This window comes from Candidatus Methylacidiphilales bacterium (assembly GCA_028713655.1).
Taxonomy (GTDB): domain Bacteria; phylum Verrucomicrobiota; class Verrucomicrobiia; order Methylacidiphilales; family JAAUTS01; genus JAQTNW01.
The window spans coordinates 1-55602 of record JAQTNW010000009.1 but is presented as its reverse complement, the minus strand read 5'-3'; the positions used below and the strand labels follow the sequence as shown (position 1 = coordinate 55602).

63 protein-coding genes and 1 tRNA gene (1 of these 64 only partly in view) are annotated in these 55602 nt (G+C 56.3%); 37 read left to right on the top strand and 27 right to left on the bottom strand.

Going from position 1 to position 55602, the window contains the following annotated elements; translation table 11 throughout:
* The 3 genes from PHD76_04665 to raiA all read left to right on the top strand — a co-directional run.
* Positions 1–1095: the end of a tetratricopeptide repeat protein gene (locus tag PHD76_04665; GenBank protein ID MDD5261122.1), read on the top strand. It extends 1647 nt beyond the left edge of the window; the window shows 1095 of its 2742 coding nt (coding positions 1648–2742); its start codon lies off the left edge, out of view; the stop codon is at positions 1093–1095.
* Complete coding sequence (locus PHD76_04660; GenBank protein MDD5261121.1) at positions 1092–2036, top strand: hypothetical protein; 945 nt, start codon at positions 1092–1094, stop codon at positions 2034–2036. The genes PHD76_04665 and PHD76_04660 overlap by 4 nt, the downstream gene beginning before the upstream one ends.
* Before the next feature lie 279 nt (positions 2037–2315).
* Complete coding sequence (gene raiA, locus PHD76_04655; protein ID MDD5261120.1) at positions 2316–2681, top strand: ribosome-associated translation inhibitor RaiA; 366 nt, start codon at positions 2316–2318, stop codon at positions 2679–2681.
* Between the two features lie 149 nt (positions 2682–2830).
* On the opposite strand, the gene mpl is transcribed toward raiA, so the two are convergent.
* From mpl to speA, 9 genes are all read right to left on the bottom strand, one after another.
* Positions 2831–4234: a UDP-N-acetylmuramate:L-alanyl-gamma-D-glutamyl-meso-diaminopimelate ligase gene (gene mpl, locus PHD76_04650; GenBank protein ID MDD5261119.1), complete on the bottom strand. Its 1404-nt coding sequence runs from the start codon at positions 4232–4234 to the stop codon at positions 2831–2833.
* Positions 4235–4363: 129 nt separating this feature from the next.
* Positions 4364–4564, bottom strand: coding sequence for a hypothetical protein (locus PHD76_04645; GenBank protein MDD5261118.1), 201 nt, complete (start codon positions 4562–4564; stop codon positions 4364–4366).
* Between the two features lie 234 nt (positions 4565–4798).
* Positions 4799–5131 (bottom strand): hypothetical protein, encoded by a 333-nt coding sequence (locus PHD76_04640; protein MDD5261117.1) that lies wholly within the window; start codon positions 5129–5131, stop codon positions 4799–4801.
* The gene (locus tag PHD76_04635; GenBank protein ID MDD5261116.1) at positions 5103–5456 is read right to left on the bottom strand and encodes a DsrE family protein; all 354 of its coding nucleotides are present in this window, start codon (positions 5454–5456) and stop codon (positions 5103–5105) included. The genes PHD76_04640 and PHD76_04635 overlap by 29 nt, the downstream gene beginning before the upstream one ends.
* A 13-nt stretch (positions 5457–5469) precedes the next feature.
* The gene (locus PHD76_04630; GenBank protein ID MDD5261115.1) at positions 5470–5754 is read right to left on the bottom strand and encodes a hypothetical protein; all 285 of its coding nucleotides are present in this window, start codon (positions 5752–5754) and stop codon (positions 5470–5472) included.
* Between the two features lie 439 nt (positions 5755–6193).
* Complete coding sequence (rpmB, locus tag PHD76_04625) at positions 6194–6457, bottom strand: 50S ribosomal protein L28 (protein MDD5261114.1); 264 nt, start codon at positions 6455–6457, stop codon at positions 6194–6196.
* 4 nt (positions 6458–6461) lie between these two features.
* A complete protein-coding gene (gene rpsR, locus PHD76_04620; GenBank protein MDD5261113.1) occupies positions 6462–6698 on the bottom strand; it encodes a 30S ribosomal protein S18 in 237 nt (78 codons plus the stop codon).
* Between the two features lie 4 nt (positions 6699–6702).
* A complete protein-coding gene (locus PHD76_04615; GenBank protein MDD5261112.1) occupies positions 6703–7464 on the bottom strand; it encodes a TraR/DksA C4-type zinc finger protein in 762 nt (253 codons plus the stop codon).
* 230 nt (positions 7465–7694) lie between these two features.
* The gene (gene speA / locus PHD76_04610) at positions 7695–9617 is read right to left on the bottom strand and encodes a biosynthetic arginine decarboxylase (protein ID MDD5261111.1); all 1923 of its coding nucleotides are present in this window, start codon (positions 9615–9617) and stop codon (positions 7695–7697) included.
* A gap of 96 nt (positions 9618–9713) precedes the next feature.
* Between speA and PHD76_04605 the strand changes: the two genes are divergently transcribed.
* The 3 genes from PHD76_04605 to mutL all read left to right on the top strand — a co-directional run bounded on the left by PHD76_04605 (position 9714) and on the right by mutL (position 13130).
* Positions 9714–10205, top strand: a complete 492-nt coding sequence (locus tag PHD76_04605) for a bifunctional nuclease family protein (GenBank protein MDD5261110.1) — start codon at positions 9714–9716, stop codon at positions 10203–10205.
* Between the two features lie 237 nt (positions 10206–10442).
* Entirely contained in the window at positions 10443–11324 is an 882-nt protein-coding gene (locus PHD76_04600) for a ParB/RepB/Spo0J family partition protein (GenBank protein MDD5261109.1), read from the top strand.
* Positions 11325–11342: 18 nt separating this feature from the next.
* Positions 11343–13130 carry a DNA mismatch repair endonuclease MutL gene (gene mutL, locus PHD76_04595; protein ID MDD5261108.1) on the top strand — a complete coding sequence of 596 codons (1788 nt, stop codon included), beginning with the start codon at positions 11343–11345 and terminating at the stop codon, positions 13128–13130.
* Between the two features lie 176 nt (positions 13131–13306).
* Here mutL and PHD76_04590 read toward each other — a convergent pair whose 3' ends face one another.
* From PHD76_04590 to leuC, 6 genes are all read right to left on the bottom strand, one after another.
* Positions 13307–13801: a hypothetical protein gene (locus PHD76_04590; protein MDD5261107.1), complete on the bottom strand. Its 495-nt coding sequence runs from the start codon at positions 13799–13801 to the stop codon at positions 13307–13309.
* Positions 13802–13834: 33 nt separating this feature from the next.
* Positions 13835–14155 (bottom strand): hypothetical protein, encoded by a 321-nt coding sequence (locus tag PHD76_04585; protein ID MDD5261106.1) that lies wholly within the window; start codon positions 14153–14155, stop codon positions 13835–13837.
* On the bottom strand, positions 14152–14367 hold the full coding sequence (locus tag PHD76_04580; GenBank protein ID MDD5261105.1) for a DUF433 domain-containing protein: 216 nt from the start codon (positions 14365–14367) through the stop codon (positions 14152–14154). Before PHD76_04580 ends, PHD76_04585 begins: the two co-directional genes overlap by 4 nt.
* Before the next feature lie 430 nt (positions 14368–14797).
* Complete coding sequence (locus PHD76_04575) at positions 14798–15190, bottom strand: SET domain-containing protein (GenBank protein MDD5261104.1); 393 nt, start codon at positions 15188–15190, stop codon at positions 14798–14800.
* Between the two features lie 174 nt (positions 15191–15364).
* Positions 15365–15967, bottom strand: coding sequence for a 3-isopropylmalate dehydratase small subunit (gene leuD / locus PHD76_04570; GenBank protein MDD5261103.1), 603 nt, complete (start codon positions 15965–15967; stop codon positions 15365–15367).
* 47 nt (positions 15968–16014) lie between these two features.
* Positions 16015–17421, bottom strand: coding sequence for a 3-isopropylmalate dehydratase large subunit (leuC, locus tag PHD76_04565; GenBank protein MDD5261102.1), 1407 nt, complete (start codon positions 17419–17421; stop codon positions 16015–16017).
* Between the two features lie 228 nt (positions 17422–17649).
* On the opposite strand from leuC, the gene PHD76_04560 reads away from it, so the two are divergent.
* Positions 17650–18543 carry a LysR family transcriptional regulator gene (locus tag PHD76_04560; protein MDD5261101.1) on the top strand — a complete coding sequence of 298 codons (894 nt, stop codon included), beginning with the start codon at positions 17650–17652 and terminating at the stop codon, positions 18541–18543.
* A 364-nt stretch (positions 18544–18907) separates the two neighbouring features.
* Positions 18908–18989 (top strand) — tRNA-Leu (locus PHD76_04555).
* Positions 18990–19155: 166 nt separating this feature from the next.
* Here PHD76_04555 and PHD76_04550 read toward each other — a convergent pair.
* Together PHD76_04550 and PHD76_04545 are read right to left on the bottom strand one after the other, a co-directional pair.
* On the bottom strand, positions 19156–19641 hold the full coding sequence (locus tag PHD76_04550) for a DUF1311 domain-containing protein (GenBank protein ID MDD5261100.1): 486 nt from the start codon (positions 19639–19641) through the stop codon (positions 19156–19158).
* Positions 19642–19687: 46 nt separating this feature from the next.
* The gene (locus PHD76_04545; protein ID MDD5261099.1) at positions 19688–20836 is read right to left on the bottom strand and encodes an LptF/LptG family permease; all 1149 of its coding nucleotides are present in this window, start codon (positions 20834–20836) and stop codon (positions 19688–19690) included.
* A 35-nt stretch (positions 20837–20871) separates the two neighbouring features.
* Between PHD76_04545 and gmhA the strand changes: the two genes are divergently transcribed.
* From gmhA to PHD76_04500, 9 genes are all read left to right on the top strand, one after another.
* Positions 20872–21438, top strand: a complete 567-nt coding sequence (gmhA, locus tag PHD76_04540) for a D-sedoheptulose 7-phosphate isomerase (protein MDD5261098.1) — start codon at positions 20872–20874, stop codon at positions 21436–21438.
* 269 nt (positions 21439–21707) lie between these two features.
* Positions 21708–23048 (top strand): signal recognition particle protein, encoded by a 1341-nt coding sequence (gene ffh, locus PHD76_04535; protein ID MDD5261097.1) that lies wholly within the window; start codon positions 21708–21710, stop codon positions 23046–23048.
* A gap of 18 nt (positions 23049–23066) precedes the next feature.
* Positions 23067–23327, top strand: a complete 261-nt coding sequence (gene rpsP / locus PHD76_04530; GenBank protein ID MDD5261096.1) for a 30S ribosomal protein S16 — start codon at positions 23067–23069, stop codon at positions 23325–23327.
* Positions 23328–23351: 24 nt separating this feature from the next.
* A complete protein-coding gene (locus PHD76_04525) occupies positions 23352–23603 on the top strand; it encodes a KH domain-containing protein (protein MDD5261095.1) in 252 nt (83 codons plus the stop codon).
* Positions 23600–24331, top strand: a complete 732-nt coding sequence (trmD, locus tag PHD76_04520; GenBank protein ID MDD5261094.1) for a tRNA (guanosine(37)-N1)-methyltransferase TrmD — start codon at positions 23600–23602, stop codon at positions 24329–24331. The genes PHD76_04525 and trmD overlap by 4 nt, the downstream gene beginning before the upstream one ends.
* A complete protein-coding gene (gene rplS, locus PHD76_04515; protein MDD5261093.1) occupies positions 24303–24680 on the top strand; it encodes a 50S ribosomal protein L19 in 378 nt (125 codons plus the stop codon). The genes trmD and rplS overlap by 29 nt, the downstream gene beginning before the upstream one ends.
* A 21-nt stretch (positions 24681–24701) precedes the next feature.
* Positions 24702–25334, top strand: coding sequence for a ribonuclease HII (locus PHD76_04510; GenBank protein ID MDD5261092.1), 633 nt, complete (start codon positions 24702–24704; stop codon positions 25332–25334).
* Complete coding sequence (locus PHD76_04505; protein MDD5261091.1) at positions 25324–25704, top strand: YraN family protein; 381 nt, start codon at positions 25324–25326, stop codon at positions 25702–25704. Before PHD76_04510 ends, PHD76_04505 begins: the two co-directional genes overlap by 11 nt.
* Before the next feature lie 69 nt (positions 25705–25773).
* The gene (locus tag PHD76_04500; GenBank protein MDD5261090.1) at positions 25774–26382 is read left to right on the top strand and encodes a four helix bundle suffix domain-containing protein; all 609 of its coding nucleotides are present in this window, start codon (positions 25774–25776) and stop codon (positions 26380–26382) included.
* Between the two features lie 16 nt (positions 26383–26398).
* Here the strand turns inward: PHD76_04500 and PHD76_04495 are convergent, their stop codons facing one another.
* Complete coding sequence (locus PHD76_04495) at positions 26399–26944, bottom strand: hypothetical protein (protein MDD5261089.1); 546 nt, start codon at positions 26942–26944, stop codon at positions 26399–26401.
* 137 nt (positions 26945–27081) lie between these two features.
* On the opposite strand from PHD76_04495, the gene PHD76_04490 reads away from it, so the two are divergent.
* Positions 27082–28626: a YifB family Mg chelatase-like AAA ATPase gene (locus PHD76_04490; protein ID MDD5261088.1), complete on the top strand. Its 1545-nt coding sequence runs from the start codon at positions 27082–27084 to the stop codon at positions 28624–28626.
* On the opposite strand, the gene PHD76_04485 is transcribed toward PHD76_04490, so the two are convergent.
* Entirely contained in the window at positions 28623–29276 is a 654-nt protein-coding gene (locus tag PHD76_04485; protein ID MDD5261087.1) for a hypothetical protein, read from the bottom strand. The two genes, PHD76_04490 and PHD76_04485, sit on opposite strands and share 4 nt — an antisense overlap.
* Positions 29277–29780: 504 nt before the next feature.
* On the opposite strand from PHD76_04485, the gene PHD76_04480 reads away from it, so the two are divergent.
* The 6 genes from PHD76_04480 to PHD76_04455 all read left to right on the top strand — a co-directional run bounded on the left by PHD76_04480 (position 29781) and on the right by PHD76_04455 (position 34568).
* A complete protein-coding gene (locus PHD76_04480; protein MDD5261086.1) occupies positions 29781–30242 on the top strand; it encodes a hypothetical protein in 462 nt (153 codons plus the stop codon).
* Positions 30243–30441: 199 nt separating this feature from the next.
* A complete protein-coding gene (locus PHD76_04475; protein MDD5261085.1) occupies positions 30442–31035 on the top strand; it encodes an XRE family transcriptional regulator in 594 nt (197 codons plus the stop codon).
* Positions 31032–31862 carry a TIM barrel protein gene (locus PHD76_04470; GenBank protein MDD5261084.1) on the top strand — a complete coding sequence of 277 codons (831 nt, stop codon included), beginning with the start codon at positions 31032–31034 and terminating at the stop codon, positions 31860–31862. Before PHD76_04475 ends, PHD76_04470 begins: the two co-directional genes overlap by 4 nt.
* A gap of 27 nt (positions 31863–31889) precedes the next feature.
* Positions 31890–32981, top strand: a complete 1092-nt coding sequence (locus PHD76_04465; GenBank protein ID MDD5261083.1) for a Gfo/Idh/MocA family oxidoreductase — start codon at positions 31890–31892, stop codon at positions 32979–32981.
* A gap of 4 nt (positions 32982–32985) precedes the next feature.
* Positions 32986–33351 (top strand): cupin domain-containing protein, encoded by a 366-nt coding sequence (locus PHD76_04460; GenBank protein MDD5261082.1) that lies wholly within the window; start codon positions 32986–32988, stop codon positions 33349–33351.
* A 122-nt stretch (positions 33352–33473) separates the two neighbouring features.
* A complete protein-coding gene (locus PHD76_04455) occupies positions 33474–34568 on the top strand; it encodes a Gfo/Idh/MocA family oxidoreductase (GenBank protein ID MDD5261081.1) in 1095 nt (364 codons plus the stop codon).
* Positions 34569–34642: 74 nt separating this feature from the next.
* On the opposite strand, the gene PHD76_04450 is transcribed toward PHD76_04455, so the two are convergent.
* Together PHD76_04450 and PHD76_04445 are read right to left on the bottom strand one after the other, a co-directional pair.
* A complete protein-coding gene (locus PHD76_04450; protein ID MDD5261080.1) occupies positions 34643–34969 on the bottom strand; it encodes a hypothetical protein in 327 nt (108 codons plus the stop codon).
* A 388-nt stretch (positions 34970–35357) separates the two neighbouring features.
* Entirely contained in the window at positions 35358–35720 is a 363-nt protein-coding gene (locus PHD76_04445) for an RNA-binding protein (GenBank protein MDD5261079.1), read from the bottom strand.
* A 463-nt stretch (positions 35721–36183) separates the two neighbouring features.
* Here PHD76_04445 and PHD76_04440 point away from each other — a divergent pair, with 463 nt between their 5' ends.
* Positions 36184–36813: an aquaporin gene (locus tag PHD76_04440; GenBank protein ID MDD5261078.1), complete on the top strand. Its 630-nt coding sequence runs from the start codon at positions 36184–36186 to the stop codon at positions 36811–36813.
* 159 nt (positions 36814–36972) lie between these two features.
* Here the strand turns inward: PHD76_04440 and PHD76_04435 are convergent, their stop codons facing one another.
* From PHD76_04435 to PHD76_04410, 6 genes are all read right to left on the bottom strand, one after another.
* Positions 36973–37974 (bottom strand): MBL fold metallo-hydrolase, encoded by a 1002-nt coding sequence (locus PHD76_04435; protein ID MDD5261077.1) that lies wholly within the window; start codon positions 37972–37974, stop codon positions 36973–36975.
* Positions 37975–38046: 72 nt separating this feature from the next.
* Positions 38047–39744, bottom strand: coding sequence for a SpoIIE family protein phosphatase (locus PHD76_04430; GenBank protein ID MDD5261076.1), 1698 nt, complete (start codon positions 39742–39744; stop codon positions 38047–38049).
* A 242-nt stretch (positions 39745–39986) separates the two neighbouring features.
* Positions 39987–40805, bottom strand: a complete 819-nt coding sequence (locus PHD76_04425; protein ID MDD5261075.1) for an MlaD family protein — start codon at positions 40803–40805, stop codon at positions 39987–39989.
* Between the two features lie 16 nt (positions 40806–40821).
* A complete protein-coding gene (locus PHD76_04420) occupies positions 40822–41661 on the bottom strand; it encodes an ABC transporter ATP-binding protein (GenBank protein ID MDD5261074.1) in 840 nt (279 codons plus the stop codon).
* 1 nt (position 41662) lies between these two features.
* The gene (locus tag PHD76_04415) at positions 41663–42400 is read right to left on the bottom strand and encodes an ABC transporter permease (GenBank protein MDD5261073.1); all 738 of its coding nucleotides are present in this window, start codon (positions 42398–42400) and stop codon (positions 41663–41665) included.
* A 12-nt stretch (positions 42401–42412) separates the two neighbouring features.
* Entirely contained in the window at positions 42413–42754 is a 342-nt protein-coding gene (locus tag PHD76_04410) for an STAS domain-containing protein (GenBank protein ID MDD5261072.1), read from the bottom strand.
* Positions 42755–43396: 642 nt separating this feature from the next.
* Between PHD76_04410 and PHD76_04405 the strand changes: the two genes are divergently transcribed.
* The 12 genes from PHD76_04405 to PHD76_04350 form a co-directional block, all read left to right on the top strand.
* Positions 43397–43879, top strand: coding sequence for a cyclic nucleotide-binding domain-containing protein (locus PHD76_04405; protein ID MDD5261071.1), 483 nt, complete (start codon positions 43397–43399; stop codon positions 43877–43879).
* Positions 43876–45060, top strand: coding sequence for an AI-2E family transporter (locus tag PHD76_04400; protein ID MDD5261070.1), 1185 nt, complete (start codon positions 43876–43878; stop codon positions 45058–45060). Before PHD76_04405 ends, PHD76_04400 begins: the two co-directional genes overlap by 4 nt.
* Before the next feature lie 243 nt (positions 45061–45303).
* Complete coding sequence (locus tag PHD76_04395) at positions 45304–45612, top strand: DUF883 family protein (protein ID MDD5261069.1); 309 nt, start codon at positions 45304–45306, stop codon at positions 45610–45612.
* Positions 45613–45667: 55 nt separating this feature from the next.
* The gene (locus PHD76_04390) at positions 45668–46003 is read left to right on the top strand and encodes a phage holin family protein (protein ID MDD5261068.1); all 336 of its coding nucleotides are present in this window, start codon (positions 45668–45670) and stop codon (positions 46001–46003) included.
* The gene (locus PHD76_04385) at positions 45988–46344 is read left to right on the top strand and encodes a hypothetical protein (protein ID MDD5261067.1); all 357 of its coding nucleotides are present in this window, start codon (positions 45988–45990) and stop codon (positions 46342–46344) included. Before PHD76_04390 ends, PHD76_04385 begins: the two co-directional genes overlap by 16 nt.
* A gap of 280 nt (positions 46345–46624) precedes the next feature.
* On the top strand, positions 46625–47674 hold the full coding sequence (locus tag PHD76_04380; GenBank protein ID MDD5261066.1) for an alcohol dehydrogenase catalytic domain-containing protein: 1050 nt from the start codon (positions 46625–46627) through the stop codon (positions 47672–47674).
* Positions 47671–48657, top strand: a complete 987-nt coding sequence (locus PHD76_04375) for a Gfo/Idh/MocA family oxidoreductase (protein ID MDD5261065.1) — start codon at positions 47671–47673, stop codon at positions 48655–48657. Before PHD76_04380 ends, PHD76_04375 begins: the two co-directional genes overlap by 4 nt.
* A 253-nt stretch (positions 48658–48910) precedes the next feature.
* Entirely contained in the window at positions 48911–49735 is an 825-nt protein-coding gene (locus PHD76_04370; protein MDD5261064.1) for a PEP-CTERM sorting domain-containing protein, read from the top strand.
* Between the two features lie 317 nt (positions 49736–50052).
* Positions 50053–51756, top strand: coding sequence for an endo-1,4-beta-xylanase (locus PHD76_04365; protein MDD5261063.1), 1704 nt, complete (start codon positions 50053–50055; stop codon positions 51754–51756).
* A gap of 139 nt (positions 51757–51895) precedes the next feature.
* Positions 51896–52795 carry an alpha/beta hydrolase gene (locus tag PHD76_04360; protein MDD5261062.1) on the top strand — a complete coding sequence of 300 codons (900 nt, stop codon included), beginning with the start codon at positions 51896–51898 and terminating at the stop codon, positions 52793–52795.
* 80 nt (positions 52796–52875) lie between these two features.
* Positions 52876–54741, top strand: coding sequence for a DUF4038 domain-containing protein (locus tag PHD76_04355; protein ID MDD5261061.1), 1866 nt, complete (start codon positions 52876–52878; stop codon positions 54739–54741).
* A gap of 97 nt (positions 54742–54838) precedes the next feature.
* Positions 54839–55602 (top strand): hypothetical protein (locus PHD76_04350; protein ID MDD5261060.1); only part of this gene is annotated, 764 nt, incomplete at its 3' end.

Genomic DNA, 55602 nt, shown 5'->3' with positions numbered 1-55602 from the left:
TACAGCAAAAATTCCGGACGCGACCGCAAGCTGGCCGATTATGCGGTCTTCCGGGTGGGCCAGGTTTACAAGGCCACTGAGCAGTATGACCGGATGCGCGCACATTTTGAAACGTTTGTGCGGGAACATCCCGAGAGCCCGCGCATTGCGGAGGCTTTGGGGAAGATTGCCTGGGTTTATCGTCGCCAGGAACAACCCGAAAAGGCGCTGGAGCTGTACTGGGATGCGGTCTCGCGTTATGGCAACGATCCGGAGGCTTCTGCGGTTGAAGACATGCTGCGGGCGCTGGCGAAGTATTATCATTCGCCGGAGGAGAAGGAGCGGTTGATGGGCAAGTTGAGCACGCTGGGCGCGGAGTCTGCCGCCAAAAATCAACGCGCCCTCGCCGCAAGAATGCTCTGGATGCAGGCCCAGCTTGAGCAAGGCACGGCCCCGGAGGCTGCAGCGGAACATTTGCTCAGGATTCCCGGGTTGGCGGAACCTCGCGAACTGAGCTCCATCCTGCTGGCGGATGTGGGGGATGTCTTGCTGAAGGCGGGGAAGAGCAGCGAGGCGGCAGGGTTCTATATGACAATTTTATCCTGGTATCCGAACAGCGCGCTGCGCGACCGGAGTTATGCCGGACTCGGCCTTGTTGCAAAATCGCAAGGCAAAACAAAACAGGCCCTGGAATACTTTGAGCGATTTGATAGGGAAAATGCGCAGCCTGCGTCCAGGCTCCGGGTGTTGCAGGCGCGCGCGGAGATCTTTTTGGAAAGGGGCGATACGGAGCGCGCACTCGGCCAATTGGAACAGGTGCTGAAGATTCCGTCGGCGCGCGGACTTCCGGCAGTCGAGGCGTTGTACAAGATTGGGGAGATTTATCTGGGCCGCGGCGACGCAAAAAGGGCCATTCCGTATTTCCAGCGCATCTATGTCATGTATGGGCGCTGGGGCGATTACGTGGCGCGGGCGTATTGGCAAAGCGGCCAGGCCTTTGAAAGGCTGGAGATGAGACAGGAAGCGGCGAATACCTATCGCGAATTGATTGGCAACGAGCAATTGAAGGGAACGGCGGAATACGCACAGGCGAGGGAAAGGTTGAATGCTTTATGAGTATCAAGTTTCAGGCATCAAGTTTCATGTTTGTCGCGGCTCTGCTTGTGCTGGGCTTGCTGGCGCAGGCAGTGGCGGCAGATGAAATTTGGCTGAAGAGCGGTTTGAAGGTGGAGGGAAGGATTCTGGGTACGGATGGAAAAGCCGTAACCCTTGAGCCTGCTTTGAACGCCGGGCAGGCGCGAATCCCGTATCCCTTGGCGCTGATTGAAAAAATTAAATTTGAAAATGACAACACGGTTGCCCGGCTGCTTGTTTCGGCGGACGTGAAAGATTTGCCCGAGTTGGAAAAGCGATGGGTGTTGCGGCGGCTGTTTCTTTCCCTGCCGGAGAGCAATGCCGGGACGCTGGGTCTTGCCTGTGCGCGACTCCAACTGGCCAAGGAAACAAAAAAGGCGGCGCGTGAGGCGTTGGAACTTTGTTCCGTGATTGAAAAGGGGGACTGGCTGGCGTCACGCAGAACTGAAGCCGCAGGCCTTCGCCTGTCGGCCTTGGCCCGGCTTGGCAGGGCCGAACAGGCTGTGGAGGAGGCGTCGCGGATGGAAGGAATTTCCGGAGAAGATGAAGCGTCGCTGGCTCTCTTGCGCGCACGAGCGCGGCTGGCGCAGGCGGAGTCGGCCTGCTCGAAACTGCAGGACCTGGAAAAGAAATGGCCGAAATGGCAGTTGATGACTGACAAGCGGGTCGAGCATGAGCAATTGCTGAATGCCGCGCTGGACGGGTTTATGTTCCCGGTGGTTTTTCATGCGGACTTGAAAAAGCTGTGCGCCGAGGGATTGTGGCGCGCGGCGGAGCTCAGTTGCCGGGCCGGGGACAAGGACGGCGCGACGACCTGTGTGTCTGAGATTTTGAATTATTATCCCGAGCCGGAATTTAAAGGCCGCGCGGAACGCCTGGCGAGGGAATATAAGCTGTCGGTGGAAAACAAGGTTCGCCGCTGAGGTGCTGAGAACGCAGAGGAAAAACTATTATTGCTTGGAACAAGCCGCATTTATCCCCCTTCTCAGGGGGATGGTGCCAGCCTAGTTTTAATCCGCGTACATCCGTGTCCATCCGTGGTTCTCTTCATGTTTTAAGTCTTAAGTTTAAAGTTTTAAGAAAGCCCCAATTTTCTCATCTGTGGAAATCTGCGTCCATCTGCGGATAAAAGGTTTTCTTCCGTGTTCTGTGTTTTTGCGGTTAAGGATGGACACGGCGTTGCCGGGGTTTAAATTAAAATCATGCAAATTCACATCAGTTCAAGACATCTGAGATTGACCGGAGCGATCCATGAATATGTGGCCCAGAAGGTCAGCCACCTGGAACATTTGACCGACGAAATCATCGGCGCCCATGTGGTGCTGATGTACGATGAAAACAAGAATCCCGACAAATCCTTTTGCGTGAAGGCCCACCTTGCGGTTCCCGGCCCGGACATCCATATCGAGGAACACCGCAGTGATTTGTATGCCGCGATTGATGTGGCCGCCGACAAACTCGCAGGCCAGTTGCGCAAACGCAAAACCCGCCGCGTTGAACAGAAAAAGCATGTGGCGCGCCGTTTGAACGAGCGGAAACGGAAATTGGGATTGGGCGCGGAGGCCTGAATTCTGGCTGTCGGGTCCCAGCAGGGACCGGACATTTAAAATGGAGGGTCGAGCGCCGTCTCGACCCAAATAATGGGACGACACAGCGGTCGTCCCTCCACCAAAAACCTTGGGCGAGACGCCCAAGCCACGCGAAGCAGCAAGTTGAATCAGGAGTGCGATAATTTTGCGATCAGTTTATCGATCAATCCGTTAAAGCTTCCATTGCTGAAGACGCCCACGACATCGCCTTCGCGCAGCAGGCCGGGAAGTTTTTCCGCGATGGCGTCGGAGTGCTCCACAAAATAGGCCGGGATGCCGGTTTTGCCGATGTCTTCCGCGACTTTGGGCACATTGAGCCGGTCCCCTTCCTTGAGTTGATCCGCGCGGGCGATCTGGGTGATGAAAACGCCATCCGCTTTGGCCAGGGCGGCAGCCAGCTCGTTTTGGAAGATGCCGCGCCGGGTGGTGTTGGAGCGTGGCTCGAATAAAGCCCAAAGCCGCCGCCCGGGATAACGTTGGCGCAGGGCGCCGATGGTTTCGGTCAGAGCGGTCGGATGATGGCCGAAATCATCCACGATTGTGATTCCCTTCATCTCAGCCCGGACTTCCATGCGGCGTTTGACGCCCTTGAAGCGGGTCAGGGAGTCCGCGATCTTGTCCAGGGGGATCTGGTAGCTGTGCGCGGCGGAGATCGTCATGGCGGCATTGTGGACATTATGCGCCCCGTAGAGCGGAATGGAAAAATGATGGCCCATGAGGTCGAAATGGGAGCCGCGCTCGTCGCTGTGCAAGCCCGTGATCCGGACTGCGGCGTTTTTGGAAAACCCGATTTCGATCAATTGAGAGCGGGTGTGCCGGGTGACCTCCACGGCGTGGGGATTGTCGGCGTTGAGAATGATCATGCCGCCGCGCGGGACGATGTCCACCAGGCGGCGGAATGTCAGTTTGATTTCATCCAATGAATTGTAGATGTCGGCATGGTCGAACTCGATGTTGTTGATGATGGCCAGTTCGGGAAGGTAATGGAGGAACTTGCTGCGCTTGTCAAAAAAGGCTGTGTCGTATTCGTCGCCTTCGAGAATCCAGTATTTGCCGCTGTTATGCGCGCAGCCCTGGCCGGTGTTCAACGGCACACCGCCTATCATGTAGCTCGGCTGCAAACCTGCGTCGATGAACAGCCAGGCGAGCAGGGAGGACGTGGTGGTTTTTCCGTGCGTGCCGGAGACGACGAGATTTTGCGTGAAGCGGAGAAAAAACTGTTTCAGGGTCTCGGGCAGGGAAAGGTAATACAAGCGGCTGTCGAGGGCGTACTCGAGTTCGGGATTGCCGCGGGAGATGGCGTTGCCGAGCACAACCAGGTCCGGCTTGTGGGAAAGATTCTCCGGCTTGTAGCCTTCCATGATCCGGACGCCCTGTTGTTCCAGGAAGGTGGACATCGGCGGGTACACTTTTTCATCCGAGCCCGAGACCTGATAGCCCTGCTGTTTCAGCATGGCGGCCACGGAACCCATGGCGGTGCCGCAGATGCCCATGAGATGAATTTTACGGATCGGAGTTTGCGTTGGCGTCATGGGAGTACCAGTTTCCAGTTTCGGGCTGAAGTTTCAAGACTTAGCCTGCATATTTCATATTCATTTCAATGGTCAACCTGTTAGCACCGGGACGTAACAGCGGAAAGACACGTACAGAGCATATGCAGGCTATTGCAAAACCGCCTCCAAATAAGGCAGTTCCAATTCAAAAATCAAAACAAAATACCCATTCAGGCGGTTTTGCTTGTAACCCGGATGTTCCTGCACCCCAGTTCCTGCACCCCAGTTCCTGCACCCCAGTTCCTGCACCCCAGTTCCTGCACCCCAGTTCCTGCACCCCAGTTCCTGCCACACTTTGGAGCAGGACACTTTGCTGAGGTTTTCAGAAGCGTGTGAAACATCCGGGTTAGAAGCAGGTGGAACAAATTCTCACACGAAGGCTCGAAGCCACGAAGAAAGACGAAAAGATATTGAAGGTTGGCCGCAAACTCCGACATTCGTCGCGAGCGGGAAGGCGCAAAAATCGCAAAAGGAAGCATGTAAAAATTTGTTATTCTTATCCGTGTGAATCCGTGTGAATCCGTGTTTATCCGCGGTTCTGTTTCAAATCTCAATCCGGATCGGATTGGATTGTTCCAAGTCCTGAATTTGGCTCTTCGACAGCCGGGTGGCCGGATAAACCGTGGGCGCGCAGGATTCGGACACAAAAATTTTTCCGCCTGCGGAGAGCAAGAGTTTCAGGTATTCGCGGATTTGGGAGTCGCAGGCCAGCGTGGATGCGTCCTGCAGCGTGATTTTGGCATCAGGCTTGACCAAAAGATTTACCTGCAGATCGGAGAGTTGGGCCAGCCCTGCCGCGACCCTCAAGGCCTCCAGAGTGCGGCCTCCGCCTTCGATGTGCGGACTTTCAGACGCAACAATTAGGACTGTTTTCATGGCTGGAAAAGGCCGCAAATCGACCAGTATGCTTAATGAACTGGGCCAGGCTGCCCAGTCCGGACAATACGATGGATTCGGGGACTTCGATTTTGCGGTTGAAGACCGCTTCCGCGCAGGCATGGATTTTAAGGCCGGACGACTGGAGTTTTTGAAGTTCGGGATGGGAAGCGCAGAGGACCGCATCGTAAAGCAGGTAGGCGTAGGTGGGATGTCCCGAAGCCAGAGACTGCCGGGCGCACCGGCAAAAGGCCGCGAACGACGGGTGGTTGTGCGCTGTGGTCAGAAGCAGCCCGACGCTGATTGAGGCATCCGGGTTAGTCACATGAAATTAAGATTCAAGAATCCAGGGGGATGGATTCGTCCACAAGCATCACAGGGATTTCATTGCGGACCGGGTATAGAATGCGGCCATCATCCCGGACAAGGCCGGTTTCGATGGGGGTTAGTACACGCTGGCCGGAACGGTTCTTGCAGGCGCCGGACTGGATGGCTTGGTTGATCTTGTCGATTTGCGAACCCGGGGCGAGGTGGAGCTGCTGCATGGTTTCCGGGCAGCGGAGCAGGTTGAGCAGGAAGGTGTCCACCATGGTTTCGCAATCAAATGACGAGTTGGCGGGCATGTCAAGGCATTAAAAAAGCGCCCGCGGTGAGGCGGACGCTTTTTTCTCTGAAAGACGGGGCTTATCTAATCTTTTTCAACAAAGGAAGGCCGGTTTTTGTGTTTTCTGAAACCTCATAACCGGTGGGGAGGGCGTCCAAGGCGGCTGGGCCGGGCACACCAGCAAAGTAATACAGGGTTACCTTCTGGCCACCTTTGAGCACCTGCTCTTTGCCGTGAAGATGGTAGGTTTTTCCGCTTTTTTTGCTGACTACAGTAAAGGCCATTTGAATTCTCCAATCTGATGAAGGTTGATTTTTCCGCTTCTACACCGCATGGAGGGTGAAGTGCGGCTTCATACCTATACTCGGGAAATTCCCTTCTGATGCAATCCCAAACTGAGCTTTGCACACATTTGCAACAAGCTCAGAACAAAGTACTTGCGAAAAATAAAGCAAAATTTAGAGGACTCCGCACTCCTTAAGGGTGGCGTAAACGCCCTTCTTATCCATGGTTTTAAGGGCTCGGGCGCTTAATTTCAGGTGAATGAATTTCTTCAGTTCAGGCACCCAAATCCGCTTGTTACGCAGATTTGGAATGAAAAAACGGGGGGTATTGGACGTGATATGGGTACCGATACCACCGGCCTTCTTGGCTTTACCGCTTCGGTTGATCCGTGTTCCACGAACCGGCTTCTTCTGAGTTACGATGCATTTGCGGGACATATTCTTATTTTACCAGTAAAAGGTTTCGGGCGCGCTTGATTTCGCGTGTTAATTTGCGGTGAAGTTTTGCAGGCATCCCGGTGATACGCCGGGGCAGCATCTTGCCGCGTTCCGTGACAAACTTTTTCAGCATGTCGGGGTTCTTGTGATCGATGGCTTCGTTGCTGATGTCGATCCGCTTTTTGTTATTCAGGCGGCTGCGGCGGGGGCGGCGGCCCTTCTTTTTAATTTTGGCTCCCATGATTTTAATCCTTTACCTTTTGCTTTTCTTCGTCTTCCTCGGTTTCTTCCTCTTCGAAGAAGCCTTCCGCAGAATCCATGAATTGGGGCGCTGTGTCCCAGCGATTTTTGCCCTTTTGCTCTTTTTCCATCTGGGCCTGGCATTCAACCGTATAACGGGCGAAGGGGATGGCTTCCATGCGGTTCATCGGAATCGGCTTGCCGGACATTTCACAAATGCCATAGAGGCCCGAGTCGATGCGCTTAAGGGATTGCTCGATCTCGTAAAGGGCGTCTTGCTCCTGTGAAAGCAGGCTGAGGGCGAAATCCTTTTCGTAGGCATCGCTGCCCGCGTCCGCCTGGTGCATGCCGAAGGCCGAGGCTTCGTTTCCTTCTGGGCGGGAACGCAGATTGTCCTGCGCGACACCCTGCATCTGGTCCAGGATATGGTCGCGGAGATCCAAAAGCTTTTTCTTTTGCTGCTCCAGAAACTTCGGGCTGAGGGCGCGGTTTCTTTTGGCTTCCTCTTTGGATATGGCGGCTGACCGTTCCAAATTCTGGGGTTTGGGGCCTTTGATGGGGAAAGGGGGCTTGCCGAATATTTTTTTGTCACCCTTGTGAAGGGGCGAGGGCGAATGCTTCTTCACCTGGCCTTTGCCCTTCTTCTTGGAAGCGGCTTTGGAAGACGGAGTATTGGCCTTTTTAGCTGAAGAGGCCTTGGGTTTGTGGACCGCGGAGGCTTTCCTGGCCTTTTTCGTCTTGGACGTTTTAGAAGCTTTTTTCGGCATAAGAGCCAATCGTTCTAGCGCAGGGTTTTGCCTTTGCCAATAGGAAAAATGGGTATTTTTAGCCCGGATGTGGATGCATCCCTGATTTTGCCCGGTCTTTTGGCAGGACACTTTTTAGAAGCGAGTGAAACATCCGGGCTAATAGCCTGCTTATTCCCGGAATTTTTCTTCCCGCCAACGGCTGAACACGCCAGAGGGGGAATTCTCACAACACATCTGAGATAAACAGGTTAATCGAAGGAAAGATAGGTGGGTTTTGTGAGCCCCTTTTCGTATTCCTCAAGCAGGCGCATGCCTTCATTGGGCTTGAGCACGTCGGCCTTGATGGCGGCGTCGATCTGGGCCTTCATTTCGCGGCTGAGTACGTTGGTTTCATACTGCACGTCGCTTAGCACTTGCCCTATGTTATAGCCCTGGATGACCTCCTCAATGTAAAAGCCGGAGGGCTCGTCCTCGTCCAGAAAGACATGGGCCTCCGTCACCGGGCCGAAGAGGTTGTGCAGATCGCCCATCACGTCCTGATAGGCCCCCATCAGGAAGAACCCGAGGATGTAGGGCTGGCCGTTCGGGCTGTGCAGCGGCAGGGTGTGGCGGACATCCTCATCATCAATGAAGGTGTCGATCTTGCCGTCGGAATCGCAGGTGATGTCCACCAACGTCGCCTGGTGCAGGGGCGCCTCGGTCAGGCGGTGGATCGGCGCAATGGGGAAAAGCTGGCCGACCGCCCAGTGGTCGATGAGGGACTGGAACACCGAAAAATTGCAAAGGAACTGGTCGGCCAATTGGGTCTGCAGCTCCCGCACTTCATCCGGCGTGCTTTTTGAGCCCTGATACATGGACACGACGCTTTCCGCCACTTTCCAAAACCCGGTCTCGATCAGGGCCTTGTCTTTCAGGTCGAGCAGGCCGACTTCAAAGCGCGTGGAAGCGTCCTCCTTGATCAGCTTGGCCTGGTGCAGGCACTCGCGGCGGTTGCGCTTGTTCAGTTTCTTGAGCACCTCAATCATGTCGCGGACCAGTTTGTGGCCCTCTTCCGTCGGCTGGGGGATGTCGCTCCCGTCCGACTTGGTTTTTTCAATCGCGCCAAACACTTCGACCAGCAGGACGGAATGGTAGGCCACTGTCGCCCGCCCGCTTTCGCTGACGATGTTCGGGTGAGGTACTTTTTCCTCGGCGCAAATTTCGGAAATATTGTAAACGACATCGCGCGTGTATTCGTCGAGCGTGTAATTGGTCGAGCTTTCCGATGCCGTGCGGGTGCCGTTGTAATCCACCCCCAGGCCGCCGCCGACGTCCAGATAACAGATCTCGAAGCCCATCTTCCGGAGCTTGGCGTAATAGCGCGTGGCTTCGCGAACGGCCCGTTTGACCGTGAGGATGTCGGGGATTTGCGAGCCGACATGGAAATGGAGGAGCTGGAGAACCCGTTCCATGCCGCGTTGCTTGAGCAGTTCAGTGGCTTCAAGGAGTTCGGCGGTGGAAAGGCCGAACTTGGCGTCTTCGCCTCCCGAGAGCGCCCATTTGCCTGCGCCCTTGGTTTGCAGGCGCACGCGGATGCCGACGATGGGTTCGACGCCCATTTGTTCCGCGACGCTGAGGACCCGGTGGAGTTCCTCGATCTTCTCGATCACCATCACGACTTTTTTGTTCAGCTTGCGGCCCAGCAACGCCATGCGGATAAATTCGGTGTCCTTGTAGCCGTTGCAGATGAGCAGGCTTTCCGGGTTTTGATGCATTGCCAGCGCGGCGAAAAGTTCCGGCTTGCTGCCGACTTCCAGGCCGAAATTGTAGGGGCGCCCGGCGTCTTCGATTTCCTCCACCACCTCGCGCAACTGGTTGACCTTGATGGGAAAGACGCCGCGGTATTGGCCCTGGAAGTTGAACTCCCGGATGGCGGCGGCGAAGCTCTCGTTGATGGTGACAACCTGGTGGCGCAGCAGATCCTGGAAGCGGATGAGGAAGGGCAGGGCCAGCCCGCGGCTGCGGGCCTCGTTGGCGACCTCATACAAATCCAGCTCGGGGCCGTTGGCTCTTTTGGGGCGTACGCTGATGTTGCCGGCCGCGTTGATCGAAAAATATTCGCCGCCCCAGCGGTCGATGTTGTAGGCCTGGAAGGATTGTTCCAGGGTCCAGGGTTCCGGAGGCTTCTGCATGTGATTCAGATTTATAGTACGCGAATGTCACAATGCAATGAATGCGTGAGAGTTTTTTTAGGGACAGCCCGGCCCCTCCGTGCATAATTTAGAGCCATGCCCGAATCTCTCATTGAGGTGAAAATCCTGGGGTTGGTCCCTTCCAACACCGGGATCGCCGTTTTTCTGGGCAACGGGGAGAAAACATTCAGCATCCACGTGGACCATGGCGTCGGCACCAACATCGCCCTGCTTCTCCGGGGTGAAAAACGGGAACGCCCGCTGACCCATGATTTGATCAGCCTGATCCTGCAGGCTTTTTCGATCACGGTTGAGCGCATTGTCATCAATGACCTTCGGAACGACACCTACTTTGCCCGGATCACGCTGAGGGCGGAAAACGAGATCCAGAAGCGGATCACCGAGATCGACGCACGCCCGAGCGACTGCCTGGCCATCGCGCTGGAGGCCGGGAAAAAGATTTTTGTCGCCCCGCGCGTCTGGAACCAGGTTACCGACATCACGTCGCTCTTTGAGCAGATGAAGGAAAAGTTGGAGCAGGCGGAGGAAGAAGACCCCTCTGAAGACGACGACGAGCCGAAGAAATGACGATAGCTTTGCCGGATCGAGTGTGAACCACGAAGTCACCATGACACGAAGTTCTGGCCACAGAACACAGAATAAAATTGTTTTTAGTTTAACGTTCCTGGTTCTTTGTGATTTTTGCGTTCTTTTGCGGCCAAAGCCTGCTTATCCCCCGGCGTTTTTCTTCCCGCCAGCGGGTGAAAAAACCAGAAGGGGAATTCTCGTGACGCGTGCGAGATAAGCAGGCTAGTTTTTTCAGTTATGGCTCGAAATGCTCTGGGTAAGGGATTGGGTGCGTTGATCGGCGGAACTTCCGTGGCGGACCCGCAGCCCCGCGTGGATGCGGGTGAACGGGTGCAGGAGGTTGCCATCGACACCATCAAGCCCAGTCCGCTGCAGCCCCGCAAAACTTTTGACGATGCGCAATTGGACGACCTGGCCGCTTCCATCAAGGAAAACGGGATCATCCAGCCTCTGATTGTCCGCAAAGTGGGCCAGTTCCATGAATTGATTGCCGGGGAACGCCGCTGGAGGGCCGCACAACGGGCCGGCCTCAAACTGGCCCCGGTGATCGTCCGCCGGGCCCAGGACCTCGAAGTCCTGGAACTCGCGATGGTGGAAAATCTCCAGCGCAGCGACCTCAACGCCATTGAAGAAGCGGAAGGCTATGGCCAGCTCGCCGACCAGTTCAAGCTCACCCAGGAGCAGATCGCCCAAAAGGTCGGCAAGAGCCGCGCCGCGGTGGCCAATGCGATTCGGTTGTTAGGCCTTGCGGCGGGCGCCAAGGAAATGGTGCGCCACGGGCATTTGAGCGCGGGCCATGCCAAGGTGATCCTCGGCCTCCCGGGCAGCACCGGTCAGGAGTCCGCGGCGAAGGAAGTCGCCCGGCGCGGCCTGTCCGTTCGCGAAACCGAAAAACTCGTGGCCCGCATGGGCAAACCGATGCGCGGTTCCTCCGAAAAAAAATCTTCCCGGAAAGATTCCGCCTCCGACTGGCGGGACCTTGAGCTCAGGATTCAGCGCGTCCTCGGTACCAAGGTGCGCCTCGTGGGCACCGCCGGAAAAGGCCATCTCGAAATCGAGTATTACAACGCTTCCGATCTCGAACGAATTTTGGAAACCCTCGGCGTCAGCGGCCATTAATCTTCACCCTTCCGTACCTTGGCAAATCGCGTTCATCTCCTCGACGAAACGGTGGCTAACCGCATCGCGGCCGGCGAGGTCGTCGAACGCCCGGCCTCGGTCGTCAAGGAGTTGGTGGAAAATGCGCTGGATGCCGGCGCAAAAAACATCCGGATCGAAATTCAAAAAGGCGGCAAAAGCCTGATCCGCGTCAGCGACGACGGATCCGGGATGAGTTACGACGATGCCTTGCTGTGCCTGGAACGGCACGCGACAAGCAAAGTCAGGTCGGCCGAGGATCTGTTACATATTAAAACCATGGGGTTTCGCGGGGAAGCCCTGCCCAGCATTGCCTCGGTTTGCAAGTTCCGGCTGCTGACGCGCGAGCCGGAGGCGCTGTCTGGCACGGAGGTGTTGATCGACGGCGGCAAGCTGCGCCAAGTCGCCGAGGCCGGTTGCGCGCCGGGGACCCAGGTGGAAGTGCGTTCCCTGTTTTTTCATGTGCCGGGCCGCAGGAAATTTTTGCGCTCGGACATCACGGAGCGCGCGCATGTCGAGCAGACCCTGAGGCTGTCGGCGCTGGCCCGGCCCGGGGTGGGGTTTGAATTCCTCGACGATGAACAGCCTCCAGTCCGATATCCAGCAGCGCGGGATCTGGCGGAGCGTCTCCGGCAAATATTCGGAGCCTCATGGCTGGATGCGATGCTGCCGGTTGATGCGGAGGAAGGGCATTACCGGATTTTCGGATTCATCGGCAAACCCGGGATCAGCCGGGCCGACCGGCATGAGCATCATGTGTTTGTCAATGAACGGCCGGTGCAAAGCCCGACGTTGAATTTTGCATTGTTGGAGGGTTACCACAACAGTCTGATGCGCGGACGTTTTCCGGTGGCCGTTTTGTTTTTCCAACTCGACTCAGCGCGGGTGGATGTGAATGTGCATCCCGCCAAACGCGAGGTGCGCTTCCGCGATGACTACGAAGTGCGGCAATGGATCAGCCAGGTGATCGCGGGTGTGTTGCGCGAGCACGGCGCCAGTCCGGTGTCGGTGCCGCTTGGCCCCCCGGAAACAGGAGCACAGGCGCCATCGCCGCCGCCCGCGCAAAGGCCGTTCGAGTTGAAATCCGAAACGCAGGCTCCACGGATCGTCCAAACCGGTTTTTCCGATTCAAGCCGGCCCTCTTTCATTTCCGCCGTTGTCAAGGTGGAGAAAGGATCGCATGCCGAGCTGCAGATGGAAAAGAACCACGACCTCCGCATCCTGGGCGTTTTATTGGGCCTTTATATTGTGGCCGAGAGCGACGACGGCATCGTGCTGATTGACCAGCATGCGGCGCATGAGCGGGTTTTGTTCGAGCAGATGCTGGACCGCATGAGCCGGGAGGAAGTGCTGAGCCAGCGGCTCCTGGTGCCGGTGACGGTCGAGATGTCGCCGCCGGAAGCCGACTTTGTGAAGCAACAGATGGAGGCCCTGCAGCATGTGGGCCTGGGTGTGGACAGTCTCGGCGGGAACACCCTGGTCATCGACGCCCTGCCGCCCATGATCAAGACGCAGCATGTCGAGGAATTTTTCCGCGACATGATCACGGACCTTCAACAAGCCGGTGGAGAGACGCGGAGACAGAGAAAACTGAGCGAGGAAATCGTGGCCAAGACGGTTTGCCGCCATGCGGTGAAGGCCAACGACACGCTGTCGCTGCCTGAAATGGAAAAGCTGGTCGTGGACCTGCACAAATGCGATTTGCCCTACACCTGCCCGCATGGCCGCCCGACCATGATCCTGCTCAGCCGCGACGAGTTGGAGAAGAAGTTTGGAAGGGTGGTTTGAAAGGCTTCTCGATTTAAATCGAGGCGTTGGATTCTCCGGGAGCGCGGGCGTCCCGCCTGCTCCGAGAGGCATCCTGCCTCTCGGTTGCTTTTGTATTCATTAAAAATCCTGTAGATGCGAGGACTGCCGGGCAGGATGCCCGGCAGAGCAGGCGGGACGCCTGCGCTCCCTTTGGATTACTTGTTGGCCTTTGTAAAAACCATTTCTTCCTTGAACCGGTGCGGATTGTCCTTGGCTGCGAGGATTTCCCTGGCCAGTTCCTCGGATGTTGCGGCGTCGCGTTTCACGACGTCAGGGTTCAGCATGCGGACAGTCAGTTTGTTTCCGGCCACCGAATAGCCGACGAATTGGTACACCCGGTTGTCGTCGGGTGCTTCAGCCTGTCCGTTCCCAAACCATTTCAATTGCACGAATGTCAGGCCCGCCGCGTGGCAGAGGCAGCCGCGGGCATAGATGGTGTTGCCGTGCTCCGTCGAATACACGACCAGGTATTCCTTGCTGTCGAGCGCCAGCACGAGAAGTTTTTCGGATTTATTGCTTTCCTTGAGCTCCCGTTGCCACTGGCCGACGACGGTCTTGTCGATGTCTTCACTGGGTGTTTTTACGAGGGGCGCGGTGTAATCGCAGCCGGCGAGAAGGATGCAGGCGCTGAGGATCAAAAGGTTTTTCATGTGGGAGGTTCTTTTTGTTTCGTTGTAGCGCTTTCAGGAAATTTTCAACTCTTTGTATGAGCCAGATGTAATATTGTTCACTTCCAAAATTATTAAATCAATCTCGCCTTGAATTCTGGGCCAACTTGTTGTCAATAAAACCAAGATGGATATTTTTCTGGAAACCAGGTTTTGTTGATATCGCAGATTTTGGTCTGTGGTAATAAGCAGCCCAAATCCATTACGTTCAGCTTCGGAGATTAAATCCCCATTGGATAATTTGTCCCAGCTCATTTCGTAGGCTGTGGCCACTTCGTGCGAAGTCAGATGATGGCGTAACGGTGTTGGGGTGCCTTGATCGAGCAAAATCTTCATGCAACAAGGCTGTGCCCGGCATGCTCAAGCACGGCCTCGACCTGTTGCCGTGTAACGCCGGGAAACCATTCCAAAAAATCATTCACACGAGCCCCGTCTTCGATATTTTCAAATAAAGCCCGCACGGGAACACGGGTGCCACGAAAGACCCATGCGCCGCTCACCCGGTCCGGGTGGCGTTCCACGGCATCGCATTGGGTCCAATCCAACATAAAAACATGATAAACGCTATATACGCGGGGGCAAGTCTGGTTTTATTTTGGCTTTTCAGCAATCTCCAATCAAAACGCTGGAGAAATGTCGAATCGGGAAATGGCAGATTTTTACCACGAACCGCAGCCGCATAAAGCTATGGCGGTCAAGAATACACGAAAATCACGAACAGAGGATTGGCCGTAAAAAAACGCAAGAGACGCGAAAATTGAACAGGAGACAGAAATTCAACCACGGATAGTACGGATATATACAGATGGGAAAGCGGTTCCAATGTAAAACCATTCCCAGGCGTAGGCACAAGAGGCATTTATCCCCCTGATAAGGGGGAAGACAAGGGAGTTTTGTTAGTTGTGTTCTCCCTGTAAAAAGTGTTTGTTTTCTTGCGGCTTTGCGCCTTATGCCCTTTGCGTTAATTGCCGCTGGTCCTTAAAGCTTTTTCCGGCAAGCGGCGCTGCCGCAACTGCAGGACATCCCATTGCGATGTGGTGTCTGACCGTAGTCGAGCGTCAGTTCTTTCCCAGGCGGAATCGTCTTGAGTGTATAAACCTCGACCCTCCTGCGGAAGACGCGCAGATAACAATTGGGTCGGCAACTGTGGTTGAGATGGCGGAAGACATTGCCTCGGGAACAGTCGAGGGCCAGGCGTCGGCTGAGTTCGATGAGATAAATCCGGGGCGCGGTCTCGATGGCCCGGCGCGCTTCCGGCAGTCGGACCAGGGCGCCGGAGATTTCACCCAGTTTGCATCGCGCGGGAATTTTTTTTAAAGCAAACACGCCGCGCCCGTTAATGGCACTGCGCCGGACGGAGAGATCCTGCATGAAAACGGAGAACATTCTTTTATTGAGAGCTTTGGCGAAGGCGGAAAAGATTAAGATTAGGAGTAAGATTAAGAGATGGAGTGAGAGTTGGCGCTTTTATCCGTGTTGATCCGCGTCCGTCTGTGGTTCTCTTGAAAGTTTTTCTGCATTCTGAATTCTTACTTCATCATTTCCTTACCCCGCCATGTAGGGCAGTCGGGCGGCGACGGCATCCACTTCCTTGCCGCTTTCCAGCAGTTCGGCGATGGGGTCCCAATGCCCGGTTGTCAGGCCGTGGAGCGCGCTTTCGCGGATCTCGCAGGGAAAAGTTTTCCCGCCCGCGCGGATGCTTTTTTTCTCGAGGTCGATGCCCAGTTCGGTTTTCGGATCTTTTTCAACCAGGGCCTGCAGCGCCTGGCGGTCCGCCTTGCTCACGGTCACGCAGGGCATGCCCAGCGTGGTGGAGTTGCCGAAAAAGATTTCGGCAAAGCCTTCGGCAATCACGGCCCGGAAGCCGTAGCGATAAATCGCCTGCGGCGCGTGCTCGCGCGAACTGCCGCAGCCGAAATTATTGCCGCTGATCAGGATCGTGGCGCCCTTGTATTTTTCGTCGTTCAACGGATGCGCGCGCGGCTTGCCGTTTTCCTCAAAGCGCACGTCGTAAAACATGAACTCGCCCAGGCCGTCGAAGGTGACGCATTTCATGTAGCGCGCCGGGATGATGCGGTCGGTGTCGATGTCGTCGCCGGGCACAGCCACGGCCCGGCCGGTGATTTGGGTGATTTTTGATAGGGACATAGTAAGTAAGAGGTAGAAGGTAAGAAGTATGAATTAGGAATTAGGAATTAGGAATGGAAGACCTCGCGCGGGTCGGCGACCTTTCCGGTGACGGCGGCGGCCACGACCATGACGGGGCTCATCAGCAGGGTGCGTCCGGTGACGCTGCCTTGCCGGCCCTTGAAGTTGCGGTTGCTGGAGCTGGCGCAGAGCTGGTCGCCGACCAATTTGTCAGGATTCATGGCCAGGCACATGGAACAACCCGCGTCGCGCCATTCGAACCCGGCTTCCTGAAAAATTTTGTCGATGCCCAGGTCGTGGCACAGGATCGCGACCACCTGCGAACCGGGGACTGCGATGGCTTTGACGCCGGGGGCGACTTTATGGCCTTGCAGAAACTTTGCGGCTTCCTGGAAATCGCTCAGCCGTCCGTTGGTGCAACTGCCGAGAAAGGCAACGTCGATTTTTTTGCCCTTGATGGGGGAGCCGGGCTCGAACTTCATGTGCTCCAGCGCTTCCTGGGTGATGGCTTTGTCGCTCTCCGGCACTTCCGCCAGCGTGGGGATGTTTTCACTGACAAAGACGGCCTGTCCGGGGTTGATGCCCCAGGTGACCGTGGGCTCGATGTCTTCGGCCTTGAAGCGGACGACATCGTCGTAGGTGGCGTCGCGGTCGGATGCGAAAGATTTCCAGCGTTCGACGGCCTTGTTCCAGTCGGCGCCCTTTGGGGAATAAGGGCGACCGTTGAGGAAGTCGAAAGTCTTTTGATCCGGGTTGACGTAGCCCACACGCGCGCCGCCCTCGATGGACATGTTGCAGACGGTCATGCGCTCTTCCATGGAAAAGCGGTCGAAGACCTCGCCGCCGTATTCGTAGGCGAAGCCGGTGCCGCCGTTGACTCCCAGTTTGCGGATGATGTGCAGGATCACGTCCTTGGCATAGACGCCGGGGCGCAAGTGTCCGTCCACATTGATGCGGCGCACCTTCAATTTGCCGATGGCCATGGTTTGCGTTGCCAGCACGTCGCGCACCTGGGTGGTGCCGATGCCGAAGGCGATGGCGCCGAAGGCCCCGTGGGTGGATGTATGCGAGTCGCCGCAGGCGATGGTGGTGCCGGGTTGTGTGATGCCCAGTTCAGGCCCGATGATGTGGACGATGCCCTGTCGTCCGGTGCTGCGGTCGAAAAAGGTCACGCCGAACTGGGCGCAATTTTTGCGCAGTTCCTTGATCATGGCGTCGGCCAGCGGGTCGGCATAGGGCTCCTCGAACTTGTCGGTGGGCACGATGTGGTCCACGGTGGCGAAGGTGCGGCGGGGGAACTTCACCTTGAGGCCGAGGTCGCGCAGCATGGCAAAAGCCTGCGGGCTGGTGACCTCGTGGATCAGGTGGGTGCCGATGAGGAGCTGGGTCTGGCCGTTGGCGAGTTGCCGGACGGCGTGCGCATCCCAGACTTTTTCAAATAAAGTTTTACCCATAAGTCAGTCTCAAATTATACGTTCATACGTGGATTGCCGCGTCGTCCGGCTTCGCCGTTCTCGTCGCAATGACGCTCCCGCGTGGTTCGTCATCGCGAGTCCGGCAACCGCCGGACGTGGCGATCCATTCCTGGCATGTAATCCCGTCTCAAGCCACAGGAAATCTACTCGATTTTTATGATAAATGTGAAATATTAAATTGGCATTACTTGATAACTTTAAAACATCATGAATATCGAACTTCGACACCTGCGTTCTTTCCTTGCGCTGGCCGACCATCTCAACTTCCACCGGGCCGCTGCTGAGTTGCATCTGACCCAGCCTGCGCTTTCCCGGCAGATCGCCGGGATGGAGGCGGAACTGGGTTGTCCGCTGTTCACGCGCACCAAGCGGCGTGTGCAACTGACCCAGGCCGGAACATATCTTTACCGGCATGTTTCGCCCGCAATCGACGGCGTGGAATCTGTACTGCTGGAGACTCGCGATGCCGCCGACGGAAAGCGGGGATCGCTTGCGCTGGGTTACACCGAAGCCGCGATGGCCAGTTTTTTGCCGTCGATGCTCCGCGATCTGCGGGACCAGCTTCCGCAGGTGAGCTTGCATTTGAGGCAGGAGCATTCCGAACAACTGGCCCGCGAAGTGGCCCGCGGCCGGCTGGACGGCGCTTTTATTTCGCTTCCATCACAGGATGAGGCGTTGAAATGCGTGTTGGTCACGCGGGAAGAGATGGGGATTGCCTTGCCCGACAACCATCCGCTGGCGGGAAATAAGGAGATTGCGCTCGCGCGGCTTGCACGGGAAAAATTCATCCTGTTTCCCTACGCGGCGAATCCGAAGTTGTACTCCGAGATTTTATCCTCCTGCGCGCGGGCGGGATTTGAGCCGGGTGTGGTCGAAGAAGCGTCGTCGTGGATTCTGGCGGTCAACATGGTGGCGGCGGGCGTGGGGATTTCGTTTCTGAGCCGGCGGCTGTCGCGCTACTGCGGTGTGGGGACGGTGTTTCGCCCGCTCAAGAAGCCGAGACCGTACATTCATTTTTATCTGGTTGAACCGGCGCAGGGGGCTTCACCGGTGTTGAAGGAATTGAAGCGTATCCTGGGGAAGATTTTCAAATCCGGATAACCAGCACAGGTCCTCGCGCAAAGACGCCAAGCCGCAAAGGAAAGCATTTTATCCGCAGATTAAGAAGATTTACACAGATTATCAGAGGCAAAGCATTTTTTACAAAGAGAGCACAGTGAACCTGGAGTTTTAGGAGAGATCCAAAAAACTCCAAAAACTCTGCGATCTTTTTGTAAAAACTCCCCACTCATTTTTGTGTTTTTTGTGGCCAACTCCTTGTTTTGATTTTCAAAATCTGTACCCATCTGCGTTCATCTGCGGATAAAACTGCTTCTCCGCGTCCTGCGCCTGCGGTGAACTGACTGCCCATGAACAGGGCTGCCTTGACTTGGGGGTCAAAAGGCGGGAAATTCGGGAATTAGCGGGGCGCGTGGCGAAATTGGCAGACGCGAAGGATTTAGGTTCCTTTGGAGCAATCCATGCAGGTTCGATTCCTGTCGCGCCCACATAAATCATATTTCGCGCAAAGACCGCCAAGTAGAGCCTATTTCTCTCACGGAGCCACCGAGTCACGGAGTAAAAGAGTTGAACTGCCAAGACAGCAAATCACAAAGAACTACGAACGAAGAACTATCTTGCCTCAGAGTTCTCCGCAACTGCGGTGAATGATTTCTATCCGCCGCCTTTTTTCAAAGCGTCAATTCGCGCCTTGGTCAGGGTGGCTTGGGTGTCGAGATAGATGTAGTTCGACAGCGAGCCTCCGCGTTCGCTGTCGGCCTGGAAGGCCGCCTCGGCGTCGCGGTATTTGATCCAGGCTTCCTCGGCTGCTTTCAATTTCTTTTGCCCCTCGGCGTCGAGGCCTTTGAGGATGCCCTGATAAACGCGGTTCAGTTCCTTGTCGTATTTTTCGAACCGCGCAGCGGCTTCGGCGTTCATTTCAGGCTGGCTTTGGGCGTGGACCGGGGCGGGTGTTGAAAATGTGAAGGCGAAAACAACCACGAAGACGCCAAGGCACGAAAAGAAGCATTTTAACCGCGGATGAACGCGGATGAACGCAAATAAGGAAAGCAGCAGACATCCCCCTGACAAGGGGGAAGAAAAGGGGGTTTTGTTGGACGCACTTTCCACAGATGAAATGCAGAGTTTTGGAATGTTCATGGCAAATCTTTTTTGATTTTAGTTCTGAATTCCACATTCCTCATTCTTAATTTTGATTTCTATCCGGCCAGTAACCGGACGTTCTTAAAAACGAAACAGCTTCCCAGGTCCAGCCGACTTTGGCCGCGAACATTGCCAGACCTGCGGCCCCAAAAACCAGAATCGGGCTCCACCCGGCCATGAACGGCGAAAGCCGGGTGCCGTTGCCGAGGCCGATTGAAACTTTTTGAAAGATGAAAACCACAATCAGAACCACAATGCAGTTAAACACCGCGCCCGTGCGGCTTTTGCGGTCGTGGACAATGCTGAGGGCAAACGCGAAGAGGCAGAGCACCGGGGCCAGAAGCGGATAGGCCGTGCGATTGTAGTGTTCCGTTTTGTAAGGCGCCATGCGGTTGGCGGGGGGTTGGTAGCGCGCATTGATGAATCGATACAGATCGGGCCAGGTGGATTCCTCCGGCGGTTTTAAATCGGCCACCATTTGTTCAGGAGGTTCCGTCAGGTCGTAGGCGTCCAGTCGGCTGAGATCGACCGGTGGGAGGCTGTTGCCGTCGATTTTGAATTCAACCTTGCGGATGCCGACGAAATCCCAGTAATGCCCGCGGTATTGGCCCTGGGCCACGAAATACTTTACCTTGTCGCGGCCCAATTCATCCGGAAGTACAATCTCCGCCTGCTTCAGGGTTCCGTTTGCGATATCAATTTCGTGGATGTACCACATCGTCCCGGTCTGCGGATTTTTATAAATGATGGATTTGAAAACATTGGGCGATTTCCCTTGTTGCTGGAGGTTCGCGATCAGCACCTCCCGACGACTTTCGGCTGTGGGTGAAAGGTCCAGCAACAACAGGTATTGGATAAAGCTGACCACCAGGGCCAGGAGGAAAAAGGGGATGGAAAGGCGGGCGAGGCTGAGTCCGGCACTCATCATGGCCACCAGTTCCTTGTGCGCGGAAAGGTTGCTCAGGACATAGACGCAGGAAAGAAAAAAGGCAAACGGCAGAATGACCGGCGCCACCTGCGGGATCAGCACCAGGTAGATCAGAACCAGGTTCCACAGGCTGCTGTGGGCATGGACCAGATCGCTGACGTTGTCGAACAGGTCGATAACGACAAAAACGAAATACAGGCTGGCGCAGCAAAAGAGAAAAGGCAGCACCAGCGTCACAACCAAATAACGGTCGATAATCTTCATGACAAATTGGAAGGCCGCGCTAGAAACGTAGTCCTATGCCCAGCTTACAAGAACAATTGGAGGAATTGAACGAGGTTGTCCAGCGTTTCAAATCGGTCTTGCCCCATGTGGAAGCCATCCTGCCCGTATTTGCGGACTGTTTTCACAAAGGGAACAAGCTCCTGACCTGCGGAAACGGCGGCAGCGCGGCGGATGCGCTGCACATGGCCGAGGAACTGGTGGGGCGTTACCGGGGCAACCGGCGGGCGCTTCCGGCGATCTCGCTGGTCGCGGACGTGACGGCTTTGACCTGCATCGCCAACGATTGGAGTTACGAGGCGGTTTTCAGCCGGCAGGTGGAGGCCCTGGGCAAGCCCGGCGACATCCTGGTGCTGTTCAGCGGCAGCGGCAATTCAGCCAACCAATTGAAGGCGCTGGAAACGGCGAAAAAGCTGGGGGTCAAGACGGTTGCGTTCCTGGGCAAGGGCGGCGGCAAGGCCAAGGGCCAGGCGGATTACGAAGTGATCGTGCCGAGCAACAATACCGCGCGCGTGCAGGAAATCCATACGTGGATTCTGCATGTGATTTTGGAACATATTGAGGCGGAATTCGGGGAAAAGTAATTTTAAATTTTAACGCAGAGGGCGTAAGTCGCAAAGACGCGGAAAAAAATAGAATTTAGAATTTAGAATTTAGAATTCAGAATGCAGAAGTCAAAGCTCGGAACACACCCTGAGGGGAACGGATTGAAAGGCATCCGTTGCGCAACTCCGATAAATCGCGAGTGTTCCAGATGCGCAACGGTGCGGGCAGGATGCCCGCGCTCCCGAAGAGGATGGAGGGATTGCGCGCCAAGCTTAAAACTTGAAACTTCAAACTTTAAACTGGAACGATGTTAAACCAGCTTTCAGAAAAATTCCAAAGCGTCTTCAAAACCCTGCGCGGGTATGGGAAGCTGACGGATTCCAACATATCGGAAGCGCTTCGCGAGGTGCGTCTCGCCTTGCTGGCCGCCGATGTGAATTACCAGGTGGCCAAACAGTTTTGCGACCGGGTGAAGGAAAAGGCGCTGGGCGAGGAGGTGCGCAACAGCATCCGGCCCGGCGATTTATTTGTCAAAATCGTCCATGATGAATTGCTGGCGATTTTTCAGGGCGGGGACAAAGGCCTGGCTTCGGAACGTCCCTTGCGGATCGCGTTGTGCGGCTTGAACGGCGCGGGCAAGACCACCACGGCCGCCAAGCTGGCGCTCCATCTCAAAAAGCAAAAAGAAAAGGTGCTGCTGGTGGCGGGGGATTTGATGCGCCCGGCGGCCGTGCAACAGTTGCAGACCCTGGGCCGGCAAAACGGCATTGATGTGTTCGCCCCAGAAGCTGGTGCGACTCTTGCCGGCCACCTGGCATCCGCCGCGACTGAGGCCACGAAAGGGACCTACAATGCCGTGATTTATGATTTGGCCGGACGAACGGAGATCAACCAAGAGCTGCTGGAGGAGTTAAAGTCGGCCATGGGCCAGATTCGCCCGCAGGAGGCCTTGTTGGTGGCCGATGCGGCTTTGGGCCAAAGTGCGGTGGAAGTGGCGCAGGCCTTTCAGAAACAGGTGCCGCTGACCGGGATTGTATTGTCGAAGTTTGACGGGGATGCCCGGGGCGGGGCGGCATTTTCACTGCAAAGCGTCACGGGGATGCCGTTGAAGTTTCTGGGCACGGGCGAGCGGGTGGATCAGTTTGAAGTCTTTCGCGCCGAACGGCTGGTACAGCGATTGCTGGGCATGGGAGACCTTTATGGCCTGGCTGAGAAGGTCACGGAACAGATTGATTTGGAGGACGCCTCCCGGATGCAGGAAAAGCTGTTCAAGGCGGAATTTGACCTGCAGGACTTTCTGGATCAGATGAAACAACTGAAAAAGCTTGGGCCTTTGCAAAATCTTCTTGGCATGGTCCCCGGCATGGGTAGTATTCAACATTTCTCTCTGGACGATAATGTGTTCAAGAGGACGGAAGCCATCGTTTGCTCCATGACCAGGCAGGAACGGCGGCGGCCGGACGTTTTGAATGCAAAACGGCGCCAAAGAATCGCTTCGGGAAGCGGTACCAGCGTGACGGAAGTCAATGAGCTGATGCAACGGTTCCGCACGATGAAAAAAATGGTCGGACAGTTGGCCCGGGGTGGAAACCAGGAGAATAAATTGAAGCGCTTGTTGGGCGGGATGACCCGCCAGGCCGGCAAATAACAGCAGAGGAAAGATCTTATGGCAGTAGTAATTCGTCTTCGTCGTGAAGGGACCAAAAACCGGCCCTTCTACCGTATTGTGGTGGCCGACAAACGCAGCCCCCGCGACGGCAAGTTTATTGAAATGATCGGCTCGTATGATCCGATTGAGAAAAACCAGGAGTCGGCGCTCAAGCTGGAACGCATCGATTACTGGATCGGCCAGGGTGCGAAAGCCTCCGACACGGTGCGAACCCTGATTAAAAAGGCCCGCAACAAAACCGCCGCCGCGGCGAGCTAATCCCGATGGCGCGCGGCACCGCCTATGAAGTATTTTGTGGAGTTTGTCGTTTCCTCCCTTGTGCAGCATGCGGAAGAAGTGGATGTCGAGGTGGAGGAAAGGCCTGACAGCTCGACCTATTGGGTGCATTTGAACCCGCAGGACGTCGGGCGGGTGATCGGAAAGAAGGGAAGAACCATTTCCGCGATCCGCAACCTGTGCAATGCCGCATCGGTCAAAACGGACAAACGGATTTTTGTTGAGATTGCGGAAACGGGCCCTTCGGAACAGGCGTGAAAATTGATGTTCTGACGCTGTTTCCGGAGATGCTGGAGAGCCCGTTGCAATCGAGTATTTTGAAACGGGCGCAGCAGGGCGGCCAGGTACAAGTCGGAGTGCATGACATTCGCAAGTATGCGCACGACAAGCATCGCACGGTGGATGACCGTCCGTTCGGGGGCGGTCCCGGGATGGTGATGAAGTGCGAGCCTCTGGTGGAATGTTTGGAAGCGGTGCAGGAAATGGGGCCGGGAAAGGGGCGTGTGATTTATTTGACGCCCGAAGGCGCCCGCTTTGACCAGGCCAAGGCCTTGGAGTATGCAAAGCTGCCACGGTTGATTTTTGTCAGTGGACATTATGAAGGCATCGACGAACGGGTGCGCGAAGGCTGGATCGACGAGGAATTGTCGATTGGCGATTATGTGCTGACGAACGGCACGATTGCCGCCCTGGTGGTGATTGATGCGGTGGTGCGGTTGTTGCCCGGGGTGCTGGGGAACGAAGATTCGGCGAGAATGGATTCATTCGGACCGGAGGCGGCGCTGGAAGGGCCGCAGTACACGCGTCCGGAGGAGTTTCGGGGCAAAAAGGTCCCGGAGATTTTGATGACAGGCAATCATGCGGCCATTGCCGCGTGGAGAAAAGAGCAGGCCGACCGGCGGACGTTGGAACGCCGCAAGGATCTGCTCGCGAGTGAAAAATTGGAAGGTATATGCGATGAACGTGATAGACAAAATCGAAAGTGAACAGTTAAAAAAGGACGTCTCCAAATTCAAGGTGGGCGACACCATCAAGGTTTCCTCCCGCGTGAAGGAAGGCGACAAGGAACGCATCCAGAATTATTCGGGCGTTGTGATCGCGCGCAAAGGCCGCGGCCTGAACGAGACCTTCACGGTCCGCCGCATCAGCTATGGCGAGGGTGTGGAGCGCGTGTTTCCGCTGCATTCTCCGTTCATCGAAAAAATTGCTGTTGAAATCGCCGGACGCGTGCGCCGCTCCCGTCTTTATTACCTGCGCGGCCTCAAGGGCGCGATGGAAGTGAAGTCGGAAGAAAAGAGCAAGCAGCCGGTCCGCGCCGCCAAGAAAAAGAAATAAGGCGTGCTTCATTCTTGAGGCATGAAAAGCGGGCTTTCCTGGCATTACGAACACAAGGCCCTTGAGTCCGGGGCAAGGGTGATTGCGGGCATTGATGAAGCCGGGCGAGGTTGTCTTGCGGGGCCTGTTGTAGCGGCGGCCTGCGTTTTCCTGAAGCATGAAACCTGGCCGGAGGGGCTTAACGATTCCAAAAAATTGTCCCGTGCCGAGCGTCGTCGTTTGTATGCCGAAATTTCTGGGGCCGACGGGTTGAGTTGGGCGGTGGGTCAGGCGAGCGTCGAGGAAGTGGACCGCGTAAATATATTGCAGGCGACTTTTTTGGCCATGGCCCGCGCATTGGCGGGCGTGGGAGTGATGGTGGACCTGGCCCTGATTGACGGTTCGCAGATGCCGAAGCTTCCCGTGAAAATTCACGCAATTGTCAAAGGAGATTCACAATGTCCGTCGATTGCCGCTGCTTCAATTCTGGCCAAGGAAACCCGCGACCGCCTGATGGAAGAGGCGGAAGCGCAATTCCCCGGTTATGGATTTGCCCGCCACAAAGGATACGGAACTGCCGTCCACCAAAAGGCTTTGGAACGCCTGGGGCCTTGCCCCATCCATCGCCGCAGTTTTGCCCCCGTGGCGCAGCGCCTACTCTCGTTTGCCGGGTGACCGCAAGGGGCGCGGAGATTTTGGCGAGGAAGCCGCCTGTGCTTTCCTGAAGCGGCAACACTACAAGCCGCTGGTGCGCAACTACCGTTCGCGCTGGGGGGAAATCGACCTTGTTTGCAGGCATAAAGGGGTGCTGGTGTTTGTGGAAGTCAAGGCGCGCAGCCCGGAATCGTGGGGCTCACCGGCGGAAGCGGTCACGCCGTCCAAGCAACGCCGCATACTGCGCACGGCCATGGCATATCTGGAGGAAATCAAGCTGCAGGACATGCCGGTGCGTTTTGATGTGGTGGAAGTTTTTCTCAAATCGAGCGGGCCGCCGGAGTGCCATCTGATCCCGGCAGCGTTTGAATTGACGCGGCGGAATTCGTGAGGAGCGGTATGAGAAATAATGGGAATCAGCAGATTTCTAAAAATAAGTCCAATATGACGCACATGACCCATGTCTGAAGAAAACCTTCTCCCCCCGCACGGCAACTATGCCGAACTGCTTTCCTACCAGAAAGCGGAGCTGGTGTATGACCTCACCTTCCGCTTCTGCCAACGTTTCCTCAGAAAAGGCGACCGCACCATAGACCAGATGGTGCAGGCCTCACGATCCGGCAAACAAAACATTGCCGAGGCCAGCAAAGCCTCCGGCACTTCCAAGGAAATGGAGCTCAAGCTCACGAATGTGGCCCGCGCAAGCCTGGAAGAACTGCTCCTGGATTACCGGGATTTTCTGCGGGTGCGGGATTTTGGAATCTGGGATAAGAACTCAAAGGAGGCTCTATTTGTCCGCAAACTCGGCTGCCAGCCTCACCAGTCCTATGAGACTTATAGAACTTATGTGGAAACCCGCCCGCCGGAAGTCGTGGCCAATATTGCGCTTTGCCTCATCCACCAGACGAACTATCTGCTCGACCAGCAGCTCCGCCGGTTGGAGAAGGATTTTCTCAAACAGGGCGGCCTGCGTGAGCGTATGACGCGGGCCCGTTTGCAGTATCGGAATAAGACTCATGAATCTTATACGGCACATCCGATACCGGAGAAACCGGGAAGCCAGCCTTGATTCCCATTGCAGCGCGCTATTTATTGCCGGCGAGCAGGTCTTCAATCGCCTTGTGCGCTTTCGCGCCGCCGCTGTTTTCCGTCAGCACGACCTGGCCTTTATAAGTGATATCGACTTGATATCCGGCCAATTTGGTGCCACCGCGCCACAGCATGTTGGTATTTACATTGGTGGTATTCAGCTCTTTTACCTCCAACTCGCCAATATTCAGCGTGACTGTGGTTTGAGCATCGGCCTTGAGGCCGGTTTTTGCCGGCAAAATACTGGCTGTCAGGGTGGGCTTGTCTTTCCAGTCATTAGGCTCGGTGACCACGCAGACCCGGGCTTGGATTTCATCGGTGGGATTTGGATGCAGGTTGCTAACATCCAGCAGGAAGCTGATGGTGGTGTCGGTTGTTTTGCCATGCCCCAATTTGGCATCGTCCTTGAGTTGTTTGGTGTGGGACCTTTCGAGATGGAGGATGAAGGTCGGGTTATCGAGTTCTCCGGCCACGGCCGGATTGAAGCCTCCCTGAGTTAGCGCAACCAGGAGTAGTATGAACGTAAAATAATGGGATCGCATGGGCGGATCATGCCAGAGGACGTTGAGAATTTCCAATGGAAAAACAAAATCGACGGCACTTCATATGTAACCTGTTCGTAACATTCCAGTAGCGTTATTTCAACAACAGTTGCGTTTATTAAAAGTTTAGGTTGTTCATGCTTTCGCAGATCAAATCCGCGTCCGTGGTTGGAGTTCAGGCCTTCCCGGTGGAAGTCGAAGTCAATGTCGGCGCCTGCGTGGGCCAGGGCTTGCCGGAATTCGTCGTGGTCGGTTTGCCCGATACAGCCGTCAAGGAATCGCGCGACCGCGTCCGCACAGCCATTCTCAACAGCGCCTACAATCATCCGGGGAACCGCGTCACGGTCAATCTGGCTCCGGCGGATCTCCGCAAGGAAGGCCCCAGTTTTGATCTGCCCATAGCCCTGGGAATTTTGCTGGCATCGGGGCAATGCCGGAATGACCGCAAAGAAAGGCTGCTGGCCGTCGGGGAACTGGCACTGACGGGTGCGGTGCGGCGGGTGAAAGGAGTGCTGCCCATTGCGTTGCTGGCAAAAAAGGCCGGCTTCGGAGGCATTCTGGTGCCGGTGGAGAATGCAGCCGAGGCGTCGGTGGTTGAGGGTCTGAATGTGTATCCGGTCAAAAACCTCAGATCGGCATCCGAGTTTCTGGAGGAAAAAACCGAGATTGCCGCCTCGCCTCATCGCACAGGCCTGTTTGAAAATGGGACGGCCTATGACAACGATCTGGATTTTGCGGATGTGAAAGGCCAGGAAAGCGTCAAGCGCTCGCTGGAGATCGCCGCGGCGGGAGGCCACAATCTGCTTATGATCGGCCCGCCGGGTTCGGGAAAGAGCATGCTGGCCAAGCGCCTGCCCGGCATCCTGCCCCGCATGTCCCTGCCGGAAGCTCTCGAAACCACCAAGATCCACAGTGTGGTTGGACTTTTGCCGGCGGGGCAGGCGCTGGTCGCTGTGCGTCCGTTTCGTTCTCCACACCACACAATTTCTGATATTGGATTGATAGGCGGCTCGGCCCAGCCGATGCCGGGCGAGGTGAGCCTCGCGCACAACGGCGTTTTGTTTCTGGACGAATTGCCGGAATTCAAGCGCTCGGCCCTGGAGGTGCTCCGCCAGCCGCTTGAAGACGGGAGAGTGACGATTTCGCGCGCGGCGGGAACGCTGACTTTTCCGGCGCGGTTTATGTTTGTCGGGGCGATGAATCCGACGCCCACCGGCAGTTCCGGGGATGCGCAAAAAGGGAGGGTTTCGGCAACTGCTGTTCAACGCTATTTGAACCGGATTTCCGGGCCGCTGCTCGACCGGATTGACCTGCACGTTGAGGTCCCGGCGCTCAAACATGAGCAATTGCTTTCCGCTCCTTCGGGTGAAAGCACCGGGACGATCCGTGAACGGGTGGAGAAGGCGCGTGAGCTCCAGCGAAGGCGTTTTTCGGGAAAAGCGATCTGGTGCAACGCGCTGATGGGGCCCAAACAAATCCAGGCCTTTGCCCCGATTGACAACGACAGCCGGAACATTCTCAAGTATGCGATGGAGAATATGAACCTCAGCGCGCGGGCCTATGACCGGATTTTAAAAGTCGCCCGCACCATAGCGGATCTGGCGGATTCCGAACAGGTCACGACAGACCATGTCAGTGAAGCGGTGCAATACCGTTCCCTGGACCGGCAGCTCTGGGGTTAATTTGCCCCGGCGTTTTTGTCACGGGTGCGTTCAATGGCCGTGACCCGCCCGCTCTTGAATTCCACGTTGAGAGATCCCACGGCGACCTTGATTGCCACGGGCAAGTTGACATAAGCGCCTTGCCGGGAATCAAAATACGGCTGGCTTACATAACGGGTTTCGTAATCGATGTACGACCATTTGTCAAAACGCCCGTTTTCATCCTGCCTGAAGGTTTTGCTGGTGGGCTTGCCCAGAGCAGCCTTGACATGGTCGAACGTCATGCCGGGCAGGACCTCCTTCCTTTTTATGGCATCGGCAAATTTTCGTTCCTCCTCCACACGCGCGAGAAGGGTGTCCAACTGGTCTTTGTCGATTTTACTGAGATTTTCCTTTGCCACCCAGCCTTCGTATCCGCTTTTGAGGTGCCTGACAAAGTAGGCATCGGGGTTATAGGCCAGCAATTGGACGTCATCGCCTGCCTGGAAATTGCGCATGTAGGCGCTCAGGTTCCGGTCGGCATAAACTCCGACGACTTTTTCGACCTTGAGGATAATGGGTTTTTGGTCGCCAAGATCGCTGAAATAAATGGCTTCGGGGTCGCGCCCGAAATCCTTGTCGCCGGCGGCTGCAGTGAGCGCGAGGGATAAACACGCAAAACCAACTCCCAAAACCAGATGCTTTAGCCTGCATGCCTCAGTCTTCTTTGGAAATTGCGCCGCATGTCTTTCTTTCCTGCGAGGAGGAAGGAAAACTCCGGGAGCATGCAGGCTATTGCAAAACCGCCTCAAAATTTGGAGTTTATGTTTCAATAAAAAATCCCATTCAGACGGTTTTGCATTTAACCCGGATGCTTGGTTACCCTCTTCTTGTCCAGTACCTTGAGGGCTTTTCAGAAGCGGGTGAGGCATTCGCATCCGGGTTAGGGACATGACTGCAATTTAGCAGAGGCCATTGTAAAAGCCAGCGGGAATGTGCGAACGGATGAATATGCGATATGTCCTCGCTTATTTGACTCGCTCTTCGTTTAACCCGAGGCCAGAATTACATCAGGCAGTTTGGATGAGCTCATGGTGATAAAAATTCAGGGGGATTAGCATTTGGAGAAATCCTGATATTTAGAGTTTCGCTTTTATATTCCGATCTGCGTTAGACGGCGCCGGACAGGTATTCATATGCAAAACCTTAACACATTTGGAAATGCATGCCGCTGTCTGATCGAATTGGCGGGGCGGAATGGCCGCGATATCGCCGAAGCCGATTTCCTGGATGAGTTTTCGAGAAAATACACCTCCTGGTTCCGGCAACCCGGTTCGACCAATGAGTTTTCGATTTTGGAGATTGCCCGGGATTTGGGCATTGCAAAAAACAGCATCGTAACCGTGGACAAGGATCTGGTGCTAAAGTATCAAAGTCATTATGGCGACCGGCATGTCAGCGGAATTTTTCTTTACACGGAACGCATGCTTGTGGACGGGGAATTATCCGCGATTTACCACTGCATGCTGCTCCTGGACGCGGACGCGGATGGATTGAAGGTCTGGTGCCCCTATGAAGATGGTTCCAGCCTGGAAGGAATCCTGACCTGGCAACAGTGGACCGACTATATGATGCATGCGCTGGTGCTGTTGCCTTAGCGCGGATGTTTCACCCGCCTCTGGAAAGCCCTCCAAAGGGTCTTGCCAAAAGGCCGCGCGGAATAAGGGCGCAACTGCATCCGGGTCAACCCTCGATGCGCCCGGCGGCCCCCTTGTTTTCGCACCCAATCAAATTCAAACTGTTTGAATATCAAGAATAGTACTTGAATTACACCCTTGTTCCATCAGGATGGATTCGATGAATGAGTTGGGCTCGCGAATCCGCAGGCTGCGCCTGCGCCAGCAACGGACTTTGCTGGATATTTCGAAACGCTGCGGCTTCACCGTCAGCCTCCTTTCCAAGATCGAATCGGGAAAAACGACGCCGCCCGTGGCGACACTCACTAAGATTGCCGCAGCACTCGGCGTCAGCCTGGGAAATCTTCTCGATGGCGGCCAGGATTCCCCGACGGTCCTAAGTCTGGCCCGGGAGCGGACCCATAGCGCGGCTGCACAGACGGACAAGGGCTATGGATTTTACCTCCTGGCTGCGAAACGCGCGGATAAAATCATGCAGCCGTTTATTTTCACTGCCGAGCGGGGCAAAATCAAACGGGGAGTCCTGGCTCATTGCGGTGAGGAATTTGTCTATGTTCTGGAGGGCCGGATGCGTTACCGGGTGGGCGACACCACCCACACCCTGGGCCCCGGAGATTCCCTCTATTTCAATTCCGAGGAGGAACATGATCTGGAGCCTTTGACGGCCAAGGTCAAATATCTCGCGGTCTTCACCGGACGCGCCCTGCCGTCGAAAAAATCTTCTCCTCGCACAAGGCGGAAAAGCCAAAAATGAAACCGCGACTGACAATGTTAAACGCAATGGCGGGCCATGAGATCGAGCCGGCATTGGACCGGCATGTGGAATGGGGCCTCAAGGATTTGGACCTCAAGGATCAAGTCTATGGCAAATCGATCATCGACCTGAATCCCGATGAGGCCGAACGCCTCGTCGGCGCAATGCAGCGGCGCGGACTGAGCGCCTATTGTTTCTCAACGATACTCTTTCACGAACCTCTGACACCGGGCGAAGCGCATTTCCGTAACTCGGCCCTGGCCGCCCTTCCGCGGACGCTGGCAGTCGCCCGGATGGTGAAGCCCAAGCTGATTCGCTTGCTAGACCCAAGAGGCAGCGGGCGTTTCCCAGACTGGATGATCGGGCTTTATCGCGAGGCGGTGGATCAGATCTCGGCAGCCGGCTTCCAGACCACCATCGAGAACGAATGCCACGACTGCCTTTTTGGCAATGTGGAGAACATCATTGATTTCTTCCAGCGGCTTGACCGGCCAAGGACTGCGACCTTCACCTGGGACATTCAAAATCTTTGGAGCAATGGAACCTTCCCGTCCCTTGAAGTCTATCACAAACTCAAGCCGTGGATGAACTACGTCCATTTCAAGGGCGGACAGAGCGAAACCCCGGGCGGATCGCTGAAATGGAAATCGAGCCTCGCTGATGCCTCCTGGCCGGTGCAAGACATTGCCCGGCAGGTGCTGCGTGACGCGATCAGCCCCGTCTGGTGCCTGAACTCCAGTCACGGAGACCACAAGCCCGGCGTCGATTACTCAAATGTGACTCAGAACGACATGGCCTTTCTGAGAAAGGTGATCGCCGAAGGCTGATGCGGCATATACGAAAGGAACCATGCCATGAGTTACCAACGGGATTTCCAAAACAGACTGAACGTAGGAGTGGTGGGCGTCGGATCCCACTGCTACCGCAACATTCTTCCGGCGCTGCATTATTTGCCCGTGCGCGTGCAGGCGTTCTGCGACGTGAATCTCGAGTTGGCGCAGCGTACTGCGGGTGAGTACGGTGTGAGCCGATGCTATGCCTCCAACGCTGAAATGTACCGCAATGAAAAGCTCGATGTGGTGATCCTCTGCGTCGGCCCCGCGCAACATCCCGTTCTCGCGTGCGAGGCATTTGCAGCCGGTTTGCATGTGTGGATGGAAAAGCCTGCTGCGATGCGGCTCACGCAAATCGAGGAGATGTTGCGAAAGCGCGGCGACCGGGTGGCCGTTGTGGGTTTCAAAAAGGTGTTCATGCCTGCGGTTGAAAAGTTCCGCGAGATTCTGGCCCAGGAGAAACACCAGCCGTTGCGTTCGATTCTGGCGCAGTATCCGGTCGTGGTGCCGGCCGACGGTCCGGCCGTCCTGCGCGAGGGACGATTTACCAACTGGCTGGGCAATGGATGTCATCCGCTGTCGTTCATGATTGCGTTGGGAGGCGCGGTTGAGGCGGTGACGGTGCATCACGGACGCCATGACACCTCAGTAGTCATTTTGGAGTTCTCAGGAGGCGCGATTGGAACTTTGCATGCTGTGAGCGGCGGCCGTTTTCAACCCCATGAGATGTACACCGTCTATGCCAATGACGCGAATCTGGTGCTCGATAATTGCCTGCGAATCACTTATCAGCGTGGCGCCAGGCTTGAGTATGGCGTATCGACCTCCTACGCGCCGGGCGGTTTTGAGCAGGGCGCCATTGTCTGGGAGCCGCAGAACACTCTCTCAACGCTGGAGAACGTCTCGCTGATGACCCAGGGCGTCTATGGCAGTCTGCGGTCTTTTTGCGATCAGGTGCAGGGCGGCCCACGTCGGCACGACGGCTCGCTGGAGTTTGCCCGCGACGTGGTTGCGGTCTATGAGGCGGCGCTTTTGTCGGAAGGAAAGCGGGTGGAATTACATGAGATGTTTTATGACGCCACCGCAAATCCGCCCGGGAAGGCAAAGTCATAACACTATGAAAACAGACATCCGACTTCTCACATATCCACAAGCCACAAAAAGCGACTTCGACTGGGGGAACCTGACCTGGTTTGCCGGGCTGTCGTTAGGCAACTCAACGGAAATGACCGTCGGCCGCTGCATTCTCAAGCCCGGACAGGGCAACCCGCGGCATTACCACCCGAATTGCACTGAAATTCTCGTGGTCATCCAGGGACGGATTGAACATACCGGTCCTGGTGGGGAAAAAGCGCAAATGAACGAGGGCGATACCGTGACCGTCCCGCCCAACATCTGGCATCACGCCACAAATATAGGAGAAACCGAGGCGGTTTTGTTCATCGCGTTTTCCTCGGCGGACCGTCAAACGGTCGGTGAATAAAGGCCATCGCCATTGTTATGAATCAACCCGTTTACGTTCTGGGCGCCTGCAGACCGGGCGGAACACCCAGGGTGCCTGTTTCGACCGTGGCGATTTTGGCAGAACCTTACCAAGGAGCATAAATGAACAAATTTAATATTCTGTATAACTACGAATACCCGGCAAAATTAAAAACGGCCTTCATTGGCTGCGGCGGCCACGCCTGCCGCAATGTCTTCCCGACCTTTCAGTATGCGCCTGTAAACCTGACTGCCGTGTGCGATCTGGATGCAAAGCGCGCAACGGATTGCGCGAAAATTTTCGGCGCTGAATCGGCTTATACGGACCACCGCGAAATGCTGGCGAAGGAAAAACCGGACCTGGTTTTCATCGTCACAAATTACGACGAATATGGGCGCCCCCGTTATCCGAAACTGGCCATCGATTGCATGCGGGCCGGCGCTCATGCCTGGATCGAAAAGCCGCCCGCGGCTTCCTCGTCCGAGGTGGAGGAGATGATGCGCGTCAGCCGGGAAACCGGGCGCCACACCGGCGTCGGGTTCAAAAAAATGTTTTTTCCGGCCAACCAAAAAATCAAGGAAATCATCAGCCGTCCCGAGTTTGGCCGGGTGACTTCCATCACGGCGCGTTACCCCCAGGATCTGCCGCCGTTTGAAGACCGCGCCGATGCAAAAAAAATGGCGGGGTTTCTCGATCACATGGTACATCCTCATTCCCTGTTGAGATTCCTGTGCGGCGATCTCGATTGGATTTTCACCAACCGCAACACCGTCAACGGCGCGGCATCGGTTTCCCTGCGCTTTAAGAGCGGCGCCGTGGGCAATTTGACGTTCAGCGCCGGGCAATCCACGGGTTCCTTTCTGGAAAGGACCGAGGTGATTGGCGAAGGCGAAAATGTCGTGCTGGAAAACAACCTGCGCCTGACTCATTATCGCAAGGCGTCACAGCAAGCCGATTACGGACGGTCGGGGGATTATTTCAACTTGTTTGCGGACGAAAATGCGCCGCGACATTGGGAGCCGGAATTTTCGCTGGGCCAGCCTCATAACAAAGCTCTCTTCCTGCTGGGCTACGCGCCGGAAGTCATCCATTTCACCACCCGCCTGCTGGAAGGTAAAGGACCGGAATGGGGCACCTTGGAAGACGCACTCGAACTCCTGCGCATCTACGAAGCCTATATCCAGCCCGATGAAACGATTCAACACATCCTCCATTAAAACCAGACAATCACATGTCAACCGGCACGGAGACGTGCCTGCGCATAAATCCGCCCAACCTTGCGAAAGAAAAATTAAAATTCAAACCCGATAAGGCTCATGCCGCCAAACGGCTTGGTGTCATCCAGCGGGTTCGCAGGGCGGGGATCCAGTGAGGCGCTCCGGGTCAGAATTTTCTCCCCAATGCCCAAGTTCATCGGAGCCAGCGGGCTGAAAACCTGCAGCCCGTGTTCCGACATCATGATAATGACGCCAGAAGCCCTGGGCTTCAAAACTTCCTCGTGCCTGGCTTCGGGTACCTGCTTCAGCATGGGGATTTTCTTGGAGGGCGCGTTGAAATCGGACGCTTGCGCTCCGGCGGCCATCAGGAGAATCCCAAGTATGAGGCAATTCCTTTTCATGGGATAAATATGAAACATCAGGGACCAAAGTCAACCCGGTTACCCCTGAAAAGACACGAAAGGGGACAAGAAGCCTGAACCACGGATAAACACGGATGGACACAGATAAATGAGGGGAACGACAGAATACTTTTAGTAAACCACGAAACACACGAAAATCACGGACAAGAAATAAATAGAGCATCTGCTTCGAATCCTTCTTTTCGCGGTTAAAAATTTGTTCGCCCTCCGTGCTTGTGGCTCCATGCGAGAAAAGCACCGGGCTGGCTGTAAAACGATGCAAGAAAATCCCGCCATCCGCCCTTTCGGACGAATAACGGGATTTAATTAAAAACCCAGCAGCGAATCCGCGGAAAGGCGGTTCGCAGGTTCAAGCTTGAACCGGGGTTTAGCGACGTCCACCGCGACCGAAATCGCGTTTGCCACCACGGCCACCGCCGCCGCCGCCGCCACCGAAACCGCGGCCACCACCACCACCACCGCCGCCGCCGAAGCTGCGGGGTTCAGGAGGACGGGCCTCATTGACCGTCAGGGTGCGGCCCTGGAAATCTTTTCCGTCGAGCGCTTCAATGGCTGCCTTGGCGCCTTCGGCGTCAGCCATCGTGACAAAGGCAAAGCCGCGAGGGCGCGCGGTAACGCGGTCGAGGACGACATGCACTTCGCTGACGGCCCCGTGTTGTGTAAACAGATCCTGGAGATCGGTTTCTGTGACTTGGAACGCAAGGTTCCCGACATATAATTTTGTACTCATAGTGATGATGACTTTCTATTCTTAGCTGGTGGTGCGTTTTGCGGGATAAGCCGCGATAACCAAACCGCGGCCGCGCATGGTTATGCGCGGGTTAAATCTTATTTAAGCAAGCCGGACCATGATTCTTTTACTGCGAATGCGGCCTGACACTGTTCCCGGTTATCGGGTTTCAAATCATCACCCACTGAGGGGACCTGACGACTTTCCAGAATCTGAAGCGATACAATCGACTAAGTTCAGAAGGATGAGGACTTTGCCGAAAATCGCAAGGTTAAAACGCGGGAGTTGTGTAACAATTCGGCGTACAAGGACAGCCCTCTGGCTGCTTCAGACACAAGGACTTGTGAATTATTTTGTTATCCCTGGGCATGGGTTTGAGCAGGCAGTGCATTAGTTGCGCGGCTTTTCCTATCTTGACTGCTTATCCCAGGCCCGACTAAATTTTTAAGAACACCCAGTACTTATGAAAAAATATTTAACCGAAGCTCTTGGAACGTTTTTCCTGGTTTTTACCGTGGGTAATACTGTCATGAACCCCGGCGCAACCTCAATGGCCCCCCTGGCCATTGGCGCCGCCCTGATGATCATGGTTTATGCGGGTGGTCACATTTCCGGCGGACACTACAATCCGGCGGTGAGCCTCGCGGTTTATTTGCGGGGCAAGCTTAACGCTTCCGAGGTGCCGGGTTATATGGCATCCCAGTTGCTGGGTGCTGTGGCGGCCGCCCTGGTTGTGCAGTTCATCAAAGGCAACCCCTCGGTTGAAGCCAGTCATCCTGAAATCGGACCGTCGTTGCTCGCCGAATTTCTCGGCACCTTCGCTTTGGCCTTTGTCGTGTTGAACGTCGCCACGGCAAAAGCCACGGCCGGTAATTCGTTTTATGGGCTTGCCATTGGCTCGACTGTCATGGTGATGGCCTTTGCCGTCGGCGGTGTTTCCGGCGGCGCCTTTAATCCTGCGGTTGCGCTGGGCATCACGGTCATGGGCTTGAGCGCTTCGAGCAGCATCTGGATTTATCTTGTGGCCAATTTTCTCGGCGGCGCGGCGGCGGCCTATGCCTTCAAATATCTCTGCCCCAATCAGGGGGATTAAGACGCTGGGAACATTTTTGACAGATACCCAGGGTAGGCTCTCGCTGACTCGCGCCAACCCTGGGCTGAAAGACGCAACCGCGTTGCGGTAAGCCATAACTCGTGTTCATTTCCGCTCAAAACTCTCGCGATCGATGACGATTTTGCCCGCAAATCGGGTTTATAGCTCGAGCACCATGCCTTGGGCTGCCGCCTGGACTTCGATGCCCAGATCCTTGCCCATGACGCGAGCCCGTTTTTCCATGTCTGCCACCTTGCTGTCGTCGTGCAACGGGTCGTGATGGTGCATGACAAGCCGTTTGACGCCCGCGGCCTTGGCTTCTCGCAGGCCCCATTCATACGTGGAATGTCCCCAGCCTTTTCGGCTATATCCGTTGGCGTCGGCGTATTCTTCCGGTGAGTACTGGCAATCGTATATCAGGACATCCGCATTTTTGGCCAGAAATTGCATGTTAGGATTCACGGCGTCCAGATGTTCCGTGTCGGTGGCGAAGGCGAGGACTTTTACCGCCTGGCCCGGACGGTGTTCCTCGATGCGGTAGCCGAAACAGCCTCCGGGATGATTGAGCGGGGCGGAGAAAACCTTGACCAGTCCGAGCGGGCCCTGGATTTCCACTTTTGCGCGCTCCGGCAGGTCGCGAAAGATCATCTCGGCGGGCATGTCATTGAGCTGGACCGGGAAGTTCAGGTCATTCTGCTGGCCGCGCAACGCCTTTTCGAGAATGCTGCCGACGAAATCCGGTGATATGCCCAGGTGCGGGCCGTACAAGTCAAAGCGGTTTCCTTTTTGAAAACCGGGGATGAAAAATGGGAACCCCTGGATATGGTCCCAATGTACATGGCTGAAAAAGAAGGTGGCCTGGATGGGAGCGGTTTCCTTGGCCATTTCCAGGCCCAAAAGCCGGAGGCCGGACCCGGCGTCCAGAATCACGCGATGGCCCGCGCAATCCACGGAAATGCAGGTGGTGTCCCCGCCGTATTGGCTGGTGACGAACGAACTGGTGCTGGGCGTGGGAATGCTGCCGCGGGTTCCCCAGAATGTGATTTTCAAGCTGCTTTCTCCGTTGCTGATTTCGTATTCATCCCAAAATTTTGGAGTGCGTCCGCCGCGGCGGACGCTTTGCATGGAGGACATGTTGCCCGTAATAAAAAGCGGCGGCATGCCGCCGCAGTCCAAAAGCCTTGGGCGTCCCGCCCAAGCCACGAGGCCGCAGAGCTCTTGAAAAAAGGGACATCACATGATTTTCTTTCTCAAGGTCAATAGGGTTCCAACCTGCTGCGGCTCGTAGGTCACTTCCCCAAAGACCTTGTGCAACAGCACCACGCCCAAGCCGCCGGGCCGCAAATCTTCCAGTTTCCTGCCCTGGACTTTGGAGGGATCGACCGGTGTGCCGTGGTCGCGGATTTGGATGACAAGCTGATTGTTGTCGATGGAAACATGATAGTCAATCGGCCCCGGCTTGCCGCCGTATGCGTAGCGGAATACATTGGTGGTCGCCTCATCTGCTGCCAGAACGATCTGCCCGATGGTGATGTCGTCAAACCCGGCGTATTTCGCCCAGTCCTCGATAAACGTGCGCGCGGTGCAGAGGTTCTCGGTCTGGCAACTGATCGCGAGGTCGTTTGCCGGGGCGTTGCCGCGCCAGTCCAGCATGAGCAGGGAGGCGTCATCGTGCGGCTCGGCTTTGCCGACGAAATCCTTCCATCCTTCGATGGCCTGGTCAAAGGTATGGGCTCCGCTGAGGCCCAGGGGCAGCCGTTTCAGAAAGTGTTCCTCGGTGAATTCCTCGCCGGCCTCATTTCGCGCTTCGGTGATGCCGTCCGAGAACAAGACCCAGATTTGGCCGGGTTTGAGGGCCAGGGTTTCCGATTTGTAGGGGTACCCGGAAAGGATGCCGATGGGGAGCTGGGAGGGGATGGCCGGACGGTTCCAACGTGCGGCGTCCGACCAGACAGGCGGGTATTGGCCCGCGGCGCAGATTTGCATTGTGGAACTGCGGCTGTCGCAGAGCAAAAAGGTCATGCCGATAAAACGCCCGGCGCTCAGTTCTTCCGCTACTATAGTGTTAAGCGAGGAGACCCAGGCCCCCAGGTCGTCCTTGAGCCCGCCGGCAAGGCCTTTGATTTCCGCCGTGGCGCGGGACATGGTCAGCGCGGCGGGGATGCCCTTGCCGGTCACATCACCCAATCCCATCAGGGTGCGGTTCTCGTCCAGCGGGTGGACAAAATAGAAATCGCCCCCGATTTGGCGCGCGGGGAAGTAACCGACGCGGACCTGGCATGTGTTCAGAATCCGCAGCGGGGGCGGGAGGAAAGACTGTTGGATTTCGCGGGCCAGGTCGAGCTCCTGCCGGGCGCGGGCTTCGGACATTTCGCGCGACTGGTTTTCCAGGCGCAACAGTGTGCCGGCGATGAGGCTGGCGAAGCCCTCGAAGATCTCGAGATCGAGGTCGTCAAAGTAAGGACGGTCGATGGAGTTGAGCGCCTGCACGACGCCGAGGCAACGGTCGCCCGTGAGCAGGGGCACGGTGATCATGGAGCGGGTGACAAAGCCGGTGTCACTATCAGCTTTGCGGTAGAAGCGCGGATCGTTCTGGACATCATGGATGTTGATGCTCTTGCGGTGTTCAAAGACGTGCCCGGAGATGCCCGCTCCGCGGGGCACGCGGATTTCGGTCATTTTGCGTTTGGGTTCGCCGTTGGCGTCCGTTTCGCCGGTCCACTGCTGGGCGGGGTCGCCGGCGGCCGCATGGAGCACAAGCTCGCCGGTGGCGGGGTCGTCCATGAAAACCGATATGGCTTCGGCGGCCATGACTTCCCGCGAGGAGGCCAGGATTTGGCTGAGGATGGCGTTGACGTCCATCGCCGAATTGAGTCGGCGGGCGGCTTCAATCAGGGCTTTGTAACGCAGGACCTCGGGTGCGGAACTCATGGGCGCAGGTTGGGGTTATGCTGCCTGGATCGGATTTTCCCGGAGAGCGGGCGTCCCGCCCGCTCTGTTGGGCATCTTGCCCAACAGTCCTGCATCTGTAAAAAATCCATAAAAATGATCGAGAGGCAGGATGCCTCTCTGAGCAGGCGGGACGCCCGCGCTCCCATTCCGGTCTGTCATGTTTCTCATCTGTGTAGATTTGCGCCCGTTGTGTACAGTTGAGACTTTTGAATTTTTGCCGCCTATTCCTTGGGCATGGTTGCCGGGATGGGCTTGTCTGCTTTTAGAATTTCAGCTTCCGAGGGAAGTTCGTTGGGCGTTGTGCCCCAGACAATCCGCCACGGTTTGTGGGCCAGCGTTCCACTCAGCGTCTTGGCGTAGGTGGAGACCACCTTCATGTTTTGCATGACAACCCGCAAATCCTGGATCCCCTGATCCATGTCGTGTTCGTGTTCCTTGAGAACCACGTTGAGTTGTTTGACAAGTGTATCGGCATTTTTTGCGAGCATATCGGCGTTATCGAGCATCGAACTGATCTTCGCCGGCAGATCGCTGTGATCGTTTTGCAATTTGTCCAGAATGTCATTCAGCCGGGTCAGAGAATTCATGCCCGCGCGCGAAAGGTCGTCGAAGCTGGCAACATCGCGGCAGAGCAAAGGCTGGTTGGGCGGGAGATTCCGGGCTTCGGGCGAGCCGGGAGAGATATCCAGGAATTTTTCCGCCAGAATGGTGTCCGAATTGATGGAGGCGATGGAATCCTCTTTGAGATCCGGCATGGGGCCTGTGATTTTGACCATGATCCGCACGGCGTATTTCGGATTGGCGCGTTCGTTCCAGGCCAGCGGCTTGATGCTCATGACCTTGCCGACATGGGCGCCCGCATAACGCACCTGCGAGTTTTCGCGCAAGCCGATGACCGAGGGCATATCGACCAGGATGATTTTTCCGCCGGACTTGCTTTCCCAGCCGGTGAGGGCGATGGTCAGGGCTGTCAGCAGCACGGCGCTGCAACCGATGACGGCGGCGGCGATGATATAATCGGAGAGGTTTTTATTTTTCATGGTTCGGGTTCCGGTTTCAGCCTATGAGTCTCTTGATATAGTCGTCCTTCGATAGTTTCAAGGGAATTGGGCCATCCGGTTCGCCCCGGATGAATTGCTGGAGCATGGGATCGGGATGATTCCGGATTTCATCGGGGGTGCCTTCGGCGATGATTTTACCCTGCAACGGGCCGGTGCCGAGCATGATCATGCGGGTGGCGATCCGGAAGGCGCTGGTCATGTCGTGCGAAACCACGAGGGCGGTCATGCCCAGGTTTTTTGTAAGGTCCATGGTGAGCTTGTCCACGACGGCGGTCATGACGGGGTCGAGACCGGAGGTGGGCTCGTCGCTGAAAAGCAATTCCGGGTCGAGGGCCACGGCGCGGGCCAGGCCGACGCGTTTGCGCATGCCGCCGCTGATTTCAGCAGGCTTGAGATTTTCAAAGCCGGTGAGGCCGACCAGTTCGAGTTTCATTTTTACAATCAGGTCGATGATATTCTCCTCGATCTTGCTGTGCTCGCGCAGCGGCAGCGCCACATTTTCCCCGACGGTGAGGGACTGGAGCAGCGCTCCGAACTGGAAATTCACGCCGAAACGGCGGCGGATTTTGTCGATCTCCGGCCCGGGCAATCCGACGATTTCCTGCCCGAAGATTTTGATGGAGCCGGAGGTGGGTTTGAGGGATCCGGTGATATGGCGCAGGAGCGTGCTTTTGCCGCAGCCGCTGCCGCCCATGATGATGAGGGTGTCGCCTTTATAGACCTTGAAACTGATGCCGTTGAGCACGGCGCGGTTGCCGAATTTCCGGACCAGGTCGGTGACTTCGATCACCGGCTCGTTGGCTCCTGGCGGAGAAGAGTTGGCTTGGGTTTTCATGTCAGGCAAAGAAAAAGATTCCGGTCAAAAGGGCGTTGGCGATGAGCATGGCCAGCAGGGAATAGACGACGGAATGCGTCGTGGATTGCCCCACGCCCTCCGCGCCGTTTTCGACGGTCAGGCCGCAATGGCAGGCCAGGGTGATGATGAGCCAGGCAAAGACAAAACTTTTGATCAGGCCGCTGTAGGGGTCAAACAGATGCACACGGTCCAGGGAGCGGAAGATGTAGGTGGCGGTGTCCATGTCGAGCGTGTAATGGCAGATCGTCCAACTGCCGACCATGCCGATGTAGTTTCCGAACACGGTGAGCACGGGCAGCATGATGAGCATGGCGAGAAAGCGCGGAACGATGAGGAAGCGGACGGGATTGATGGCCATGACGTGCAGGGCCTCGATTTCCTCCGAGACCTTCATGGTGCCGAGCTCGGCCGTGACGGCGGAACCGCTGCGTCCGATGACAATGACGGCGATCAGCATGGGGCCCAGTTCGCGCAGGAGCGTGAGCGAGACCAGGTCCGGGACGTAATTGTCGGCGCCGAGCCGGCCCATTTCGCGGGCGGCTTCCATGGCAAGGGTCAGGCCGACGCTGAACGCCGTGAGGCTGGCCATGGGCAACGCCTGCACGCCGATGCGGATGATTTGGTGAAAAGTTTGCGGGATGCTGAATGGCTTGCCGCGAAACGGCGCAATGAAGAGCCAGTAAAGGATTTGAGCGTTGAGCTGGAAGTATTCCTTCACAGTCGGCAAAGCTCAGGTTTTTCCCAAGGCGCTCCGGGCTTCGTCCAAGGTGACGTAAATGGGAAACACCTCCCCAAGCCGCACGAGATCGAAGACGCTCTTGACGCGGGGTGAAAGGGCGGCGAGCCCGATTTTCCCGGAAAAATTGCGGCAGCCTTGGTAGTATTCGACCAGAGTGGCCAGGCCGGAGGAATCGATGTAGTTGACCTCCGTGAAATTAATCAGGAGACAAGGGCATTTGACGGCGATTTTTGACTGGAGAACGGCGCGGAGTTTGGGCGAGTGATGCAGGTCCACATCGCCCTTCAGGTGCAGGATAGCCAGGGTGCCTTCCACCGTTTCGTCGAAAATCATCCCCTTCCGTTACCAACGAAGCCCATCCGAGGGAAGCTTTTTATTTGGGAATCGGAGGCACAGGACTCTGGATTGCCGCGTCGTCGGGCCATGCCCTCCTCCTCGCAATGATGGGGGCTGCCGGGACGCGGTTGCCCACGCGCGTCATCACGAGAAACCAAACCTTTCAAAAAAGCTGTTTTGAGCGGGAATGAACTGGAGGCCTACCCCGAAAGCTTTCGGGGTAGCGTCCTGCAGCCCAGGGTTGGCACGAGTCTGCGAGGGCCTGCCCTGGGTATCTGTCAAAATAGTCCCCAACTCTGAAAGAGTTGTGGCAGAGGGGCTTGCGCGAGAGGCGGCCGGAACCACTTTCAGGGTTCGGGATGATTTTTTGATTTTACCCAGGGTAGATCCTCGACAAGCTCGGATCAACCCTGGGCTGAAGGACGAAACGCCGTTGGCGTTTTAGCTAACATTCTACATTCCAATATCTTGTCCAATCTGTTCATAGCCCGGATGTTTCACACGCTCCTGCAAACCCCTGCAAAGTGCCCTGTCGAAAGACCGGGCAAAAACAGAGGAGTACCCACATCCGGGCTAATAACCGTAAGTTCAGCCATTTTCGACGTTGCCAATGGGGCCAAAGCACGGGTAGATAGAGGCGTGGGACTTTTTGGCAAGAACAACGAAGCGGCATCCGAGCGGCTGGCGGTCCTGAGAAAGGTAGCCCTCTTTTCCACCCTGAAGACCCAGGAACTCAAGTGGGTGGAACATATCCTGCACGAACGGAATTACATCGCCGAGGAGGTCATTTTTGACGAAGGGGACGAGGGCCTCGGAATGTATATCGTGGTTGAGGGCGAAGTAAAAATCCAGCGCAAGGGCGCGAGTGGCAAAAGCGAATTGGCTCGCCTCGGCCCGGGCAGTTATTTTGGTGAAATGGCCTTGCTGGAAGGATTCCCGCGCATGGCCTCGGCCGTGGCGGCCGCCGACACCCGCCTTCTCGTGTTTTTCCGGCCTGAATTTATGAGCATTCTTGAAACACACGGCCACACCGGGGCCAAGCTCAGCCTCCAACTCGCGCGGTTGAATTGCGCGCGCCTGAGGGAAAGCAGCACGCCGTTGTTCCCCGGCAGCTACACTTGAAAACGTCCGTCACAGGGTTGGAGCATCCGGCTGTCTGGCTGTGCGTGATCGGAGGGACGCTGGCCATCCTCTTTTTGCTGGATCTGGTCTGGTGGGTTTCGCTGCCGCTTGTTTTGGCCGTGGTTTTTTATTATCTCAGCCAGCCGTTTCTCGAAATGCTGATGCGCCGGGGATTGAGCCACGACAAGGCGCTGTATGTTTTTTTGGCAATGGTTTCGCTGGCGGTATTGTTTCTGATTCCGCTGGTTTTGCCCTGGCTGACAACGCAGATTTATCTTTTGCAGGACCAGTTGCCGGGTTGCCTGACCCGTCTCGAGGAAATGATCAACAGTTTCCTGCGGGACCTGGAAGGCAGGCATGCCTGGCTGGCGGACGCCCATGTGGCTGAAACAATCAGCCAGAAGCTGATGGACCTTAAGGAAAACTTCATCAAGGAAAACCTGTCCGGCGTGGTGAAATATTTCATTTCGTGGATCCCGTCGCTTCTCCTGGTCCCGTACCTGACTTTTTTCATCCTGAAAGACGCGGGTACATGCAAGCGACTTGTTATGCGCGGCGTGCCGAACGCGTTTTTTGAGAAGGTGTTGCTCCTGTTTGACCGGGTGGACCGCCAGATGAAACGGTACTTCCGCGGACTGATTGCCCTGACGGTTCTGGATACCGTTACGCTGGCTCTGGGGCTTTGGCTGCTTGGATTGCCCTTCGGTTTGTTTGGCTTTCGGCAGGCTGTTTTTCTCGGGTTGTTGTGCGCAATGTTTGCCTGGGTCCCCTTTGCCGGTTCCGTGCTGGGATGCATTTTGGTCGCGCTGATCAGCGTGGCCCAGGCCCCGGACCAACTGTTTTATTTTTCCGGCGCGATCGGCGTGCCGGCCAACCGGCTGTTGTTTGTCGGGTCGATTTGCCTGTTCCTGGTGGTGCGGATGTTGGACGACTTTCTCTATACGCCCCTGACCGTCGGACGTTCCCTCAGTGCGCATCCCTTGCTGACGGTGTTGATGATTTTTGCGGGCGGGGTGATCGGAGGGGCCACGGGATTGCTGCTGGCGATGCCGGTGCTGGGGGTGGCGATGGTTTTAGGCGAAATTTTCGGCCAGGTATGGTTCGACGGGCGTTTGCGCGCGCGCTATGAGCACGCCCTGCAGCTCCGCCGCCGCGAATCCCGACGGGACTTGTTTTCCTAGATTGAAAAAATTGAACCGCGGATAAACGCGGATGAACGCAGATGGGAAATAGCCCGGAACAAATCGTGTGTTGTTTGCTTTAACCTGCGTTGACTTCCATCAGTGGTTATCTGTGTCCATCCGTGGTTCAATCCCGGTTCCAATTTTTGCGGTTTTTGCCTCTGGGGTGCTGCGTTAAAACTTTCTTGGATGAAAACACTCTAGCACTTGCGTACAAGCCTGTTTTCTGGTTGGATGGTTGGCATGAGCGAAACTGTCATTACCAAAGAGAAACTTGTGGACGATGTTAAAGAAGTCATCAGCGATGCCGAAGCCCTGATTCGGGCCACCGCCGGCGACTTGAGCGTCAAGGCCAAGGAAGCCCGCGTCAAACTGTCGGAAAAAGTCGGCGTGGCCAAGGAACGCCTCCAGCAGATTGAAGGCGTTGTGCGCGAAAAAGCCATCGAGGGCGCGAAGGAAACCGATCGTTTGATCCGTGAACATCCCTATGAATCCCTCGGCATCGCTTTCGGCCTCGGGCTGTTGATCGGCATTCTTGTAAACCGGAAATAACATGCCGGACGCCGCAGCAGGGGGTGGCGGAATTTTTTCCTCCGCCAAACGTCTTATGTCCCGTCTCCTCGGAATCGTGGAGACGCGGGTGGATCTTTTTGCGCTGGAACTCCAGGAAGAGAAACTGCGCCTCGTACAAGTTTTGATCTGGGCCTCGGCGACGGTGTTTCTGGCCGCCGCCTCCCTCATTATGCTGACGCTCCTGGTGCTGCTTGCATTCTGGCATGATCCGGAACAACGCTTCATCGCGGTCGTGGTCATCTTTCTCCTCTATTTGCTGGGTTCGATTTATTCAGGCATTTCGCTCAACAAACGCCTGAAGCGCGAGGCCATGCCGTTCGCGGAAACCCTCGGCCAGTTGAAAAAGGACCGGGCATGCTGCAAGGATTGACAGAAATCCGGCTCCGCAAGGCGCGCCTGGTTCAGGACAGCGAATTGCAGCGCGCCGGACTGGTGGCCGAAGTCGAGTATCTCAACAAACAACTTGGCTGGGTTCAAACGGGGCGGGCGCTGGCATCGCGTATGGGTCCGGCCCTGCTCGTCCTGATTCCATTGGGCGGGCTTTTTGCCGTTACCGGTTTGGGCAAAAAAATTCATCTGGGCGGCTTGGCCGACAAAGCGGTCGGCCTTTGGCGTATCGTGAACAAGGCCCAATCCTATTACAGGGGATTCCAGGCCGCGCGCGGAATGATCATGGCGCGGCTGCAGCAGGCCAGGTCCGACGGCGTCTGAGTCGGTTTTGCAAGAGCCTGCATAGGCCCAGCGCGTGTCTTTCCGCTGTTAGGTCCCGGCGCTAACGGGTTGACCATTGAAATGAGTATGAAATATGCAGACCACTAGTTGTTTCAACCTGTGGGATGGCTGTGACAAAGAATCTCAAAACATCAGCAGCCAAAACTCATGGATTGTAAGTCTCTCCCGGCCAATCATGGCGGGATCAACCTATGTCGGAACGAGATACCGAAACCCATTCCGGCCCGGTTAAATCGCAAAAAAATTCAAGGAATTTAAAATGAGCAACCCAATACCTTCCGCCTGCAAGGTCCCGCTTTTTGTCGGGAACAAACAAATCAAATTCGGGGAAAAAGCGGTTCCGACTCCCGGACCTGGCCAGCTCCTGCTCCGCGTTCACGCCAATGCCTTGTGCGGTTCTGAACGGCCCCAGTTTTTTGACGGCAGGCTTGCAGACGGCTCGCCGACAGCCACACCCGGCCACGAGGCGGCCGGCACCGTCGTTGCTGCCGGGTCGGGGACCCGGACGGCCGTGGGCACAAGCGGTGTGGTGTTCCTGATGGATTTCTGCGGAGAATGCCGCTCCTGCCGGCTCGGTTTCACCAACCAGTGTTTGCAGAAGCGCGGCGACATGGGTTTCAATCGCGACGGCGGATACGGCCAATATGAGTTGGTTCATGAAAGCATTTTCTTTCCCGTCCCGGACGAATTCTCGGCAACCGAGGCGACCTTGCTGCTCGACATCATGGGCACGGGCGGCCATGCGATTGAGCGCTGCCAGATGGTCCGTCCGGACATCGAGTCGCTGATCGTTCTCGGCGCCGGGCCGATCGGCCTGGGAGTGCTGGCCATGGCCAAGATCATCCTGGGCCGCCAGGTGAAGGTTTTCGTCACCGACATCATTCCGTATCGCCTTAAAATGGTGGAACAGCTTGGCGGGGTGCCTATCAATGTGAAGGAAACTCCGTTGGCATCGGGACTGAAAGCCCAGGGCACGGAACATCCCGACATGGCCGTCGATACGACCGGGAAACAGGCGGCGCGCGAGGATGGTCTTCGGGCACTCGGCCAGCGCGGCTCCCTCATTTGTGTGGGGCATGGCGAGGGGATCGCGCTGAAAATTTCACCCGACATCATTGCGCCGGAACGGAGCGTGGTGGGAAGCGAGTATTTCCGATTCGACGAACTCCCGGCGAATCTGCGGCGCTTGACGCAACATCGCGCCTACCTCAACCAGATCATCACCCACCGGATGGGTGTTGACGAGATCCAACACGCCTTCGAGATCTTCTTCCAGGGAGAAACAGGCAAAGTCATCATCGAACAATGAACACCAGGAAACTCAAGGTCTGTGTCGTCGGCGCAGGCGGCTGGGGCCGCCAGCATGCCCGCGTCTTTTCGCAACGGCCCGACGTCGAACTCTGCGCCATCGCGGGCCGCAGCCCGGAAAAGACAAAGACCCGCGCCGACGAATTCGGCGTGCGCCCGTACACCAACGTCACGGAAATGCTGGAGAAGGAAAAGCCCGATTTCGTCAGCCTGAGCCTTCCGAACCTCGAACATTTCAAGGCCACCATGGAAGTCATCCAGGCGGGGTATCCGTTGCTGGTGGAAAAACCCTTTGCCTTCGAAATGAAGGAAGCGGAGCAGATGCTGGCGGCGGCGGCGGAACGGAATCTTTTTTTCGCGATCAACTTCAACCACCGCTACGCGAAGGCCATCCGGCTCGCCCGTGAAGCCATCGGGAAAGGCCGCCTTGGCAAAATCATTCATGCCGCGTGGCGCTTTGGCGGCGAGGCCAATATCAGCACGCATCCCCACGCGAACCTGATTGAAACGCAGTGCCACGGCTTCGACCAACTCGAGCACCTTTGCGGGCCGATCCGTTCGGTGATGTCTGAAATGACAAACCTAACCGGCGGCGGTTATCGCACGGTGGTTCTTGCGCTGACCTTCGCCGAGGGCGCGGTTGGAAGCATGGTCGGGACCTACGATTCTTCCTACGCCTATAAAAACACCCATTTGCTGGAGATCAACGGCACGAAGGGACGGATCATGATCCACGACACCGTCCAGCGATTCACTTTTCAGGCGGTCGGCAATGAAACCGCCGAAGTCTGGGAGGCGGGATATTTCAACGATTACGACCGGGAATTTAACCGGACCTTTGATTTGCATCTCGACGCGATCCTTCAGGCCTTTCGGCGCGGCGATCCGCCGCCCATCCATGCGCAGGCTGGACGCCGGGCGCTTCAACTCGCCTGGGCCGCGGTGGAGTCGTTTGAATCGGGAAAAAGAGTGCTGACCGCCTGACGAGAGCGCGGATCACGATCGATTCCGGGGCGGGTCTTCCGCCAGTGTGACATCCACTTTTCCGGCATTCCGGCTGCCTTTCCCAGGTGTTTATTGTGCGCGATCGCTCATTTGAAGAAAAGGATCAACTTAATCTTAAGTTAAAAATTTATTGCTTCGGAGCATTGCTTGAGTCACAATTCTTGCGACATAAGAAACCCAAACTAAAGTCAGCTTCCAAACACCCGGAGAACCTTAACCCGTCAAAAACCATATGAAAACCAAGCTCGGATTCATTCCCGCGTTCATTCTATCGACAGTCGTGTGGGCCTTGCTGCCCGCATCTGCCGGGGCGCAAGTCGCAGTCGATAGCGTTACCGCTTCACCCACTCTTAACGAATATACCGCCGCCACCGCCACCAGCGGTTCCTGGAGCCATACGGTATCGGGATCCAACACCTATCTGCTCGTTGGGTTGGCTTCGTGGAACGGCGATGTTAGTCCTGCTGACCCATTTACCAATATTACTCTTGCCTACAATGGCGTGGCCATGACGTTCTTGGGCGATTCATTTAATGGAGACAGCGTTGCCCTCTGGGGGTTGGCAAATCCGACATCTGGAACGCATAATGTTACGTGGAATAATTCCGGGGCTGCGCTTGAAGAGCTGGGCGGCGGGTCCATATCGTTTACCGGCGTGGGCTCCGTGGGTTCCTATGTTCCTCAAAACGTTTTCGGTGGTGGCTCCAATGGCAACCCCGGCAATAACTTCAACTTGACACTTGGTGCCGGCGATATGGGTGTGGATATTCTTTATGCTAATAACGCACATACGCAGTCCGCAGGGCAAACGACCCAGTTGGACAACCTTTTCATAACTCCTGGTCCTACTTGGGGTGATAATGCATGGGCCGCGATGAGCACCAATAACAATGGCGGCGTTGCCGGCACGGTGACGTTTGGTTGGACTGATGGTGATGGGCACGGGGGAATTGCGCTGGTCGCGGCGGTTCCCGAGCCGTCCAGCCTCGCCCTGTTTGGCTTGGGCACATTGAGCCTGCTGGCGCTACGGCGAGTTGCGCGTAACTTTAAAGGGTAACGCGGGATAAGACAAATAGTCTGGCGCGGGACGCTAATTTGAGCGTCCCGTATTTCGTTTTGACGGTTACGCCGCGTTCGTCCTCGCGAGGCCCAATCCCCTCTATCAAGAGAGGCGGAAAGGTCGCCGCGGCGACCGCTTCCGGGTGTGTGCGTATTTCTTCTGGATTGCCGCGCCGCTACGCTCCTCGTCCGCCGCGGCGGAGGCGCTCCAAGATTCCCCATAACTTTAAATGCGGTTGCACGGTGATAGGGTTGGACAAGTGAACACGCTTCTCCTAGATTTGGTCAACACAAGCACCAGGAAATAGATAAACCATGAAAACCAAGACATCACTCGGAACGATTGCAGCCGCCATTCTCATACTGATCGCCCCTGTCAGCCGGGCGGCGGACAACCCGAACCAGGTTCCCGGCGCGCCCACGAGCCCGTGGGGCTTTGGCGGCGGCGACTGGAATCTGGAGGCCGACATCCAGATGGAGGCAATCGGCTGCCATGAAAATCGCACCACCTTTACCAACTGGGAACGCGTCGAACCCGAGCCGGGCAAGTGGAATTTCGAGCAGATGGACGCCAACCTGAAATATTTGGAAGAGCACAAAATCAGGACCGGAGGCTGGTTCTTCGGCTCTGGATGGGTCAATGGGAAGCGCACAGGGGGATTTCCGGTCCGTGATCTTTCCGGCTGGTCCAAATACGTCACTGAAGTCGTCAAACACGCCAACGGGCGGATCAAGTCCTGGGAAGTGTGGAACGAACCGCCCAACGGCGGGGTCAACCGCAAGACAGCGGTGCAGGATTATCCCAAAATCATGCAAGCCGCCTACAATGCCGCCCATGCCGCCGACCCCACATGTCTGGTCGGCATCGCCGCGGCATCGAACAACGTCAACTTCCTGGACCGGGTGATCAAAGGCGGGGCCAATGGGTATTTCGACTACATCACGGTGCATCCGTACGAGTTGTTAGGTACCGTTTTGGACAACAACGGCTCCGAAGCGGTCTTCATGAGCATCGTCCCCACCCTGCGCAAAATGCTGGCCGAGCGCGATCCGAACAGGATCAACTGCCCCATTGTCTTTACCGAGCTTGGCTGCGACTTCAAAAGACAAGGCGGCGCGATCCAGGGCCAGGGGCTGGTCAAGGCTTATACGCTGGGCATCGCCCAGGGCGTCACCTGCATCCACTGGTTCATGGCCCGGGACGCAAAAGGGGGGAGTATCGACAGCGGAATGGGAATCATCGCCGGTGATGGCACCCCGCGCCCGGCCTTCATTGGTTTGGGGAACATGATCAAATACCTCGGCCAAAATCCCACCTATCTGGGCCTGGTGTTGTTTCACGAGCGCGAATACGGCTTCGTCTTTCAAGGCGCTGAAGGTCCGGTTCTTCTGACCTGGGCGCCCAAGGGCGACCCGGCGCATGTCGATTTCGGACAGGAAGTGCGCATCATCGATCCCCTGACCGGCCAGGAAACCAAAGCCAGCACCTACGACCTGACCGTGGCGCCCGTCATTGTGCTCGATGTTCCCGAGAAGCTCGTGGCCGAGGCCAAGGCCGCCAAAGGCAAACCCTTCCCGTGGGGGGGCGACTACACCGACGCCAAGTCCGTGTCGATCACCATGGGCGAGCATAATATCGAAAAAGGCCTGCATACCAAGGCCGGCGATGCCATCGCCAAGGACGTCATCGCCTACGGCAATGGGGCGCGGCCCGGCGATATTGGCGACAGCGTGACATTCATGGTTGATCCCAATTTCCTTTCCTACACCACCGTCCCGATCGAGATCAGCGCGGTCGTCCGCCGCGATCCAAACAATTCGCCGGCCGAGATCAAGTTGACCTACGAGTCCACATCCGAATTCAAGACGCTGCCGCCAGAGGACGTGCCCGACAACAAGAACTGGCACACCCTGAAATGGCGGATCGACGACGCTCAGTTTGTCAGCATCTGGGGGTTCAGCTTCCGTTTCAATAACGGCCCGTATTACGTCCAGAGCGTGACTGTGACGAAGTTATAGGCGGTGTCTTGATTTGAAGAAACGCTACACTACCGAGACAACAGTGGCAATGGATGAGACGCTGACACCTTACAAACGAGGTGCCGCACCCAAAATCAAGAAGTCAGCACCGTGAAAATCAATCACCAACGGAGTCGCCATGACTGCGAGCACAGCTAAAAACGAAGCACAACCCCCACCTTGGAAGGAAGATGTCGCCTATGGGGAACATCCCTTGCAAAAGCTTGATATTTTCAAACCGGATGGGCCGGGGCCTTTCCCCTTCGCCATGGACATCCATGCGGGCGGCTGGCAGAGCGGCGACAAGAAGTACGGCCACGGCAGCGACAACGCCAAGCGCCTTCTCGATGCCGGCGTGGCGCTCGTCTTCATCAACTATCGATTTGTGGAAGACGCCAACAAGGACGGACTGTATCCGCCGATCAAGGGTCCCTTTTACGACACGCGGCGCGCGTTGCAATTCACGAGGTATCACGCGAAGGAATGGGGTCTTGATCCGAAACGCGTCGCGCTGACGGGAGAATCAGCGGGATGCTTGAACGCCTTGTGGCTTGCCTTGTCCCCGGATATGGCCAAGCCAACTTCGCCTGATCCCGTGGAACGGATGTCAACCCGCGTGACGGCGGTTGGAATAGGCGGCGCCACGACCACGATCGACCCCGAGCAAATGCGGGAGTGGGTCGGGCCGGAGTTTCCGGGCTGCGGCCAGATCGTCGGATTGCCGGAATTTGATTTCGATGCTTTCCTGAAGAAGCGGCCGGAACTGGAAAAATACTTCGACACACTTTCGCCGCCGCGACTGCTCAGCAAAGACGCACCTCCCATCTACATTTATTACAGTCATGATCTCAACAAGCCCGAAAAGGAAAAGGACCAGAATTTTTATATTCACAGTCCCGCTTTCGGTGTTGGTTTCCAAAAACTGGCGAGGGAGAAAGGGGTCGAATGTCATATTGCCTGGAAAAACCATCCCGCGGAAGGATTCAACGGGGACATGGCGGACTTCAACATTCGGCACCTGACGCAGAAAGTAACATAAGTCATATCCACCTTCCCGACACCAAGTAGTATCATTACAAGGATCGGCAAAGCGTCAAGACCCTTGGAGGAGAGAACCGCATGAACCATACTTCCCGACGTTCGTTCCTGAAGACGGTGGGAGCCGCCTCGCTCGCGCTGGTGCCCCCGCTTTTTTCCGGGTGTTCCGCCAGGACCGACGGCAGCGCGGGCCAGACTCCGTCGCGGCAAAATCCATCCGGCATTAATCACCAACCTCTTGAGCTGACGTTCGTCTCGACCAAACAGTACCACGACCCCTACAACGAGGCGACGGTTGACGTTGTGGTAAGCGACTCGCAAGGGAAGCAGCAAGTTGTTCCGGCGTTCTGGGCGGGAGGACAAACGTGGAAAATGCGTTATGCCTCGCGTGTACCGGGACGGTACACCTACCGTGTGATTTGCAGTGACACGGCAAATTCAAGCCTGCACGGCAAGTCGGGAACGATGGAGTTCTCCCCTTACAAAGGAACCAACCCGCTGTTCCTTCACGGGCCGGTGCGCGTGAGTAACGACCTTCGCCACTTTGAACATGAGGACGGGACTCCTTTCTTCTGGCTGGGCGACACATGGTGGTTTGGGCTTTGCAAGCGTTTCGGCTGGCCGTCCGATTTCCATGCCCTGACTGAAGACCGCAGAAAGAAGGGGTACACAGTCATTCAGATTACCTCCGGATTGAATCCCGAGGACTCGGGGGGCGGCGCGCCTCCATTCGATCCCCGCAGCATGAATGAGGCGGGTTACGCATGGGAAGACAACTACGCCCGCATAAACCCCAAATACTTCGACCTTGCCGATCAGCGCATCCAATATCTGGTGGAAAACGGGTTGCTGCCCTGCGTCGTGGGCGCCTGGGGCTATCATCTTCCTGCAATGGGCGTCGAGAAGATGAACCAGCATTGGAGGTATCTGATTGCCAGGTGGGGCGCCCTGCCCGTCGTTTGGTGCCTGGCCGGCGAGCTTACGATGCCTTACTGGCCGCCCCGGACCGCGCACGAACTGGAAGATCTTAAAAAGCGCGGCCTGACCATCACTGACCGCAGGAAGCAGGACTCTGCGTTTCAAAAACATGGCTGGACGGAGGTGGCGCGGTACGTTCGTCAAACCGATCCGTATCGCCGTTTGTTTACGGTACATCCACGAGGCATGCAAAGCGGGAGGGAGCAGATCGAGGAGCCGGCCCTCCTGGATTTCGAAATGCTGCAGGCCAGTCACGATGAGTGGTGGGGCATGCCGGGTTCGATTGAGTTACTCAAGCAAGGCTTGCAGGCTGCTCCCAAGATGCCGGTCCTGATCGGGGAGATTGTCTATGAAGGGTTGCAGGAGCACAATCGGCAGGATGTTGTACGATTTGCGTTTTGGACTGCGATGCTGACCGGCGCGGCGGGCCATACTTATGGGGCCGGGGGTATTTTCGAGATGGAGTCCGCCCGTGAGCCTTATGGACTTACCCCGGATGGCGACTGGCATTCGTATCTGGATCCTTCATGGGATGTGGCGGCTCAATTTCCAGGAGCACAGCAGGTCGCCTGGGGAAAACAACTGTTGTCCCAGTTTGAGTGGTGGCGTCTTGAGCCCCATCCCGAATGGGTGGAACCCCATGCTTCGCAGGAAAACATCAGAGCGCCCTATGCCGCGGCCATCCCCGGTGAACTCTACGTCGTTTATCTCCCCATATTGTTGAACGACAGGGAATCGTTGCATCAGTGGAAATCTCCTGTTTTGTCGAAACTCGATCCGAAAGTGACATACGACGCTTTCTGGTTTTGTCCCTCCACGGCGAAGGAAGAACCCATCAGCACGGTTCAGGTTGGCGCGGAGGGAACCTGGGCGCCCCCGGTCCCTGAAGAAATGGTGGACTGGGTCCTGGTAGTGGCGAAGCGGGGAATGAGGAAATCCAGTCCGCAAATAAAGGGCAAGTACCTCTAACAAAACCACTCTAAAGGAGCAAACTTGCAATCGCATGATTAATCTACATATTTCATGCCTGTCATCTGCATATCAATCACTCGGAAAACATAAACCCATGAAAAAACATGCAATCGCATCGCTAACGCTGCTAAGTCTGATACTGATCACCGGTGCCGCCCCGGCGGCGGATCAACCGGCACAGACCGAGCCGATGCCGGGCGCCACAGCCGTCACGAGCCAGGCCTTCGGAGCGGCCGGTACAGGCGCCGCGCAGACCCCAAGCGGTGTTGATCTGAAGGGCTACAAGCTGGTCTGGTCCGATGAGTTCAACGAGGTGAGTTGGACGGATGTCAGCCCCAAGACATCGGCCAAGTGGTTTTCCAAGCCCTCGGTGGGAGGCAAGTACATTGGATTTCAGATCCATGACAATGAATCGATGGCCATCAAGGACGGAATCCTGGTCAACACCCTCCAGTTCAAGTCCAAGGCCGACGTTACCGGCAGCCGTTGCGCCGGGCCTGTGGGTATGAAAAACGATTCCGGCGCTGAGCTCATCTCGGTCGAGAAACTCGGCGCAGCCATCAAAAGCGACAAACGCCTCACCTGGGGTGGGGCCGGCTGGGTCGGGATGAAGTTCACAACCCCGGCGGGCGGTCTGACCGTCAGCGAACTGGGACTATACAACATCGCCGGCAACAGTGACCAGCATGAGATTCGCATTTTCGACGCCGCAACGGGCGACGATGTGGCCAAGTCGATCGTCAAACTCAAAGGCCAGCCGGCCGGCTGGGTGTATGCACCCATCGTCGGCGGCAAAAAGATCCTCGCGGGCAATCACACCTATTGCCTGATGTACTTGACGTTCTGGCAAGATTCGAG

Excerpts from the sequence above, each read along its gene's own strand:
- PHD76_04355 (MDD5261061.1), top strand. The coding sequence starts at position 52,876 with ATGAACCATACTTCCCGACGTTCGTTCCTGAAGACGGTGGGAGCCGCC.
- PHD76_04630 (MDD5261115.1), bottom strand. The coding sequence starts at position 5,754 with ATGCCCGCCAACTCGTCATTTGATTGCGAAACCATGGTGGACACCTTC.
- PHD76_04615 (MDD5261112.1), bottom strand. The coding sequence starts at position 7,464 with ATGCCGAAAAAAGCTTCTAAAACGTCCAAGACGAAAAAGGCCAGGAAA.
- PHD76_04510 (MDD5261092.1), top strand. The coding sequence starts at position 24,702 with ATGAAAAGCGGGCTTTCCTGGCATTACGAACACAAGGCCCTTGAGTCC.
- PHD76_04375 (MDD5261065.1), top strand. The coding sequence starts at position 47,671 with ATGAACACCAGGAAACTCAAGGTCTGTGTCGTCGGCGCAGGCGGCTGG.
- PHD76_04430 (MDD5261076.1), bottom strand. The coding sequence starts at position 39,744 with ATGAGTTCCGCACCCGAGGTCCTGCGTTACAAAGCCCTGATTGAAGCC.
- PHD76_04455 (MDD5261081.1), top strand. The coding sequence starts at position 33,474 with ATGAACAAATTTAATATTCTGTATAACTACGAATACCCGGCAAAATTA.
- PHD76_04410 (MDD5261072.1), bottom strand. The coding sequence starts at position 42,754 with ATGATTTTCGACGAAACGGTGGAAGGCACCCTGGCTATCCTGCACCTG.
- PHD76_04590 (MDD5261107.1), bottom strand. The coding sequence starts at position 13,801 with ATGAAAAACCTTTTGATCCTCAGCGCCTGCATCCTTCTCGCCGGCTGC.
- gmhA (MDD5261098.1), top strand. The coding sequence starts at position 20,872 with ATGCCCAGCTTACAAGAACAATTGGAGGAATTGAACGAGGTTGTCCAG.
- PHD76_04545 (MDD5261099.1), bottom strand. The coding sequence starts at position 20,836 with ATGAAGATTATCGACCGTTATTTGGTTGTGACGCTGGTGCTGCCTTTT.
- leuD (MDD5261103.1), bottom strand. The coding sequence starts at position 15,967 with ATGTCCCTATCAAAAATCACCCAAATCACCGGCCGGGCCGTGGCTGTG.
- PHD76_04460 (MDD5261082.1), top strand. The coding sequence starts at position 32,986 with ATGAAAACAGACATCCGACTTCTCACATATCCACAAGCCACAAAAAGC.
- PHD76_04495 (MDD5261089.1), bottom strand. The coding sequence starts at position 26,944 with ATGCGATCCCATTATTTTACGTTCATACTACTCCTGGTTGCGCTAACT.
- PHD76_04440 (MDD5261078.1), top strand. The coding sequence starts at position 36,184 with ATGAAAAAATATTTAACCGAAGCTCTTGGAACGTTTTTCCTGGTTTTT.
- rpsR (MDD5261113.1), bottom strand. The coding sequence starts at position 6,698 with ATGGGAGCCAAAATTAAAAAGAAGGGCCGCCGCCCCCGCCGCAGCCGC.
- PHD76_04580 (MDD5261105.1), bottom strand. The coding sequence starts at position 14,367 with ATGTTGGATTGGACCCAATGCGATGCCGTGGAACGCCACCCGGACCGG.
- PHD76_04600 (MDD5261109.1), top strand. The coding sequence starts at position 10,443 with ATGGCTCGAAATGCTCTGGGTAAGGGATTGGGTGCGTTGATCGGCGGA.
- PHD76_04385 (MDD5261067.1), top strand. The coding sequence starts at position 45,988 with ATGCTGCAAGGATTGACAGAAATCCGGCTCCGCAAGGCGCGCCTGGTT.
- PHD76_04360 (MDD5261062.1), top strand. The coding sequence starts at position 51,896 with ATGACTGCGAGCACAGCTAAAAACGAAGCACAACCCCCACCTTGGAAG.
- PHD76_04560 (MDD5261101.1), top strand. The coding sequence starts at position 17,650 with ATGAATATCGAACTTCGACACCTGCGTTCTTTCCTTGCGCTGGCCGAC.
- PHD76_04390 (MDD5261068.1), top strand. The coding sequence starts at position 45,668 with ATGTCCCGTCTCCTCGGAATCGTGGAGACGCGGGTGGATCTTTTTGCG.
- PHD76_04640 (MDD5261117.1), bottom strand. The coding sequence starts at position 5,131 with ATGAAAACAGTCCTAATTGTTGCGTCTGAAAGTCCGCACATCGAAGGC.
- PHD76_04525 (MDD5261095.1), top strand. The coding sequence starts at position 23,352 with ATGAAGTATTTTGTGGAGTTTGTCGTTTCCTCCCTTGTGCAGCATGCG.
- PHD76_04480 (MDD5261086.1), top strand. The coding sequence starts at position 29,781 with ATGCAAAACCTTAACACATTTGGAAATGCATGCCGCTGTCTGATCGAA.
- PHD76_04475 (MDD5261085.1), top strand. The coding sequence starts at position 30,442 with ATGAATGAGTTGGGCTCGCGAATCCGCAGGCTGCGCCTGCGCCAGCAA.
- PHD76_04660 (MDD5261121.1), top strand. The coding sequence starts at position 1,092 with ATGAGTATCAAGTTTCAGGCATCAAGTTTCATGTTTGTCGCGGCTCTG.
- PHD76_04470 (MDD5261084.1), top strand. The coding sequence starts at position 31,032 with ATGAAACCGCGACTGACAATGTTAAACGCAATGGCGGGCCATGAGATC.
- PHD76_04395 (MDD5261069.1), top strand. The coding sequence starts at position 45,304 with ATGAGCGAAACTGTCATTACCAAAGAGAAACTTGTGGACGATGTTAAA.
- mpl (MDD5261119.1), bottom strand. The coding sequence starts at position 4,234 with ATGACGCCAACGCAAACTCCGATCCGTAAAATTCATCTCATGGGCATC.
- PHD76_04425 (MDD5261075.1), bottom strand. The coding sequence starts at position 40,805 with ATGAAAAATAAAAACCTCTCCGATTATATCATCGCCGCCGCCGTCATC.
- PHD76_04450 (MDD5261080.1), bottom strand. The coding sequence starts at position 34,969 with ATGAAAAGGAATTGCCTCATACTTGGGATTCTCCTGATGGCCGCCGGA.
- PHD76_04365 (MDD5261063.1), top strand. The coding sequence starts at position 50,053 with ATGAAAACCAAGACATCACTCGGAACGATTGCAGCCGCCATTCTCATA.
- rplS (MDD5261093.1), top strand. The coding sequence starts at position 24,303 with ATGAACGTGATAGACAAAATCGAAAGTGAACAGTTAAAAAAGGACGTC.
- PHD76_04550 (MDD5261100.1), bottom strand. The coding sequence starts at position 19,641 with ATGAACATTCCAAAACTCTGCATTTCATCTGTGGAAAGTGCGTCCAAC.
- PHD76_04370 (MDD5261064.1), top strand. The coding sequence starts at position 48,911 with ATGAAAACCAAGCTCGGATTCATTCCCGCGTTCATTCTATCGACAGTC.
- PHD76_04435 (MDD5261077.1), bottom strand. The coding sequence starts at position 37,974 with ATGCCGCCGCTTTTTATTACGGGCAACATGTCCTCCATGCAAAGCGTC.
- ffh (MDD5261097.1), top strand. The coding sequence starts at position 21,708 with ATGTTAAACCAGCTTTCAGAAAAATTCCAAAGCGTCTTCAAAACCCTG.
- PHD76_04575 (MDD5261104.1), bottom strand. The coding sequence starts at position 15,190 with ATGCAGGATCTCTCCGTCCGGCGCAGTGCCATTAACGGGCGCGGCGTG.
- PHD76_04605 (MDD5261110.1), top strand. The coding sequence starts at position 9,714 with ATGCCCGAATCTCTCATTGAGGTGAAAATCCTGGGGTTGGTCCCTTCC.
- rpmB (MDD5261114.1), bottom strand. The coding sequence starts at position 6,457 with ATGTCCCGCAAATGCATCGTAACTCAGAAGAAGCCGGTTCGTGGAACA.
- rpsP (MDD5261096.1), top strand. The coding sequence starts at position 23,067 with ATGGCAGTAGTAATTCGTCTTCGTCGTGAAGGGACCAAAAACCGGCCC.
- PHD76_04465 (MDD5261083.1), top strand. The coding sequence starts at position 31,890 with ATGAGTTACCAACGGGATTTCCAAAACAGACTGAACGTAGGAGTGGTG.
- PHD76_04445 (MDD5261079.1), bottom strand. The coding sequence starts at position 35,720 with ATGAGTACAAAATTATATGTCGGGAACCTTGCGTTCCAAGTCACAGAA.
- PHD76_04420 (MDD5261074.1), bottom strand. The coding sequence starts at position 41,661 with ATGAAAACCCAAGCCAACTCTTCTCCGCCAGGAGCCAACGAGCCGGTG.
- PHD76_04585 (MDD5261106.1), bottom strand. The coding sequence starts at position 14,155 with ATGAAGATTTTGCTCGATCAAGGCACCCCAACACCGTTACGCCATCAT.
- raiA (MDD5261120.1), top strand. The coding sequence starts at position 2,316 with ATGCAAATTCACATCAGTTCAAGACATCTGAGATTGACCGGAGCGATC.
- PHD76_04490 (MDD5261088.1), top strand. The coding sequence starts at position 27,082 with ATGCTTTCGCAGATCAAATCCGCGTCCGTGGTTGGAGTTCAGGCCTTC.
- PHD76_04500 (MDD5261090.1), top strand. The coding sequence starts at position 25,774 with ATGTCTGAAGAAAACCTTCTCCCCCCGCACGGCAACTATGCCGAACTG.
- leuC (MDD5261102.1), bottom strand. The coding sequence starts at position 17,421 with ATGGGTAAAACTTTATTTGAAAAAGTCTGGGATGCGCACGCCGTCCGG.
- speA (MDD5261111.1), bottom strand. The coding sequence starts at position 9,617 with ATGCAGAAGCCTCCGGAACCCTGGACCCTGGAACAATCCTTCCAGGCC.
- PHD76_04380 (MDD5261066.1), top strand. The coding sequence starts at position 46,625 with ATGAGCAACCCAATACCTTCCGCCTGCAAGGTCCCGCTTTTTGTCGGG.